48 protein-coding genes and 5 tRNA genes (2 of these 53 cut by a window edge) are annotated in these 57,671 nt (G+C 57.0%); 34 read left to right on the plus strand and 19 right to left on the minus strand.

Going from position 1 to position 57,671, the window contains the following annotated elements; translation table 11 throughout:
* Positions 1-3,268, plus strand: partial view of a S8 family serine peptidase gene (locus tag ACN08V_RS00810; protein ID WP_419104177.1) — the 3' portion only. Its footprint begins 650 nt before the window's first position; 3,268 of the gene's 3,918 nt are visible here — the last part of the coding sequence; its start codon lies off the left edge, out of view; it ends in the stop codon at positions 3,266-3,268.
* Between the two features lie 156 nt (positions 3,269-3,424).
* Here ACN08V_RS00810 and ACN08V_RS00815 read toward each other — a convergent pair whose 3' ends face one another.
* Complete coding sequence (locus tag ACN08V_RS00815) at positions 3,425-4,129, minus strand: histone acetyltransferase (RefSeq protein ID WP_419104178.1); 705 nt, start codon at positions 4,127-4,129, stop codon at positions 3,425-3,427.
* Between the two features lie 122 nt (positions 4,130-4,251).
* Between ACN08V_RS00815 and ACN08V_RS00820 the strand changes: the two genes are divergently transcribed.
* Positions 4,252-4,324: transfer RNA gene (locus tag ACN08V_RS00820), tRNA-Lys, on the plus strand.
* Between the two features lie 73 nt (positions 4,325-4,397).
* Positions 4,398-5,399, plus strand: a complete 1,002-nt coding sequence (locus ACN08V_RS00825; RefSeq protein WP_419104179.1) for a DUF3644 domain-containing protein — start codon at positions 4,398-4,400, stop codon at positions 5,397-5,399.
* A 289-nt stretch (positions 5,400-5,688) separates the two neighbouring features.
* Here ACN08V_RS00825 and ACN08V_RS00830 read toward each other — a convergent pair whose 3' ends face one another.
* Complete coding sequence (locus ACN08V_RS00830; protein WP_419104180.1) at positions 5,689-6,531, minus strand: sulfurtransferase; 843 nt, start codon at positions 6,529-6,531, stop codon at positions 5,689-5,691.
* 150 nt (positions 6,532-6,681) lie between these two features.
* Here ACN08V_RS00830 and ACN08V_RS00835 point away from each other — a divergent pair, with 150 nt between their 5' ends.
* Positions 6,682-7,191, plus strand: coding sequence for an asparaginase domain-containing protein (locus ACN08V_RS00835; RefSeq protein WP_419104181.1), 510 nt, complete (start codon positions 6,682-6,684; stop codon positions 7,189-7,191).
* 19 nt (positions 7,192-7,210) lie between these two features.
* On the opposite strand, the gene ACN08V_RS00840 is transcribed toward ACN08V_RS00835, so the two are convergent.
* Complete coding sequence (locus ACN08V_RS00840; RefSeq protein WP_419104182.1) at positions 7,211-8,554, minus strand: FAD-binding oxidoreductase; 1,344 nt, start codon at positions 8,552-8,554, stop codon at positions 7,211-7,213.
* A 165-nt stretch (positions 8,555-8,719) separates the two neighbouring features.
* Here ACN08V_RS00840 and ACN08V_RS00845 point away from each other — a divergent pair, with 165 nt between their 5' ends.
* The 4 genes from ACN08V_RS00845 to wecB all read left to right on the plus strand — a co-directional run bounded on the left by ACN08V_RS00845 (position 8,720) and on the right by wecB (position 12,635).
* Positions 8,720-9,403, plus strand: coding sequence for a hypothetical protein (locus ACN08V_RS00845; protein WP_419104183.1), 684 nt, complete (start codon positions 8,720-8,722; stop codon positions 9,401-9,403).
* A gap of 213 nt (positions 9,404-9,616) precedes the next feature.
* A complete protein-coding gene (locus ACN08V_RS00850; RefSeq protein ID WP_419104184.1) occupies positions 9,617-10,531 on the plus strand; it encodes an ABC transporter permease in 915 nt (304 codons plus the stop codon).
* On the plus strand, positions 10,518-11,390 hold the full coding sequence (locus ACN08V_RS00855) for an ABC transporter ATP-binding protein (protein WP_419104185.1): 873 nt from the start codon (positions 10,518-10,520) through the stop codon (positions 11,388-11,390). Before ACN08V_RS00850 ends, ACN08V_RS00855 begins: the two co-directional genes overlap by 14 nt.
* Before the next feature lie 48 nt (positions 11,391-11,438).
* Positions 11,439-12,635: a non-hydrolyzing UDP-N-acetylglucosamine 2-epimerase gene (wecB, locus tag ACN08V_RS00860; protein ID WP_419104186.1), complete on the plus strand. Its 1,197-nt coding sequence runs from the start codon at positions 11,439-11,441 to the stop codon at positions 12,633-12,635.
* On the opposite strand, the gene wecC is transcribed toward wecB, so the two are convergent.
* Positions 12,591-13,844, minus strand: a complete 1,254-nt coding sequence (wecC, locus tag ACN08V_RS00865; protein WP_419104187.1) for a UDP-N-acetyl-D-mannosamine dehydrogenase — start codon at positions 13,842-13,844, stop codon at positions 12,591-12,593. The genes wecB and wecC overlap by 45 nt on opposite strands.
* A 226-nt stretch (positions 13,845-14,070) precedes the next feature.
* Here wecC and ACN08V_RS00870 point away from each other — a divergent pair, with 226 nt between their 5' ends.
* From ACN08V_RS00870 to ACN08V_RS00880, 3 genes are read left to right on the plus strand one after another with little or no spacing between them, the layout of a single operon-like run.
* Positions 14,071-16,092, plus strand: a complete 2,022-nt coding sequence (locus ACN08V_RS00870) for a CDP-glycerol glycerophosphotransferase family protein (protein WP_419104188.1) — start codon at positions 14,071-14,073, stop codon at positions 16,090-16,092.
* 2 nt (positions 16,093-16,094) lie between these two features.
* Positions 16,095-18,323: a hypothetical protein gene (locus tag ACN08V_RS00875; RefSeq protein ID WP_419104189.1), complete on the plus strand. Its 2,229-nt coding sequence runs from the start codon at positions 16,095-16,097 to the stop codon at positions 18,321-18,323.
* A 5-nt stretch (positions 18,324-18,328) separates the two neighbouring features.
* Positions 18,329-19,030, plus strand: coding sequence for an acyltransferase (locus tag ACN08V_RS00880; RefSeq protein ID WP_419104190.1), 702 nt, complete (start codon positions 18,329-18,331; stop codon positions 19,028-19,030).
* Positions 19,031-19,209: 179 nt separating this feature from the next.
* Here the strand turns inward: ACN08V_RS00880 and ACN08V_RS00885 are convergent, their stop codons facing one another.
* The 4 genes from ACN08V_RS00885 to ACN08V_RS00900 are packed head-to-tail and all read right to left on the minus strand — an operon-like array spanning position 19,210 to position 25,851.
* Positions 19,210-21,705, minus strand: coding sequence for a bifunctional glycosyltransferase/CDP-glycerol:glycerophosphate glycerophosphotransferase (locus tag ACN08V_RS00885; RefSeq protein WP_419104191.1), 2,496 nt, complete (start codon positions 21,703-21,705; stop codon positions 19,210-19,212).
* Positions 21,702-23,180 carry a hypothetical protein gene (locus ACN08V_RS00890; RefSeq protein ID WP_419104192.1) on the minus strand — a complete coding sequence of 493 codons (1,479 nt, stop codon included), beginning with the start codon at positions 23,178-23,180 and terminating at the stop codon, positions 21,702-21,704. The genes ACN08V_RS00885 and ACN08V_RS00890 overlap by 4 nt, the downstream gene beginning before the upstream one ends.
* Positions 23,177-23,818 (minus strand): hypothetical protein, encoded by a 642-nt coding sequence (locus tag ACN08V_RS00895; RefSeq protein WP_419104193.1) that lies wholly within the window; start codon positions 23,816-23,818, stop codon positions 23,177-23,179. Before ACN08V_RS00895 ends, ACN08V_RS00890 begins: the two co-directional genes overlap by 4 nt.
* Positions 23,819-23,853: 35 nt before the next feature.
* Positions 23,854-25,851, minus strand: a complete 1,998-nt coding sequence (locus tag ACN08V_RS00900; RefSeq protein ID WP_419104194.1) for a glycosyltransferase family protein — start codon at positions 25,849-25,851, stop codon at positions 23,854-23,856.
* Positions 25,852-25,925: 74 nt separating this feature from the next.
* Between ACN08V_RS00900 and ACN08V_RS00905 the strand changes: the two genes are divergently transcribed.
* From ACN08V_RS00905 to ACN08V_RS00945, 9 genes are all read left to right on the plus strand, one after another.
* Positions 25,926-26,675, plus strand: a complete 750-nt coding sequence (locus ACN08V_RS00905; RefSeq protein WP_419099058.1) for a DUF6270 domain-containing protein — start codon at positions 25,926-25,928, stop codon at positions 26,673-26,675.
* Between the two features lie 6 nt (positions 26,676-26,681).
* Positions 26,682-28,865 (plus strand): RecQ family ATP-dependent DNA helicase, encoded by a 2,184-nt coding sequence (locus ACN08V_RS00910; protein WP_419104195.1) that lies wholly within the window; start codon positions 26,682-26,684, stop codon positions 28,863-28,865.
* 38 nt (positions 28,866-28,903) lie between these two features.
* The gene (gene tadA, locus ACN08V_RS00915) at positions 28,904-29,377 is read left to right on the plus strand and encodes a tRNA adenosine(34) deaminase TadA (RefSeq protein ID WP_419099443.1); all 474 of its coding nucleotides are present in this window, start codon (positions 28,904-28,906) and stop codon (positions 29,375-29,377) included.
* Between the two features lie 104 nt (positions 29,378-29,481).
* Positions 29,482-30,141: a TetR/AcrR family transcriptional regulator gene (locus ACN08V_RS00920; RefSeq protein WP_419104196.1), complete on the plus strand. Its 660-nt coding sequence runs from the start codon at positions 29,482-29,484 to the stop codon at positions 30,139-30,141.
* 81 nt (positions 30,142-30,222) lie between these two features.
* Positions 30,223-30,313: transfer RNA gene (locus ACN08V_RS00925), tRNA-Ser, on the plus strand.
* A gap of 460 nt (positions 30,314-30,773) precedes the next feature.
* Positions 30,774-31,412 carry a uracil phosphoribosyltransferase gene (upp, locus tag ACN08V_RS00930; protein ID WP_419104197.1) on the plus strand — a complete coding sequence of 213 codons (639 nt, stop codon included), beginning with the start codon at positions 30,774-30,776 and terminating at the stop codon, positions 31,410-31,412.
* A 409-nt stretch (positions 31,413-31,821) separates the two neighbouring features.
* Complete coding sequence (locus tag ACN08V_RS00935) at positions 31,822-32,592, plus strand: winged helix-turn-helix domain-containing protein (RefSeq protein WP_419104198.1); 771 nt, start codon at positions 31,822-31,824, stop codon at positions 32,590-32,592.
* Positions 32,593-32,726: 134 nt separating this feature from the next.
* A complete protein-coding gene (locus ACN08V_RS00940; protein WP_419099063.1) occupies positions 32,727-33,509 on the plus strand; it encodes an alpha/beta fold hydrolase in 783 nt (260 codons plus the stop codon).
* Between the two features lie 9 nt (positions 33,510-33,518).
* Positions 33,519-34,046, plus strand: coding sequence for a SixA phosphatase family protein (locus ACN08V_RS00945; RefSeq protein ID WP_419104199.1), 528 nt, complete (start codon positions 33,519-33,521; stop codon positions 34,044-34,046).
* Between the two features lie 75 nt (positions 34,047-34,121).
* Here the strand turns inward: ACN08V_RS00945 and ACN08V_RS00950 are convergent.
* The 3 genes from ACN08V_RS00950 to ACN08V_RS00960 form a co-directional block, all read right to left on the minus strand.
* A tRNA-Ser gene (locus tag ACN08V_RS00950) sits at positions 34,122-34,210 on the minus strand.
* Between the two features lie 91 nt (positions 34,211-34,301).
* Positions 34,302-34,592, minus strand: coding sequence for a hypothetical protein (locus ACN08V_RS00955; RefSeq protein WP_419104200.1), 291 nt, complete (start codon positions 34,590-34,592; stop codon positions 34,302-34,304).
* 66 nt (positions 34,593-34,658) lie between these two features.
* A tRNA-Ser gene (locus ACN08V_RS00960) sits at positions 34,659-34,746 on the minus strand.
* A gap of 166 nt (positions 34,747-34,912) precedes the next feature.
* Here ACN08V_RS00960 and ACN08V_RS00965 point away from each other — a divergent pair.
* The 5 genes from ACN08V_RS00965 (at position 34,913) to ACN08V_RS00985 (ending at position 40,511) form a co-directional block, all read left to right on the plus strand.
* On the plus strand, positions 34,913-35,923 hold the full coding sequence (locus tag ACN08V_RS00965; protein ID WP_419104201.1) for an NAD(P)H-quinone oxidoreductase: 1,011 nt from the start codon (positions 34,913-34,915) through the stop codon (positions 35,921-35,923).
* A gap of 143 nt (positions 35,924-36,066) precedes the next feature.
* Positions 36,067-38,337: a carbon starvation CstA family protein gene (locus ACN08V_RS00970; RefSeq protein ID WP_419104202.1), complete on the plus strand. Its 2,271-nt coding sequence runs from the start codon at positions 36,067-36,069 to the stop codon at positions 38,335-38,337.
* 7 nt (positions 38,338-38,344) lie between these two features.
* Positions 38,345-38,536: a YbdD/YjiX family protein gene (locus tag ACN08V_RS00975; RefSeq protein ID WP_419099067.1), complete on the plus strand. Its 192-nt coding sequence runs from the start codon at positions 38,345-38,347 to the stop codon at positions 38,534-38,536.
* A 128-nt stretch (positions 38,537-38,664) separates the two neighbouring features.
* The gene (locus tag ACN08V_RS00980; protein WP_419099068.1) at positions 38,665-39,150 is read left to right on the plus strand and encodes a dehydrogenase; all 486 of its coding nucleotides are present in this window, start codon (positions 38,665-38,667) and stop codon (positions 39,148-39,150) included.
* Between the two features lie 170 nt (positions 39,151-39,320).
* Positions 39,321-40,511, plus strand: coding sequence for an acyltransferase family protein (locus tag ACN08V_RS00985; protein ID WP_419104203.1), 1,191 nt, complete (start codon positions 39,321-39,323; stop codon positions 40,509-40,511).
* A gap of 137 nt (positions 40,512-40,648) precedes the next feature.
* Here ACN08V_RS00985 and ACN08V_RS00990 read toward each other — a convergent pair whose 3' ends face one another.
* Positions 40,649-41,278: a response regulator gene (locus ACN08V_RS00990; RefSeq protein WP_419104204.1), complete on the minus strand. Its 630-nt coding sequence runs from the start codon at positions 41,276-41,278 to the stop codon at positions 40,649-40,651.
* Complete coding sequence (locus tag ACN08V_RS00995; RefSeq protein ID WP_419104205.1) at positions 41,268-42,671, minus strand: sensor histidine kinase; 1,404 nt, start codon at positions 42,669-42,671, stop codon at positions 41,268-41,270. Before ACN08V_RS00995 ends, ACN08V_RS00990 begins: the two co-directional genes overlap by 11 nt.
* 194 nt (positions 42,672-42,865) lie before the next feature.
* Between ACN08V_RS00995 and ACN08V_RS01000 the strand changes: the two genes are divergently transcribed.
* The 4 genes from ACN08V_RS01000 (at position 42,866) to ACN08V_RS01015 (ending at position 45,947) form a co-directional block, all read left to right on the plus strand.
* Positions 42,866-43,957 (plus strand): ABC transporter permease, encoded by a 1,092-nt coding sequence (locus ACN08V_RS01000; RefSeq protein ID WP_419104206.1) that lies wholly within the window; start codon positions 42,866-42,868, stop codon positions 43,955-43,957.
* Between the two features lie 32 nt (positions 43,958-43,989).
* Positions 43,990-44,736 (plus strand): ABC transporter ATP-binding protein, encoded by a 747-nt coding sequence (locus ACN08V_RS01005; protein ID WP_419099073.1) that lies wholly within the window; start codon positions 43,990-43,992, stop codon positions 44,734-44,736.
* Between the two features lie 81 nt (positions 44,737-44,817).
* A complete protein-coding gene (locus ACN08V_RS01010; protein ID WP_419099074.1) occupies positions 44,818-45,669 on the plus strand; it encodes an HpcH/HpaI aldolase/citrate lyase family protein in 852 nt (283 codons plus the stop codon).
* Between the two features lie 35 nt (positions 45,670-45,704).
* Complete coding sequence (locus ACN08V_RS01015) at positions 45,705-45,947, plus strand: hypothetical protein (RefSeq protein ID WP_419099075.1); 243 nt, start codon at positions 45,705-45,707, stop codon at positions 45,945-45,947.
* A gap of 86 nt (positions 45,948-46,033) precedes the next feature.
* Here ACN08V_RS01015 and ACN08V_RS01020 read toward each other — a convergent pair.
* Positions 46,034-46,108 (minus strand) — tRNA-Thr (locus ACN08V_RS01020).
* Between the two features lie 108 nt (positions 46,109-46,216).
* On the opposite strand from ACN08V_RS01020, the gene ACN08V_RS01025 reads away from it, so the two are divergent.
* From ACN08V_RS01025 to ACN08V_RS01040, 4 genes are all read left to right on the plus strand, one after another.
* A complete protein-coding gene (locus ACN08V_RS01025; RefSeq protein ID WP_419104207.1) occupies positions 46,217-47,362 on the plus strand; it encodes a histidinol-phosphate transaminase in 1,146 nt (381 codons plus the stop codon).
* Positions 47,363-47,543: 181 nt separating this feature from the next.
* Positions 47,544-48,719, plus strand: coding sequence for a thiamine pyrophosphate-dependent enzyme (locus ACN08V_RS01030; RefSeq protein WP_419104208.1), 1,176 nt, complete (start codon positions 47,544-47,546; stop codon positions 48,717-48,719).
* 4 nt (positions 48,720-48,723) lie between these two features.
* On the plus strand, positions 48,724-49,713 hold the full coding sequence (locus ACN08V_RS01035) for an alpha-ketoacid dehydrogenase subunit beta (RefSeq protein ID WP_419099078.1): 990 nt from the start codon (positions 48,724-48,726) through the stop codon (positions 49,711-49,713).
* 21 nt (positions 49,714-49,734) lie between these two features.
* On the plus strand, positions 49,735-51,195 hold the full coding sequence (locus tag ACN08V_RS01040; protein WP_419099079.1) for a dihydrolipoamide acetyltransferase family protein: 1,461 nt from the start codon (positions 49,735-49,737) through the stop codon (positions 51,193-51,195).
* 477 nt (positions 51,196-51,672) lie between these two features.
* On the opposite strand, the gene ACN08V_RS01045 is transcribed toward ACN08V_RS01040, so the two are convergent.
* The 5 genes from ACN08V_RS01045 to ACN08V_RS01065 all read right to left on the minus strand — a co-directional run bounded on the left by ACN08V_RS01045 (position 51,673) and on the right by ACN08V_RS01065 (position 56,077).
* Positions 51,673-52,689, minus strand: a complete 1,017-nt coding sequence (locus ACN08V_RS01045; RefSeq protein ID WP_419099080.1) for a hypothetical protein — start codon at positions 52,687-52,689, stop codon at positions 51,673-51,675.
* Positions 52,679-54,031 carry a sensor histidine kinase gene (locus tag ACN08V_RS01050; protein ID WP_419104209.1) on the minus strand — a complete coding sequence of 451 codons (1,353 nt, stop codon included), beginning with the start codon at positions 54,029-54,031 and terminating at the stop codon, positions 52,679-52,681. The genes ACN08V_RS01045 and ACN08V_RS01050 overlap by 11 nt, the downstream gene beginning before the upstream one ends.
* Before the next feature lie 28 nt (positions 54,032-54,059).
* The gene (locus ACN08V_RS01055) at positions 54,060-54,773 is read right to left on the minus strand and encodes a LuxR C-terminal-related transcriptional regulator (RefSeq protein WP_419099082.1); all 714 of its coding nucleotides are present in this window, start codon (positions 54,771-54,773) and stop codon (positions 54,060-54,062) included.
* A gap of 182 nt (positions 54,774-54,955) precedes the next feature.
* Positions 54,956-55,792 carry a hypothetical protein gene (locus ACN08V_RS01060; RefSeq protein ID WP_419104210.1) on the minus strand — a complete coding sequence of 279 codons (837 nt, stop codon included), beginning with the start codon at positions 55,790-55,792 and terminating at the stop codon, positions 54,956-54,958.
* 135 nt (positions 55,793-55,927) lie between these two features.
* A complete protein-coding gene (locus tag ACN08V_RS01065; RefSeq protein ID WP_419099084.1) occupies positions 55,928-56,077 on the minus strand; it encodes a hypothetical protein in 150 nt (49 codons plus the stop codon).
* A gap of 47 nt (positions 56,078-56,124) precedes the next feature.
* On the opposite strand from ACN08V_RS01065, the gene ACN08V_RS01070 reads away from it, so the two are divergent.
* Positions 56,125-57,671: the 5' portion of a long-chain-fatty-acid--CoA ligase gene (locus tag ACN08V_RS01070; protein ID WP_419099085.1), read on the plus strand. 163 nt of this gene lie beyond the right edge of the window; 1,547 of the gene's 1,710 nt are visible here — the first part of the coding sequence; it begins with the start codon at positions 56,125-56,127; its stop codon lies beyond the right edge, outside the window.

Consider the following 57,671-nt stretch of genomic DNA (forward strand, 5'->3'; position numbering starts at 1 on the left):
TTACGCTAAGGCTTCAGCTTCGAGCGAGATGCCAGCGGCAGATTCTGGCCTCTACGACCCCGAGAAATTTATTGGCGGTTATGACCTAGCTGGTGATGACTACGGCAGTAAAACTCGCGTCCCTCAGCCAGACGGTAACCCCCTAGACTGCAAGGCCGCCGGTCACGGTACCCACGTTGCTGGCACTGCAGCTGGTTACGCGGTCAACCCCGACGGTAGCACCTTCAAGGGTGACTACACCAAGATCACAGAAGACCAGATGCGCGATATGAAGATCGGTGCTGGCACCGCTCCCGGTGCTCAACTTGTTGGGCTGCGTGTCTTTGGCTGTGAGGGCTCAACCGATCTGACGGGCCTGGCTCTTGACCGAGCATTGGACCCTAACGGCGACGGTAAATACGATGACCGTGTTGATGTGGTCAACATGTCACTGGGCTCCGACTTTGGTGCCATTGATGACCCTGAGAACGCCATGGTTGATGCTCTGACCCGCTATGGAATTCTAAGCGTTGTCGCCGCCGGTAACTCTTCAGCAGCTAAGGGTAATGGGGACACCTACTCTGTCTCCGGTAACCCAGCAAACGCTGTATCCGCCCTGGCGGTAGCCAACTCGATTGGTTCGACTACCTATGTGGATAAGGCAGAGGTAACGGCTCCTAGCGACCTTGCTGGCCAGGTAAAGGGCTCCTACTCGGTTAGTTTCGATTATGCCGCTGCTTCTGAGGAAGAGCTTAGCGGCACCGTTGTCGCAGCGCCCGAGAATAACAAGTTTGCCTGTGACGCATTCCCCGCAGGCACTGATTTTGGTGGCAAGTGGGTCTTTATTGATTGGACCGATAACTTCGAGACCTTCCCCTGCGGCTCTAAGGTCCGTTTCGACAACCTAGAGAAGGCAGGAGCCAAGGGCGTTGTCCTGGCTTCTAACCTGGAGATCGAAAATATCGGCATCGCCGGTAACGCAACAATCCCCGGTATCCGCCTCAGTAAGAGTGATGCCGAGAAAGTTCGCCCGGCAGCCCAGGCCGGCAACCTAAAAATTAAGCTCCAAAGCGACTGGGTGGGTTCTCTGGTTGTAGACTCAGAGCAGTTTGACCGGGTCAATGAATCCTCAGGTAGGGGCGTTCACGGCTCCCAGGGCTTCACCAAGCCCGATGTTGCCGCCCCCGGTACCAACATTGGCTCAGCAGCCGTGGGTAGCGGTAACGGTAAGGCTATTTTCACCGGAACTTCAATGGCTAGCCCCCACGTAGCCGGTATCGCCGCTCTGGTCTACCAGGCTCACCAGAACTACTCAGCTCCCCAGGTCAAGGCCGCGATCATGAACTCTGCTGTTCACGACCTGAAAACCGCTGACGGTGCTGTCCAGTCCGTTGAGCGTGTAGGCTCCGGCCGCGTTGATGCTCTCCAGGCCGTCAACCAGAATGTGCTGGTCTATAACTCAGACACCCCCGCGCAGGTTTCCGAGAGCTTTGGTGTGGTTGAGGTCCTCCCCACGGCCGGTGTTCAGAGCTACACCCGCGACCTGACCGTAGAAAACTACGACTCAGTAGCTCACACCTACGCACTGTCCTTCGAGGCTTCCTCAAAGACTCCCGGTGTCACTGTCTCTACCCCCGGTAACGTCACCGTTCAGCCCGGCCAGAAGGCACAGGTAACTGTGACTGTGACTGTTGATCCTGCTCAGCTAGCTAAGACACTGGACCCGGCAAGTAGAGCTGAACAGCTTGATTTTGCCCGCCAGTATCTGAGCATTGAGTCAGGTCGCCTGCTCCTGACTGAAGGTGATCAGCAGACCCGTCTGCCTATTCAGATCGCTCCTAAGCCTGTTGCTGATATGAAGGCTGCATCCTCAAGCATTGAATTTGCTAACGATGCAAGCCAAGCAAAGATCGACCTTGAAGGTAGCCCTGTAGATCAGGGCGGTTACACCTCCCTGGTTGGTGCCTATCAGCTGGGCGCTAAGAGCGACCGTATTCAGAGCTCACGTCTTGGTGCTCTGACCAGCCAGCGCGTTGACCTGCAGTACGTGGGCGCTTACAGCAACGTTCCTGAGCTCGAGGCCTCCGGCGGAGATGTAGCCAAGGACGGCATCATGACCATCGGCCTTTCAACCTGGGCTAACTGGGAAAACCTCACTCCGACTACAGCAGTAGAAGTGGGAATCGATCTGGACGGTGATAACCGTGCTGACTACGTTGTGATGACACAGCGCCTCCCCGGCCTGGACTATCCGCTGGTTTACACCACCGGCTACGATAAGGGTCAGCTGACTCTGCTGGATGTTCAGCCCCTTAACGGAGCCTTAGGTGATGTTGACACCAACACCTTCGATAGCAACGTCATGGCGCTACCTGTTAAACTGTCGGCTATTGGTTTGGATGAAGCTAAGGCCAAGAACCTGCGCTACTCTGTCTCTACCTACTCCTGGTACGAACCATCCACCGTGGACCAGACCGACTGGATTAGCTACAACCCCTACTCACCTGAGCTCACTTTCTCTGGTAAGAGCTCAGATGCTCAGGGCCTGTTTGTCGATGCACCCGATGCCGACATCACCGTAGACCGCCAGGGTCCCGGTAGCGCTACAAACAATGAGGCCTTGCTCCTGCACTTCCACAACGCCAGCGGTGACCTAACCGGCACCAAGAGCGGTGAAGATGGCGCTAAGGCTGAGGTCCTCAACGTCACCGAGACTAGCCCCTCCGTTGTTGAGGGCAAGCCCCGTTTCACCGATGTGAAGCCCGGCGACCAGTTCTACAAGGAAATCTCTTGGCTGGCTGACCAGAAGATCACCACCGGTTACCCCGATGGCACTTTCCGCCCGCTGAACAAGGTTGAGCGCGGCGCTATGGCAGCCTTCTTCTACCGTATGGCTGGCTCACCCCAGTACACCGCACCCAGCGAATCACCTTTCTCTGATGTACCTACCAGCCATCAGTTCTACAAGGAAATTGCCTGGATGCACGATATGGGTATCACCACCGGTTACCCCGATGGCACCTTCCGCCCCCAGGCTAACGTCAACCGTGACGCTATGGCAGCCTTCTTCTACCGCATGGCCGGGGAACCTGCCTACGCGGCACCGGCTGATTCTAAGTTCAGCGATGTGAAGCCCGGCGACCAGTTCTACAAGGAAATCTCCTGGCTGAACTCGGTTGGCATCACCACCGGCTGGGAGGACGGTAGCTTCCGCCCCGTCACCCCGATTGCCCGTGATGCTATGGCAGCCTTCATCTACCGTTACGACCAGAACGTAGTAAGCCGCTAAGGCCGCCTAGGGGCTAGCCGGTAAAACTTTTACCGGCACCCCAGCAGGTAGATAGGTGAGGGGTCCCGGCCCGCTAGAAATAGTGGACCGGGGCCCTTTGCCGTGCCCAGAAAGTAAGCCAGGCAGAAGCTATTGCCAGCAAGGTAGGGCGAACGGCTAGTCGAGGGTGCCCGCCCGCCAGAGCGCAGCGGCTTCTTCAAGTTCCCCTGCCGTACCCAGGAGCTTGCGGGCCGCGGTGCGGAGCCGCTGAGCTCGGCTTGCCCCTTCGGCTTTGACCTCGGGGGAGGGCAGATGGAGAGGATCTGCGCTGTGCCTGTGACCGTGGTCGGTAAGCGACTGTCCGTGCCTTAGTTCTAGGGCAATATCGTCCTGCCCCAAGGAGAGCACCCGGCAAAAAGCGGCAAAGCGTTCCAGCGCTATATCAAAATCACCGGTATAGGCACCGGCCAGAATGGCATCAACGGTGGAGCAGATTTCTTCGGCAGTCGGAGGTGAGGGCACACCAGCGAGGGCCTGGGCCAGGTAGTTGGAGTGCATGCCGCGCTCGTAGTAGTAGCTCATGAGCTGAGCGTTTGCGCGGATGATGCCGCGTAGGGCGTAGATACGCCAGAGGGCCCCTGCCACCGTCACGGGTGCAGCTTGTGCCCAGAGCTGGGCGACCGCTTCGATGCCGAACTCGTCGGTAAAGCGCACCAGCCGTTTGGTGACGGAGGGGTCTTCGTTAGCCCGGCCGCGGGCAAGAAGAGCGCGGGCGGAGGCTTGGGCGGCGGCTGTGAGGTCTTCTGGGCTGGTGTCGCCTTGGAAGCGCTCGAATTTTTCGGTGGAGAACTTGATGGGGCGGTGAAAGCGGGCGGCTGACATAGCTGCTAGTTTAGCCCTAGTTGCTGGGTGCCTGCCGAGCGGATGGCCCAGCAGGTGAATAAGGTTTTGTGGGTACGGTGCTCAGCGTGTATAGTGGTAAGCGCTGAGTTCGTCTCAGTGGAGCGCCTTTAGCTCAGTTGGTAGAGCATCGGACTTTTAATCCGTGGGTCGTGGGTTCGAGCCCCACAGGGCGCACAGCTAAAGTCTCGTTAGGTTTTTCTAGCGAGACTTTTTGTTTCAGTCCCTGCAGAACCAATACAATATGCTCATGGAGCAGGAAAAGATTGAAGACCGTCTACTGAGCAAAAGCAAAGAAGCTTTTGCGCTGGCAATTGAGCTATATAACCGCCCCACACTGAGATATCACGCAGAAACGTGCTCGATCTTCCTCTGCAATGCGTGGGAACTGATGCTCAAAGCCTACCTGGTGAGGGAGAACGGGGAGGAATCCATCTATTACCCTGATGGGCGTACTATTTCGTTGGTGGAAGCTTTGAAGAAAGTTGATACCAACGATAAGAGCCCTCTGCGGGTTAACATGACGGAAGTTATCAGATTCAGAAATCTCAATACACACTTTGTCACTGATGAATATGAGATTTTTATTGGTCCTTTTCTGCAGGTTGCTGTAACAAACTACGCAGATAAGCTTCTTGAATTGCACGGAGAATCCGTCAGCGACCTTATCCCAGAGAACCATTTAGCGCTTGCTGTCCGCCGCGGGATGATCGAGCCTGAGACAATCCGAGCAAAGTACAGCCCGAATGTTGCTGAACAACTGCTCAGGATGAGCTCGTTGGCTTCAAATGCAGCCGGTAGCGAGAAAGACGGTAAGGTCGCGGCTATCTATGAGACGAGCTTCCGCCTTGTCCGTAAGGCCAAAGACGCAGATCTTAACGTGTATATTGATAAAGATGCGCAACAAGGAATCACCATAGTCAAGGATGTTAAAGATACCGCTAGCTACTACCCCTATACAGCCAACGGGCTTCTATCTGAGGTGAATAAACGTCTAAAGGCTCGGAAGATTCAGCTAGGTTACAGACAACAAACTTGCGAGTCGATTAATCGGTACCATCTTCAGAATTTTATTAAAGCTTTTCAGCTTAAAGGTAATGAGAAGTTCACCTATGACCGAAAAGCTCGTAATGAGACTAATTCATCGTGGGTTTATTCTCAGGCGGCAGCGGAGTTCATCATCTCAAAACTAGCGGAGAATCCAACAGAAATTTTGGATCAGATTTCTTTGCGCGTTAGGCAAAGACAATAGAAAAATTAGAGACACCGTCCCCAGGAGCAAAGGAATTCTCGGGCCTTAAGCCCTACTCCTATTCAGGAACCCAGCTGTACCCTTCTCAGGACGGTGTCTGATTCCAGACTACATTTTTACTTCGCGAGTGGCAACTGAGTGAAATGAACACCATAAACTTCTTAGTCGTGGGTTCGAGCCCCACAGGGCGCACAGCTAAACCCCGGTCTTCCTAGGAAGACCGGGGTTTTCTTATGCTTGGGCTGGTAGTGCGCCTGTTCCTGGAGCTAGTTAGCTTTCAACACGCATTTTAGCGCTCCACGGGGCGTACCCCGGCGGGGTCTTCTGCCCCGTACTCAGCCCAGGAACCGTCGTAGACGGCAATCTGCTGGTAGCCAGAAACATAGGCGGCTAGGGCATCCACGCAGGCGGTGACACCGGAACCGCAGGTGAAAATCAGTAGCTCTTTGCCATCGGCAACCTCATCGACAGCCCTTTTAACTTCATCGGGCTGACGGAACCTGCCCCGTTCATCGAGCAGGCTGGTGAAAGGTAGGTTGACAGAGCCGGGGATATGCCCGGCCCGTAAACCGGGGCGCGGTTCCGGCGCCTTGCCGGCAAAACGCTCAGCGCTGCGGGCATCAATAACCTGTGCTGAATCGTGACCCGCCATGGCCTTGGTGGTCAGGGCATCCACGAAAATCTCTCGGTCTTCTGCAAGGAAAGAGCCAGGGACGAAGGGGCCACGATCCAGAGGGAGCTGTTGGTAGCCAGCTTCTACCCAGGCGGGTAGGCCGCCGTCCAGAACAGCCACGTTGTCAAAACCCATGGCCACAAACATGAACCAACCACGGGCGGCAGAGAACATGCCCTGCCTGTCATAGACCACCAAAGCTGAGTCCTTGTTAATTCCCAGAGCCCGTGCCCTGTCTTCAAACTCGGGTGCACTGAGCATGGTGTGAACGCCTTGGGAGGCGCTGAATTGACCGTCAATATCGAAAGCGCGGGCACCGGGGATCCCCTCGCTTGCTCCTGCAAAGTCACCGACCGACGCGTCCAGAACAATCAGGTTAGGTGCCGTTAGATGAGCGGCAAGCCACTGTGCCCCTACGATAGGGAAGGTCAGCTTAAGAGGTGCAGTCGCTACAGACATAGTGTTCCTTTGCTCAGTGGAAAATCCTAGGGACCATACTACCGCCCCGAAAAGATAAAACCGTGGACTAGACTTTAATCCAGCAATTCCGCAACCCCCTTAGGCGTGCCAGAGTAAGAGAGCACGTCAGCACCAGTAGAAAGCCAATAGATGCCTATTCAGCACCCCAGCCATATTACCGTTCTGACTACCGGGGGGACCGTGGATAAAATCTACTCCCTAGAGGGGGAACTTATTATTGGCCCGCCCAGCGTCCCCGAGCTCCTGAGCCCTGTGCTCAGCGACATCAACTTCACGGTACAGAGTGTGCTGAAACTCGACAGCCTGGACATGACCGATCGGGACCGCGCAGTTCTTGCCTCCGCCCTCGAAGCGGTAGAGACCCAGCACATCATGATCACCCACGGTACGGACACTATGCCCGAGACTGCTCGCTACCTGCAAGCGAACAAAAAGGCACAGGGCAAGGTCGTCGTGCTCACCGGGGCCATGCAACCGGCTTCTATGCGGGCCTCTGACGCCAGCTTCAACCTGGGGTCAGCGGTAACTGCCCTGGGGCTTTTAGAGCCTGGTATCTACATTGCTATGAGCGGGCGAATCTTCCCCGCGACCACAGTCCTTAAAGATAAGGCGCGGGGAATCTTCACCCAGGGTAACTAAACCCTACCGGGGGCGTGGCCTAGACAGCCCGGCCCGGTGTCAGAATATTGTTGGGATCCAGTGCCGCCTTAATGGCGCGCTGGGCCGCAAGAGTAGCCGGGCTGAGCTGTTCGAGCATGCCCTGCATCTTCAGAGAGCCGATGCCGTGTTCACCGGTGACGGTACCGCCTAATTTGAGCGCTTCAAGGCCGATTCTGTCTAAGAGTTCGTGGGCCTGTGCCTGGCCTTCCTCCCCATCTGCTGAGTAGACAGCCGGGTGTAGGTTGCCGTCCCCTGCATGGGCAGAGATTGTGACTTTACGGCCGTACTCGGCTTCTAGCTCCCGGATTTTTGCTACGAAGAGGGAGAGCTTCTCTAGCGGTACGCCAGTGTCACCAAAGACCAGGTAGCCCTCTGCAATGGTGGCTGAATGAACCAGTCTGCGGGTTTCCATGAGATCTAGCCCGGGTAGAGCGGCAGTCTCAATCGCACCACCCTGAGCACACCGCTGTGCAAAGGCCTGAGCCTGTTCTAGGGCACGTGGCCCGGTGGTTTTACCCATGACGATAGCGGCCTTCGGAATGGTCAGACCCCTGCTGTGGTGCTTCTCAATCATGGTCGCTGTCTCGGCGTCTACAAGTTCCAGGCTTTCGGGCTTCTCCTGGCTGGAGGCAATGGCGATGATGGTATCCGTGGCCTCTTCAAACGAATCAAAGTGTGCGGAGAAGGTTGCTGGCTCCCCCTCAGGAACAGGCTTGAGCCGGACCGTCGCCTGGGTAATAACACCCAGGGTGCCCTCCGAACCCACAAAGAGCTGGGTCAGGTTAAGGCCGGTGACATTTTTAGCTGTACGGGCACCGGTATGAATGACACTGCCGTCGGCAAGAACTACTTCAAGGGCTACAACCGAGTCAGCGGTAACACCGTGAGCAAGACAGCGCAGTCCGCCGGCGTTGGTGGCAATGTTACCGCCTACCGTTGAGATAGCCGCCGATGCCGGGTCCGGCGGGAAGAAGAGCCCGTGTTCCTGGGCGGCCCTATCTAGATCAGCTGTAATGACACCTGCCCCAACTACCGCCAGGCGGGCCAGCGGGTCAAGAGACAGGGAAGTCATTTTTTCCACCGAAAGCACCAGGCCGCCGGCGTAAGCAACTGCCCCACCCGCTAGCCCGCTACCGGCACCGCGGACCGATACCTTAACCCCGTGCCGGTTGGCCCAGGCCAGGGCGGTAGAAACATCCTGGGTGGACTCAGCCAGCAGGACGGCCAGCGGTAGCTCGGGTGTGGCTTCGGAGTCATCTTCCGGGTAGCGGTCAAAGTCAGTTGGGTCAGTGAGTACAGTACAGGAAACGGACTGAACTAATTCTTGGAGTAGTGCGGACATCTTTGTTCTTTCTCTCTTGGAGCTATATCACTCTTAGTGTAGGTTCTAAGAGGAAGCTTGTGCGCATATCCAGACCTTTATGACATGGTCCGGCCTAGCCCCTCGGTGCAGGTGCCGCCAGAGAATAAGGGAACAAGCAGAAAAGGAAGCTAAGGAGCAGACTCGATGTCAGATCAGCCTAACTACACCTACCCTAATCAGCCTCAGCCGCCCCAGTACACCGGCCAGTACCAGCAGGCCCCCCATACTGGGCAGTACCAGCAGGGGTCAGCCCCCGGCTACGCTCAGGCTTATGGCCAGCAGCTCCCCGAACACATGGAGAAGCCACTGGTTCCCAAGGCACTTAAAACTGCGGCTCTTCTGGTGTACTGCATGGTGGGCTTATCTATTATCTCTGAGCTGTTAGGTGTCTTCTTCTACCAGGAGATCCAGGCACAGGCAGCAGATCGTTTTGCCTCTCTCTTGGGCGTTACCGATTTCCAGAATGGGGTAGCATCACAGGACGCCTTTGAGACACAGGTACAAACGGTAGGCACGGTCATAGGGCTATCTTTCTCCCTACTCATCAACGGTGCGGTTGCCTTCATGGCCTACCTCATGGTCAAGGGCCATAACTGGGCGCGTATCGTACTGACCATCCACGCCGCACTGACTGCTACGGGGGTCTTCGGCGTAATCCTGTGGTTCGTCTTCTTCCACTGGTCCATGCTCGTAAGTTTTCTGGCTGCTGTGCTGGCAATCGCTGCCCTCTGCTTTTTCTGGCAACGCCCCGCGAACGAGTACATGCAGCGCAGCCGTATCTACAAGCAGTGGGTTCAGCAGCAGTCCTACCTTGCTTCTCGCCCCTAAAAGCAGCCCTGTTTGCTGCTAGGCAGGGTTGAAAGGCCAGGCGACCAGTAAACTGGTGGGGTAAGCTCCCAAGCATGTGCTCCTTCTGCCTGTGAGCGCGCTGGTATTTGCCAGCGTCAGACAGGGGGAGGCACAGTATGCTTGGGCACATCCCGGAGGCTAGTTCAAGAAGAACCGGCACCCCTACCAAGGAATCGAAAAGCGAAACGTAGCATGGGCAAGACGAGCAGGGTCATTTATCAACCGCGTGAGGCGGTGGATTATCGTCTCATCGATATGGCACCCTATATCCAGTCAGGACGACTCGTGCCCGTTGGTGCGCGAAGCAAACTGAGCCTCTACCTCAAAGACCTCTGGGGGCGCCGTAGCTATATCTGGTACGACTCCCGGACCAAGGTCAGGACCCAGAACAACGAGCACCGGCTCGGTACCCTCTGGCTACTGGTCAAGCCCCTACTCGACATCGTCTTTTACGGCCTGCTCTTTGGTGTAGTGCTCAAAGCATCGCGGGGTATAGATAACTACCCGGCATACATCATCATCGGTGTTTTGATGTTCCAGTACATCTCAAGCGTTATGAATAACGCTGCCGGCGTGATGAACCAGAGCAAGCCCATGATGAGGGCTTTTTCCTTCCCTCGCATGGCGATACCGCTCTCGATGCTGGTGCGGCAGACTCTACAGATGGGCCCTATCCTTGCGGTTATGATTGTGGGTCTTATTGCTATCCCGCCCCACCAGTACCCCTCACTGACCTGGGCCATGTTTATCCCGGTTTTTGCACTTAACTCAGTCTTCCTTTTTGGGCTGTCGCTGATTATTGCCCGCTACGCATTTATTCTGCCCGATATTAAACAGCTCTTGAGCTTTGTGACACGCGTACTCATGTACGGTTCGGGCATTATCTTCCCCATTGAACGGTTCGTGAACCACCCCGTTTTGGCCCAGGTAATTCAGGCCAACCCGGTCTACATTTTTATTGACCTGTACCGGCAGGTCCTACTCAACAACAGCTGGGGCTCACTTGAATCGTGGGCCGGTGCAGGTGCGTGGACGGTTGGCACCCTGCTGGTGGGCTTCTTCATTTTCTGGCGTGCAGAGGAGGTGTTCGGCCGTGAGCTCCGCTAACCAAGAGAAGCTGGGGAGCTTTGCCCCCGGTAAACCCTACGACGATGACCACTTCCTGCAACCGAATATCGTAGTCAATAATCTTTCCGTTGATTACAAGGTATCGGCCGGACTTTTTGGCCGCCGCAAGCAAGAGACAGTACACGCCCTGCAACCCTTTTCTTTTGCGGCCTTTGAGGGCGAGTTCATCGGGCTGGTAGGGCGCAACGGCTCGGGCAAGAGTACCCTGCTCAGGGTTATTGCTGGCCTTGAATCGCCCACGACCGGCACGGTTTACGCTTCGTCTCGGCCTTCTCTTGTAGGTGTGAGCGCAGCCCTTAACCCGGAGCTAACCGGGCGGCAGAACATCATTCTAGGCTGCCTGGCTATGGGGTTGAGAAAGAGTCACATTGATGAGGCCATGCAGAAAGTCATAGACCTAGCGGGCATCGGTACCGCTATCGACCGGCCCATGCGAACCTACTCATCGGGCATGGGCGCCCGCCTGCGCTTCGCTATTTCGCTGGCGGCCAAGCCCCGTATCATGCTGGTTGACGAAGCCCTCTCCACCGGTGATGCCGCCTACGCAGAACGCTCAGCCCAGGCCATGAAAGAGGTCCTCGACCAGGCTGGAACGGTCTTCCTGGTCACCCACGCTGCCCAGACCATTGAAGAGCTCTGCAACCGCGCTATATGGCTGGACTACGGCGAGTTCGTCATGGACGGTGACGCCCGCCAGGTAGCCCGCAAATACCGCTGGTTTGCTCACAACCTAGCTCAGGGAAACAAGGAAACAGCCGCCCAGCTCCTTGCTGAGGCCAAAGCTCTGGGAGCACAGGGGTATGTTGCGGATAGCCCCGAAGAGACAGACGAGCGCTAAACCGTCACAGATCCCCCCACCACCGGCAGATTACAAGGTAAAGAACCGATGTCCCCCCATACTATTATGACTATCTACGGCACCAGGCCCGAAGCTATCAAGGTTGCTCCCATCATTAAAGCCCTTGAAAGCTCAGCTGACTTTACCCCGGTGGTTGTTTCCACCGGCCAGCACCGGGACATGCTAGAGCAGGTGCAAGAGATCTTCCATATCAGGCCGGACTATGAGCTGGATATCATGCAACCTGGCCAGGGGCTGAACCAGATTGCCCAGAAGATTATGGGCGGGCTAGACCGGGTTCTTCAAGAGCAGAAGCCTGCGGCTATTATCGTGCAGGGTGACACCACCTCGGCCCTGTACGGCGCGTTGGCGGCTTTTAACCTGCAGATCCCTGTGGTGCATATGGAGGCGGGCTTACGTTCGGGTGATCTGGCCTCTCCCTTCCCAGAAGAGGGGAACCGTAAGCTTATTAGCCAGATAGCATCGCTTCACCTGGCTCCGACCGATAGCTCCCGGCGGAACCTGCTCCATGAAGGTGTCGGGCAGGGCGACATCCGGGTTACCGGGAACTCCGTCATCGATGCCTTGCTGTCTGTGGTGGAGAGGGGCCAGCCCAGCAACCAGCAAGATATTGAGGGTGTCTTGAACTCGGGGCGCAGAATTATTGTGGTCACCAGCCACCGCCGGGAAAATTATGGCCGCCCCATGGAAAATATTGGCCGTGCCCTGGCCCGTTTGGCTCAGAGCTACCCAACCGACCTGTTTGTCTTTCCCGCCCATAAGAGCCCGGCCACCCGGCAGACCATCCTACCTCTGCTTGAAGACCTGCCTAACCTGATGGTGATTGAGCCACTGGACTACCAGGAGTTTATCTGGCTGCTAGAAGCCAGCTACCTGGTGCTCACCGACTCCGGGGGCTTGCAGGAAGAGGCTCCGAGCCTGGGTAAGCCGGTACTGGTCCTGCGGGAGACCACAGAACGCCCCGAGGCTGTTGAGGCTGGTACGGTGCTGCTTGTCGGTACCGGTGAGGAGGACATCGTTGCAGAGGCTTCAAAGCTCCTAGATTCTGAGGACACCTATCGGGCCATGGCTGTTGCCACCAACCCCTACGGTGATGGCAAGGCCGCTGAGCGAACTGTTCAGGCGCTCAGCTTCTTTCTGGGCCTGACCGACAGCGAACCCGAGGAGTTTGCTGTGGGTTTAGCGCCAGAGACCTTTGGTGTCAATGACGGCTTTACCGGCTAAGGCTGTTGCGGGCACCTGCTTGAACCGGTCGTGGTCAACGAGCAGGAGCACCAGATCCGCCTGGGCTATGGCGGGGTCACAGTCTGTCAGCTCAACCTGCCCCAGCTGGCTGAGGTGGGCTGGGAGCCGGTCGATGTGGGGCTCAACTACCAGCAACCGTGCCCCCGGAATCTGGTGAGTCAGCTCCGTGAGGATTTCCAGAGCGGGGGATTCCCGCAAATCGTCAATGTTGGCTTTAAAGGCTAGGCCAAGTACGGCGATGGTGGGGCGATCCAGGTGGGCGCTTTCTGCCTGGACCTGCTCTATAACCCAGCCCGGTTTTGAGTCGTTGACCTGACGGGCTGTTCTAATCAGCCGCGAATTGTGGGGGTCGGCTGCAACAATGAACCAGGGATCGACTGCGATGCAGTGCCCGCCAACACCGGGGCCAGGTTGCAGGATGTTAACCCGCGGGTGGTGGTTGGCCAGGTCGATCAGCTCCCACACGTTCACACCAAGCTGGGCAGCAATCATCGACAGTTCGTTGGCGAAGGCGATATTGACGTCTCTGAAGGAGTTCTCGGTCAGCTTGACCATCTCTGCGGTGACATCGTCTGTGGCTAGGAGTTGGCCGGTGCAGAACCGTGCGTAGATCTGCTGGGCCCGCTGGGTAGCGGTGGGGGTCTGCCCGCCGATTACCCGGTCGTTGCTGATCAGCTCTTGGAGTGCCTTACCGGGCAGGATACGCTCGGGGCAGTAGGCAAAGTAGATAACAGGTTTCCCCCCGGGGTTTTCCTGCCCATCTGCCACCAGGTCGGGGCGCAGCGAGATAATGTGCTGGGCCAGTTTCTGGGTGGTTGTGGGGGGAGAGGTCGATTCAAGAATAATCAGCTCCCCGCCCCTGAGCTGGGCAGCGATGCTACTAGCGGCGGCCATGATGTAGCTGAGGTCGCCGTCTTTCTGCTCGGTAAAGGGGGTGGGAACAGCGATGATGTAGGTATCTGCCGGGGGAACTTGGGTGGTGACGGTCAGGTTGCCGCTTGCCAGGGCGCTTGTGAGGGCTTGGTCAAGACCAGGCTCCACAATGGTGACACGACCCTTGCTGATGCTCTCAACGGTTGCAGGGTTGATGTCCACGCCGATCACACGCGCCCCGCTTTGAGCTAGGACGACAGCTGTCGGCAGGCCAATGTAGCCCAGACCGATGAAGGCAATAGTGGGGGAATCCATGACTACTTATCAAAACTTTCAGAAGAAATCTTCGGTATTACACTTAATTTACCTCAGTGCAGTAGTTTATACCGTGGATATCGGCTAAACCCCACAAGCTGCTCGTGAGATTACTTGGCGGCAGAGCTGTAGTATTAAACTGGCGATAACTCCACCCCGTAGCCTGGGGAAGAACCCCATAAGGTTTCGATGCAAAAAACGAAGCAGCCAATGAGTAAGGAAGACTATGTCTGACCAGAGGAAAGTTCTCACAATTGTTGTGCAAGCAACCACAGCATTGGATCCTGAGTCAGAGATATATCGCTATATCATGCGTGCTTCCTTGCTGTGGGAAAACAGCTACAGCATCGAGGTTGTAGACCAACAGCTGGATGTTCATCGGTTACGCGAACTGGTTCAGAGCCTCGACAGCAAATATGTTATTTTTATGGACTCGAGCCACATCATAAGGCCTGACTACCTGGAAAAGATGCTTGAGTACCTGAACCAGAACAGTGTATTCCTTGCAGAGCCTAAAATTTATACTGGCGCGCTGCCCCAGACCGATATCATCAAAGAAAATGACTTGGATTATTACTACAGTCGAGACACAGATATCTTCGGCATAGCCTTCAACACAAGTCGTTTATCTCATATTCTAGATGTATTTCGCGATATTGATATACATTCCCTATACATTGCCTACCGCCTGTACTGGGGTATTGAAAAAATTACCCCTCTGGAAGCTGGTTACTCTGTCTCATCTGTTACTAAGGTAGCAAATGGTCTGAAGATAAACCGTGGAATAAAGAGAATTCTCCCCGTCGCCTCTACAGGCTCGCTGGAGATGCGACTGTATATACTTCGGTTGGTGATACTTTTCTTGCGGGGGGTCCGCCAGAAAAATTCAACCGATATATCTATCATCCATCTCAAGGAAATAATAAACTTTTATCGCCTGGATGAGATTTATAAGTATTCGGAAGCGTTACATTCATTTGAGACAGGTTTCTTGATCTGGCTTGCAGACTCCGTCCAGGACCAATATCTCTATAAGCAGCTATCAGACTCAGATATATATCTAGAATTCAACCGGAAAAGCCCGGGCGAAGATAATTTCTTGCTCTATAGTCTTGATTTTGCTGGGAGTGAGGTTGAGGTCTATAAATCCTATCTTCCTAAAGAGCAAAGGGCATCTTTTAACAACCCGAAGTCGTATGATTTCTACTCTAGCCCCATAACCCCTGACTCAACAATTATCTTCTTTGATCGCCCAATGCAGGCTGATGATAATGCTGAGCACTTATACGCATACTTTATTAAAAACTACCCTAATTACCATAACGCCTACTTCGCATTGAACCCCAAGTCCAAGGATTGGGAACGCCTGCTGTCACTGGGTTTCAACCTTATACCTATATTCAATGAGGAGTTTTACGAGAAGTTCCTTATCTCCGACCTGGTCGTTTCATCCCAGATCTACTCACTCAACTATAGAGGTAAGAGCCTGGCAAATTCACGTTTTGTCTACCTTCAGCACGGGGTGCAGCTCAACGATATGACTGACTGGGTTCTATCTAAGTTCTTTGATGTGTTTGTTTCTACGGGCAAGGTGGAATATGACTACCTCTCAGCTCTTGCTCCCAAAGAGACGATAAACTCTGGCCTCCCAAGGTTTGAAACTTTGGCTAAGAAGGTAGGGGAGACTAAACATCTGCTATTTATGCCAACATGGCGTTTTAATCTGCAAAACAGCTCTACAGAGCAGTTCATGGAGTCAGATTATTTTAAATCAATCAATAATATTTTCACTGATGAAAATTTGCTAGAATTCCTTGAAGAAAACGATAAGGAACTAATAGTACAGCTACACCCTAATACCGCTAAAAGATCTGGTTGTTTCAATTTCTCAGATAGGGTCAAGCTGTCGGATTTGAGCTACAGCGACGCGATTTCAGCAGCTGAATTTATCTTTACGGACTACAGCTCAGCGGTCATTGATGGTTCCTTCGTAGGAATCCCCATTGCTTACTACCAGTGGGATGCAGAGGAGTTCTTCAACGATCAGCCTTACGATGCACGGCTTAGCTACGAAGATGATGCGATGGGGCCTCTTTTCACCCAGCACCAACAAATAATCAACCACATTATTTCAGGCAAATACAAAGAGATTGACCAAAAATATGAACAGCGACGAGCAGTATTTTTTGAGGGTGTAGAGCTATCCAAAATTAATTCTCGGATTGTCGAAAGGATGCTGAGTCTTTAAAAATGAATAAACGAGCACTTTTATACAAGAGGAAAATTAGGAACGCTGCCAAGAAGGTTGCTTTCTCTGACGTATCACGAAGCATCGCCCGGGAGATTTATTCCCTCTCGAGAAGAAGCGCTCTGGTCTCTGCCGGGATTGAACGGACTAACTCCTCAGAAATTTTTGGACGTCTCTCATCCGAGCGCCTTCCAGAGGGTAAGTACTTCGCAAAGCTGACTATCAAGGACTGGGAAAATCACCTTGACAAGAGATTTAAGCTTTTTCAAGGTAATAAGCTCATATACGGCAACCAAATTGAAAAGCCTGCCCGAGGTTTCCCCCTTGAATATAGAAATATAGTTGTTTCGTCCCGTAGGCTTGAGAACTTTAGCCTGTCTATAGACGCTCCGTTCACGTTAGCTATTAGCCAGGGGGCCTTCTCGACCCAGCAGCAGACTGACTATGACTTCAAGTATGGTGTAGAGCAACACGGGGACGTTTTCTACTCTCTCAGAGGAAATAAAGTTAATCCCCGAAAAATCATCATTACCTTCCCCGGTTTTGGGCCATCGACCACCAGAATCCCCTACTCTGTCAGTTACCTAAAGGCCTTGACAGATAAAGATCTCAAGGACACCCTGATGGTCTGTTTCCAGGATCGCTACATGGTTTCTGGTACTTACATGATTACCGACAGCGCCGGGCGACCTCTCTACAGTAGGGTCAAATCTGCCATAGATTCGCTTTTGCGTGAGTACAACTTGCAGGACCGAGATATGCTACTCTTCGGTGCCTCTAAGGGAGGGTCAATAGCTATTTACTATGCCCAGGAATACCCGGGTGCTCAGCTGGTGGTTGCTGTTCCGCAGATGAATCTGCCTTACTATATGAATAAACCTTTCTTTAGGAACAACTTATTCCTGGTTCCTGAAATTCACAATATTGAACAGCCAGAGAGTATTTTAAGAAGATACTTCCGTGAAGGTCGGAAAATCGACTATTTTTACACCAATTCTGATGAACTCAGTAACCACTCCCTCATCGAGTTTGCGCGTGATATTCCTGGTCTGACCAAACACAGAATCAACGGCAAGCATGGAGACGTAGCGAGAACAGCACTGCCCTCAATTCTCAATATCATGCGAGGTTTTCTTGGAGTCTCCACGGTCAAGGAGATTAGGGCTGAAACCCTGCGGACCTTCTCCGATGAATCCTTTATCTTTGGACAGGCCAGAATTCAGACAGGAATTAGCCGTACAGACCCTATCAATTGGTACCTGGAAGGCAACCTAGGGAGAAGCGTCTTTAGGGTTCTGCTAACGGATCATTCCTATGACTTTGTTAAATATTCTGACAGAAGCCAAAGAATTATCCCTGCCTATGACCTGGTTGAATCGATCAATACGATTGTTGGTTTGGGCGCAGACGGTTCCGTCTATAAGGGGCGGTTCCCTAACCATCTTGAACGCTCACCGGAGCATAGGAATAAGCTTATTTCAGAGTTTCAGCCCATATTGGATGATACTCAGGGGGTCGTCAAGGAATACGCCATAGTTAATGGGGCCACCTATAGTCGTTTCAAATATGTGGCTCAGCCGATTCAGGCTGATGGCAGGACCGTAGAAGTCCATTTCGTGGATGACATCACTAACATCGCAAAGATTAGAGCGGCGGCCAAGCAAACCCATCCCACTAAGACCCTCATTATCGTTGAGTCGCAGGACGAGATGACTTTTGCCAACCTATTTGCTCTGCGATGCGTGATGACTCTCAAGGGTCAGCGCCTGAGAATTGTGCTCCATAGCTGTGGGCTGGATGCAAGTGATGTCAAAGCACTCGTGAAGACAGATTGGATTTATGTGCAAGTTGTACTGGTCCGCGCCGTCACTAACTTGAACATGAGCCGTAGGCCTTTTAGCAACTGGATCAGAAAACGTCGCCTGAATATTCTGCAGAGTGCCCAGAATGAAATGCGTGCGCTAGGAGCTGAAAATTATAGTTCACCTAATAAAAATGTTTTGCGGTTACCTGCGCATCCACAAGAATTCACAATGGAAGTAGAGGAGGCCTCTTCGAGGGACAACATCAAGCAGGAAGAAAATATAGAGTATGCTATTTTGCGTGAGGACCCGATGGAAAAGAGTGATTCCTCAAACCTGTTTGAAACTAAAATCACGGGCGAAGATGATTTTGTTATATCTCGGAAGAACCTCATTAAAAAATCTGGAAAGAAAAGTAGGAGGAAGTAGCAGAGATGGTTGCTTTAAACACTATTAAGCCTTTTGAAGATGACAAGGGAAATCGAATTATCTTTGAAGGAAACCCCATAGAACAGAACGTATCTGTTATTTTTCGGGGAAGTGGTAACACTCTACGTATAGATAAAACTGCAAGGATACGAAAGCTATCTGTTCGATTTGATCAGGATAATGGTTTCTGTGAAATTGGCGGTAACGATGCCACAGTTTCCTATTTCCAGGGTCATATCCGTGTGGGAATTGACTCAAGGGTGGTAATCGGGCAAAACGTATCCGCTACTAACCCTATGCAAATCTCTGCTGTTGAAGGTACCACTGTTTCAATCGGTGAGGACGTTATGGTAGCTGGTAGTGTTAAAATTCGTGGCGATGACGGGCACCCAATTTTCGATGTCCGAACTGGTAAGCGCATCAATTTTGCCCAAGATGTAAAAATCGGGAACCATGTTTGGTTGGGTCTGGAATCAATCATCTTTGGAGGCTCAGAAATAGGGGATGGAAGCGTTGTCGGAGCTCGTTCTGTCGTTACAAAAAAATTCCCCAATAATGTTATTGTTGCGGGTCAGCCGGCAAAAATAATTCGTAGGAACATTGCCTGGGAACGCCCACATCTCTCTATGACTAACCCCCCTTATAAAAAGACAGAGTTGGATGTCCCTAAATCAGAGGACTACTGGAATATCACCACTGATTTATAGTGTATGTGGTCCCTATTTAAGGTCTTAAGCTGTATAAAAATATAAATTTTAGCCGAGAATGGGGGAAACCGCTCAAGCTTATCTTAAGTATCTTTTTATGTGATAAGCAGGAATTACTACATTTTCATTTTCCTTTTGTGAATCTGAGGTCTAGTTAGGGCGGTAAGAGAGCTGGCTATCTAGAGGTGGTTGAATAACTGGCTACAACAGTTTTTCTCTCCTTGTAGCATTGGGTTCTCCGTAGCTAAACCCAACGAGTTGAGGAAAGCTCCTGCCTCCTGTTTTAGAGCCTCCGGCCGGATGAGAGCCACGCCGGGGGTTTCTAACAGATTCCTGGCCCGCTTGAGCTGGGGGTCATCGGGTGCTACCACCAGCGCAACCGGCACACCCACCAGCAGGGCATCATCGGCTACGGACGAATAATCGGTCACCAGGGCACACGAGCGCACCAGCGCCTCCTGGAACTGGTGGCCAAACACCAGCTCAACACCCAAACCCTCACCCAAGTGAGCCACCCGCTCCTCCATGTTGGGGTGCACAAAGAAGACCGGGCGCACACCGCGCTGGCCCAGCCGCTCACAGGCCTCAACCCAAGGCCCCACCCAGGAGCCTACCCAGGCCCGAACCTCATCATCTGTTGCGGTCACTAGGCTCTGCTGCCAGGTAGGGGCCACCAGCACCCTATCGCGCCGAACCTCACCAGCAGCTAACTCGTACAGGCGGTCGTGGCGGGGTAACCCCAGCTGCCAGACCTCCTGGCGGGTCAGCGTGTAGCAGGACCCATCACCCACAATGGCCTGGGTTTCGCTGTCCAAGGTAGTGAGCATAAGGTCAATCCGGCGGGGGTTGAGCCAACGCCAGTGATCGCGCCGCAAAATACCGTGCTGAAGAAAAACAAGCCGCTGATCAGGCCCTAAAGCAGCCAAAATAGGGGCTAACCCGGGCGCACTAATATCGCTGACCAGCAGGTTACTGGCTCGCCTGCCAAGCTCTTGAGCCTGGGCACTAGCCACCTCTACCAGGGTGAACCCCTCCTGCTCCAACCTGGCCCAGTCGGGGCTCTGCCTGCAGAGCAAGAAAACGTGCTCCACCTGGGGTGCGTGGGCGCTGGCGTAGCGGTAAAAAGCCTCCGCATTATCACCGGCCCGGTGCTCCCTATCCGCGTACACCCAGACCTGCCGCACCTGCGCGGGCTGAACCTGGCCCGGTGCGGCAGACCCTTGACCTGAACGGCTCGTGAGCGCCCGCTTGAGCCGCCACAGGCCCTTCATAGCCTGCATGAGCAAGGGCGGCCTCTCCACTGTCTTACCCGGTGGAGGGGGAGTGGGCTGGGCAAGAGGCTGGGCAAGCTGACGGAGCAGAAGCGGTGTACCAGCGTAGGGGCTAACTTTTAGGTCAAACCCAGCGACCCGCATGCTAGGGGCCTGCTCAAACCAGAGAATACGTTCCCGCACGAACTCCACACCAAAGAGAGTGTGGCTCACCCACTTAGCGGTCACAGGCTCTACCGGCTGGCCCTGCACCGTAAATACCTCTGCGGGTACGTCCTGGCCTGCCGGGAGCGCATCGCCCCGGTAGAAATAGGTGAACTTCTGTACCGGGCGCCAGGACCGCTTAGCATAAGAGAACACCTGGCGGCTGGTCAGCGGTGCATAGGGCAGAGCATCCACCTGGGCAGAACGAGCCAGCAAGAGCTGCCTGCGGTCTAAGCCCAGGGGCAGAACCGCAAAGCCTTCCAGCAGGCTAGTGTCAATCTTCCCCAAGATCTGCTCTATGTAACCGGCGCAGGTTCTGCGGACCTGCCCAGGTAGTTCAAGGGCGGGCGAGAACACCTGACGGTCAATCTGTAGGTAGTGGGCCAGCTCGTAGAGGAGCTGGTTCTGCAACCACAGTGGCAGGGGCCTAGAGCTCTGTGACCAGGGCAGGTAAAAGCGCTCGAAGGGCAGGGTGTACTTGAGCGGAGCAGACCAGGCAGCGCTGGTCAGGGACCGCTGGTGCCCCACCCGGTAAAGATAGCGCGCACCCGCGCACACACCCACACCTCTTGCCCGGCAGGCCAGCAGGAGCCGAACGATAAAGTCAGAGTCCTCAGACCAGTTAACCCCCTCATCAAACCGCAGACCCGTAGTCGCAAGCACCTGCCGGTTGAAAACAGCCGCCGCCACCGAAGTACCAATCATGTGTGGCTCATCGGTCAGGCTCACCCACCGACTACCCTGCATAAACCGGTAGCGCAGGGGGTGAACCTCCTGGGGCTCAGCATCGTGTTCCTGCTGGTCCAAGCGCATAATCCTGGTGTGAATCAGCGGGCTGGACGAAAAATCCTGGTCGGCGTGCTGGGCTATCAGCTCACCGAGGGCTTCAAAGTAACCTGGGGACACGGTGTCGTCCGCATCCAAGAAGGCCACCCAGTCCATTGACTCAGCTACCGCCGCCCCCAGCCCCACATTGCGGGCGGCCCCAGCGCTACAGGCAAAAACATTCCCCTGCCCCGTCCTGAGCACCCGCACCTTGGTGTTGGTGGCAGCTAGCTCCCGCGTAGCTTCTAGAGCTTCTGCATTATCGGCCACCACAAAAATACGCTCCACCAGCGGCGAGCGCAGGCTCTCCAGAGCCTGGGCCAGGTAGGGGCCAGAACCGGCTACCGGAATAATGACCGAGAACCTAGCACTCACGCGCCCTCCACCCCGCAGATTGAGTTAGCCCACTCCTGGGCGACCTCCTGAAAGTCAAACCGGGTGGCGTAGGACTGCGCGGCGGCACTTTGGGCAGCCCACAGGGGCCAGGAGGTATGTTCTACGATGTAGTCCACTATAGCCTCAGCTGAGGGGAAGACCCAGCGATCCGAGAAAATATCGGTCACCCCCGTGCGTTCTAGGAAAAGGGGGACTGCGCCCGAAGCCATGCCTTCGGCAGCGGCCAGGTGGAAGGTCTCACGGTCACTGAGCGAAAGGATCCACCCGATTTTGCTGAACCAGGATTCCACGTTAGCGCCTTGGGTTTCAAAGACAAGGTGCTCCCGTAACTGGGGGGAACTACCGATGCGCTGGTAGAGCTGGCGGTAAGCATCCACTTCTGCCAGGTTCTTGTTCCACAGCCAGGAGAAGCGCCAGGGAGCGCGCCCGCGCAGGTGGAGCATGTAACGCTCATCGTGGGCGAGTAGATTCTCCAGGACCTCCACCGCTAGGTCAGGGCGTTTGAGGAAGGGCGTGAAACCGAGCATACCCAGGTGGTAGGGAGCGTCCTGCCGCTTGGGGCGGCTGAAGGCATCAAACTCGATTGAGTTACCGATGACCTTGATTTTGTGCCGGTCCCAGCGGTGTAGGGAGAGCACCTGCTGCCGGTAGAACTCCGAGACCAGAATGAGCTGGTCTACCCGGCTGAAATTGAGGTCGGTAATCCAGGTGGCTTGAGCCTCAAAACCGTGCAGGCGAATGAGCAGGCGTTTACCGGCGGGCAGGTTGTGGGAGTACCAGATGGCGTTACGGCCAGCCCATTCGCAGAGCACCACATCGGCCCAGTCCATGAGTTCTTGGTGGTTGTGATCGGTAGGGGCAGCGTCTTCGAGTGCCCACTCTTGAAGCCTGACCTCCACCTTATTGGCTTTTTCGAGCATACGAATGATGCCGGGGGTGAACCGGAAGTCGTGGCTACTGATGAGGACCTTGAGCGGTGGGAAACTCAGGTCTTGGAGCTTGAGCATACGGAGTACCGGTTCAAGGTGTGCCAGAGTGCCCACCGAGCCGTCTGCCCCGGGCACTGAGTACTCAATGAGGGAGCGGGAGGCTGTGTCATTGACCAGTGTGTAGTCGGCCAGCCGAATGATGGTTTCTATATTTTGGCTGGTGCTGTCGTAGAGGGATTCGGTGTGGCTGGGAATATCGGGCAGAACCGCGACCAGGGGTAGCTGCCGGTTCCACTGCTGGGCCACCGCGAAAGCGGCGCTGTAACCGACCACAAACACCAGCTGGGCCTGGGTCTTGCCTGCCTGGGCCTGGACTTCATCGGTGATGGTAGCGAGCGGCTGCTCTTGGGTAAGGACGTGTGCCTCAAACCCTAGAGAATGCAGGTTTACTTGGAGCCTGAGCGCGGCCTGGTCAAGGCCAGAGAGATTCTTACCTCGGCCCCGGTAGATGAGAGCGGTGGTCATGGGCGGGCCTTCCTGTGGTCCTGCTGGGTGTAGGCCAAGAGCTGTTGCAGGAAGGGTGAGAGGGCGTAGTCGGCGCCCTGGAGGTCAGTTAGTTGGGCTGTCACCGCCTTGCGGAGCCGTTGGTGGGCGCTCAACAGCCTAAAGGAGGCCGGTGGGCCAGCGGGCACCCTTGCATTATCAATCAGCACGGGGGTGGTGTAGGAGCGCCTGGCCTGGGAAATCAGGGCCAGGAGCTCGTCGAAGAGGTGTTCGCCGCCTGCCTCTAGGGTTCCCGCCCAGCTCCCCTGAGTCAGGGCGCGGGTTTCTACCAGAAAGTAGCTGGCCTTGAGGGTGGGCGCTACCGCGTAGGCCCAGCCGGGGTTGAGCGCTACCAGGTTCTGCTTGCACTCCTGCGCGAGCGCGGGGGAAACTACCCCGTAGGCTTGTGCCTGTTTCCAGTGCGGGGGCAGGGCAGAGAAATCTTTGCCAAAGAGCATGCCCGCCAGAATCTGGGAGCCTGCCGCTACACGGTCCTCATCGACCTGGCTAATGACCCGGCCCAGAGCTACCTCGTCGGAGCCGGTGCTGATAGCGCCCCTGGTGTCGTCTTCGTTCAGGGAGCGCTGGGTGAACCGAAAGAAGCTAGAGAGACCAGCCATAGGTACCTTTCAGGGAGGGGACTGAGCCCGGGGCTTTAGAAGAAGATGTGCTGCTGGCTGAGGCCGTAGTGGTGGAGCCGTGCCTGGGCCAGAACCCGGGAGTCGCTGATATCCCAGGTGTGCTTGGCTCCCTGCCCTGCTGCTCTGCGTACCTGCACAAAGTTGAAGCGGTCAGCGGAGTAAATACGCCCGCCAGCTTGAGCCACAGATTCTAAGAAGGCGGTGTCTTCGCCGGTGGAGACGTCCTCAAAGGGGTGGGCCTGGAAGATGCTGCGGTAACCTAGCAGGGTCGGGCCTGCGACGAAGTCAGTGAAGCGGTGTTCGCGTTCTGCCGCCCGTACCACCGTTGCCTCAAGGCCTTGCAGGTGCATATAGTATGCCTGTTTGCCAACCACATCGGCGCGGGAGAAGCGTAGGGCGTGCAGGGAGTCCTCCAGGTAGTGGGGGCCGTAGAGGTCATCGTCATCCATCTTGGCAAGGACTTGCCCCTGTGCCGCATCAACAAGCTGGTTCAGGCAGTAGCCCAGAGAGCGTTCACTACCTGCGGTCAGCAGGCGTGCCCGCTCAATCCCGGCCTGACGGGCACGGTCCTGGAAGGTGCGAGAATCGAGGGTGAAACCGTGGGTCAGCAGAACCAGTTCAGCTTGCACCGTCTGCTGGCCTACCTGTTCAAGGAGGTGCTCCACCTGTTCAGGGCGGCAGGTAGAGGCAATGACGCTGACACTCGGTTGCCCCAGGGCGAAGGGCCCGGTCAGCTTTCCTTGGCTTGCCAGCGCATTGAGAATGGTCAGTGCCCGGTGGGAATAGGTGTGCTGTGACCAGATGTGTCGCTGGGCCAGGTGAACCTGCCGGTCCCGGTACTCACCGCTTGCTAGTAGGGCGCGGGTTGCCTGACGCGCTTGGTCTTCGGTGCCTGCCACCTGGATCATAGTCTCGTCAAAGTAGCTGGTAATAGCGGCTGAGGGGCTGGTCAGTACGGGTGTTCCGCTGGCTAGAATCTCAAAGATTCTGCGGGCGCACATGCTCGGGGAATCCACCACCGAATTGACGTTCAAGAAGACCTTATAGGCCTTATAGGCCACCAGCATCTGCTGGTAGCTCTGGCTGCCCACGACGTGCTCGGTGAGCGGCTGGGGGAACTGGTAGCGTTCGTCCTGACCTAAAAAGCGGGAGAAAATCTCAAAAGGCTCACCAGCCTGGGCCGCTCCGGTGCGGGCACCCTTGAGCAGGTAGTCCATCTGCTCGCGGCGCTCAGGGTATTTGTGGGCAAAGTAAGAACCTGCAAAGGCCGCACCACGCTCTGCTACCCCGTGGTGGGGGCGCACCGGGTTGTGCACTGCTGGCTGGGCGGCAAAAGCCAGAGGATAGACCCGTTCATGCCCCAGCTCTTGCTGGTAGCGGGTGACCATGTTGCTATCGGAGGTAAAAACAAAGTCAAAAAGCGCGGCAGTAGCAAGGAAGTCCTCAAAATGCGGGGGGTCCTCCTTGTTCCAGAAAACAGAGGGGATGCCTTCTTGCCGGGTGTAGGCCAGAAGCTCTTTGACGGCAGGGCGCGGGGCTGATTCCCCGGTTAGGTGGTACTGCCAGGTACCGTCGTTACCGGCCCAGGCAGACTCCACCAGCAGAAAATCAGGCTTCTCGCGCTCTAGGACCTCTCGCCAGTTCTCCGGGGTGATAGCTAAAGTGGTGAACTCAAAACCCCAGGCCAGCGCAGAAAAATCATCCAGAATAGTAGCCACTTTTAAGCCCTCAAAAACCGGAGGGTAGCTGGGGTAGTCTAGGGGCAGGAAGTCAAGACGGTAGCCAGCAGGGGTTTTTCGGTCCTTGCTGACCTGGGGGACCGCGCCGACGGCTTCCTCGCTGGCTAGGCCTAAACCTTTGCCCCCGCTGCGGGAGCGGGAACTAAAGGCCGCACCGCCAAAGTGGTTCGCCATGACCTGACGCCGCCTGAACTTACGGACCTGCCTCAGGCCTCCTCGGCGAAAGTGCCAGAGCGCGCGACGTAGTTCAGAGGGGGACAAAAGCTGGGGCACCGCTACTCCTTGACTCAAATAGGCAGATACAATAAACCTACCGCACCGTCAGCGGCGAATACATAAGGGAGAGCATGACAGTAGGAAATCAGGTACAGAGGGTCTTTATCTACGGCTCTTGTGTTGCCCGCGATACCGCTGAGTATTTGCCTGAAAACTATCGGGTAGTCGGCTACACCGCCCGGCACTCCTTGCTTTCGTGGGCTACCGATGCCAGCTATAAGCTCCCTGCAGACCTGGAGCTGAGCAATAAATTTCAAGATAAGATGCTTCGCGCCGACTGGGCCGGTCAATCCTTGGATTCCCTGCTAGAGACCGCAGACCAGTATGACCTGATCCTGTGGGATATCTTCGATGAACGTCACGGGGTCCACTGGTTTAGCACCGGTGAGGTTGTGACCCGCTCTATCGACTTGGTTGCCTCCAAGCCGGCTATGGGCCTGATTGAGGACGGCACCCACGTTGCCTTAGGCGCTGAAGAGCATTTCCAGAGCTGGTGCGAGAAAGCAGACGAGTTTATTGATGCACTGACCGAACACGGTGCCCTTGCTAAGGTGCGCCTTCTGCGCCTGCCCTGGGCCGAACAGACCAGTGCCCATGAGCCTACCCCCGTCAGCATGGGAATTAGCGCCCAAGAAGCCAACCAGCTCACGGTGCCCTACTACGACTATGTGGCGCAGCGGGGCCTACCTATCATTGATGTTCCCGCAGACCTTGTGGTAGCTGACCCCGGCCACCAGTGGGGTCTGGCCCCTTTCCACTATGTGCCTGAGGTCTACCACTACCTGCGGGATGCGATCGTCAACCCCGCCCCGGAAAGCTAGGCTCTCATGACCTCCACCGCCAGTAGTGCACCCCTTAAAGAGCAGGCCCAGGACCTGCTCGCCCAGCTCACCGGCGCCCCTGAGGCCCGGTTCCACCCCGGCCAGTTTGAGGCTATCGAAGCGCTGGTAGAGCACCGCCGCCGCGCCCTGGTGATCCAGCGCACCGGCTGGGGTAAATCTGCGGTCTACTTCATCTCGGCCCTGCTCCTGCGCCGCCAGGGCAGCGGCCCCGCCCTGATTGTCTCCCCGCTGCTGGCCCTGATGCGTGACCAGGTGCTGGCCGCCGCCCGCGCCGGTGTACGAGCCGCTATGGTCAACTCATCGAACGTGACCGAATGGGCGGCAATCCGCGCTGACCTGGCCGCCGGTGAACTAGACGTTTTGCTGGTGGGCCCTGAACGCCTGAACAACCCGGACTTCCGCCTGAACTGGCTCCCTGAGCTGGTGCGCGCCTGTGGCCTGTTGGTGATTGACGAAGCCCACTGTATCTCTGACTGGGGCCACGACTTTAGGCCCGACTACCGCCGAATCCGTGACCTTATCGCCAACCTGCCAGCTGGTGTGCCTGTTCTGGCCACTACCGCCACCGCTAATGAGCGTGTAGTTGAGGATGTTGCGGAGCAACTAGCTATCCAGCAGGGTGGGCAAGCCGGCCCTGACTCGGTCTTTATTCTGCGCGGCCCACTTTCCCGTGACTCTCTGCGGCTGGGCGTTCTGCATCTGCCCACCGCCACCGATAGGCTGGGCTGGCTAGCAACCCACCTGGGGAGCCTACCCGGCTCTGGGATCATCTACACGCTCACGGTGGCCGCTGCCGAAGACACCGCCGCTGCCCTGCGCGCAGCAGGCTACCCGGTACTGCCCTACAGCGGGAAAACCGATGCGGACGAGCGGGCAGAAGCCGAAGAAGCCCTCAAGGAGAACCGGGTCAAAGCCCTGGTTGCTACCAGCGCCCTGGGCATGGGTTTCGATAAGCCGGATCTGGGGTTTGTGATTCACCTGGGCGCGCCCTCCAGCGCGGTTGCCTACTACCAGCAGGTCGGGCGTGCTGGTCGCGGTGCTATCAAGGCCGACGTACTACTTATGCCCGGTAGAGAAGACCGGGAAATCTGGGAGTACTTCGCAACTGCCAGTATGCCCACCCCCGAGAACACCGGTGCTGTTCTTGCCGCTCTTCGCCAAGCAAGCTCCGCGGGGCAGGAACTGACCGTCCCGGCGCTGGAAACTCGCGTGGATGTCAAACGTTCGTCCCTGGATCTGCTCCTGAAGGTCCTCGCGGTTGAGGGCGCTGTTGAGCGGGCCGAGAGGGGCTGGGTAGCCACGGGCGCTCCCTGGCACTACGATGCTCCCCGCTATGAACGTGTGCTCCAGGCGCGCCTGCGTGAACAGCAGGCCATGCTGGACTACCAGCGCACCAGCACCTGCCGTATGGTCTTCCTAGCCCAAGAGCTTGATGACACCATCGCCCAACCCTGCGGTATCTGCGATGTGTGCGCTGGCCCCTGGTACCCCAGCGACCTTGACCCTGCACTGACCGCGCAAGCAGGGATTACCCTCAACCGTACTGGTGTTGAAATTGAGCCGCGCGCCATGTGGCCTAGCGGTTTGGGCTCTCTGGTGTCTGAGGCAACTACGGACCATGGTAAGCCTCTTGGGGGCAGAATCGCCCTGCAGGAGCGGGCCCAAGCAGGCCGGGCCCTTGCCAGGCTCACTGACCTGGGCTGGGGCAATCGCCTGCGAGAAATCTTTGCCCTCGGCCCCGACGGCAGCCCTCTGGACGGGCCGGTACCCGCAGATCTAGGCCGTGCCAGCCTTCAAGTTCTTGCAGACTGGGACTGGGAACAGCGGCCTGTAGCTGTGGTGGGCTTGCCCTCCCCGGTGCGCCCTGTCCTGGCGTCCTCGCTAGCTCGTGGGCTAGCGGCTGCCGGTAAGCTCACCGACCTGGGCGATATGGAGTGGGTCAAAGAGCCAGAGCACTTTGGTGGCAACAGCGTCTTTAGATGCGCCGGTGTGCTGGGTGCTTACCGGCTTCCCGACCGGGTGCAAGACTACCTTGCCAGTAGCCCCGGTCCGGTCCTGCTGGTGACTGACCGTATTGACTCCCGCTGGTCTAGTACGGTTGTTGCCCGTATGCTCCGCAAGGCTGGTGCCACCGCCGTGCTACCTTATGCCCTTGCTATTACCCATTAGAACCCCTTTTCATATGAGAGCTGGTGACCGTGCCCACTATCTTTAGCGACCGCCCCCGCAACCGCGACCACGAAGCCCTCATGCGCCTGGCCCTTGATCAGGCTCGTTGTGCCCTGGTCAGCGATGACGTCCCTATCGGGGCAATTCTTGTGGATGCCTCGGGGCAGGTGATCGGCCGGGGCTATAACCGGCGTGAAGCTGATGCTGACCCTACCGCCCATGCTGAGGTCCTAGCCATTCGAGAGGCGGCTGAGCACCTGGGGAGTTGGAGGCTTGAGGGGTGCACCCTGGTGGTGACCTTGGAGCCCTGCCTTATGTGTGCTGGCGCGATTTTGCTGGCACGTATCCCTACCGTGGTGATGGGTGCCTGGGAAGAAAAAACCGGTGCGGCTGGGAGCGTCTACGATGTTCTGCGTGATCGGAAAGTCAACCACTGGGTAGAGCTCTACCCCGGTGTGCTTGAAACAGAGTGCGCTAGCTTGCTGACCACTTTCTTCCGCCAACAGAGGTAGTTAAGGTTACGCTATTCATGTGCTCGCAAGACCCTGTTTCTTGCCCACTATCCTGTATATTTGCAAAAGGTAACTGATTTTTTCAAATAAAAGAGGGGGCGGGTGTGAACAGCACTCAAGCGAACGCCATTGTTTATGCACACCAGGCACCTGTTGTCCAAGCCAGCACCCGCCGCCCGGGGCGGACCAACAAAACCCAGCTTAAGCTCTTTCAAGCTGCCATGGATATCATGAGCCAGGGCGGGCCTACGGCGACTACCGTTGAAGACATCGCTGAACGGGCCGGTGTTTCTAAAGGTACGGTCTACTACAACTTTGGGTCTAAGAAGACCATGATTGATCAACTTCTGCAGTACGGCGCTAAGCTGCTGCTGGCGGAAATGACAATGGCGAGCGATAGGGGGCTAGACCCCAAGGTCTCTCTCCGTCAGGCTCTTGAGGCGGCTATTGTCTACCTGCGGGAGCACCCCGGCTTTGCGCGCCTGTGGGTCTCGGAACTGTGGCGAGCTGGCTCTGAATGGTCGCCGACTACCGACCTGATCCGTGCCGATATTATGCGGTTTGTTCGTGAATTGATTACTAGGCTTTCGACCCGCTACAGGGTGAATAAGGAGCGTTCCGTTGAGGGGCTTTCGCTGATTATATTCGGTGCTGTTTTCATGCTTTCGATGGACGAAACCCGCCACGGTGCCCAGCGTAGTGCCAGCGAAGCCGCAGACTTGGCTATGCTCACCGTTGACGGTTACATCCTGGGCCCTGTCTAGGCCACGAACCGGTCTTGGCCTGTGCTGGCACTGGCTCTAAGTTGAGGCGCTGGGGCATCTAGGGTAAACTTTCCAGAGTTTGGTGACGTGTCCGAGCGGCCGAAGGTGCAACACTCGAAATGTTGTGTACGGTAACCCCGTACCGAGGGTTCAAATCCCTCCGTCACCGCCACAAAGAAAAACCCGTTTAGGCTAGTAGAAGCTAGGTTAGGCGGGTTTTTTCTATACCTTAAAATGTCTCTGTGATACTCGTTTGCCCAACAACTTGGCATCAAAGCAGGTGACAAGCAGGCCCAAAGAAGCCTGCCCGGAGGCCAACAAGGGGGGCAGCTTAGAAGCCTGCGAGCGCCCCATAATCAGGCAAGTGTCCGTTCAAACTCAGGGAACAATTAAAACTTTCAAAGGCCCTAGCACCCTACACAGTCCGAGCGACAGATGAAAGAGGTCAAGGGAAAAGATCCCAGGGAGGTGGGGGTTTCTGGTGCCATGGTAGTCATGCTGGTATGCCTTCTAGCAGGCTAGGGGTTGGCAGTCTCCTTGCCAGATGTGCTTAGGCCTAGCCTTCAGGGTGAGGTGTGGCTAGAGGCTGATGGTGCCCTCCCCCAGGGCCTAGGAGCTGATAGTTTTTAACTATGCGTATTAAAGTTCTGGATCACCCCCTGGTCGATCACAAAATTACCGTCCTGCGAGACAAAAACACCCCCTCACCTATCTTCCGGCAGCTGGTTGACGAGCTGGTAACCCTGCTCGCCTACGAAGCCACCCGCGAGATCCGCACCGAACCCATTGAGGTTGAAACTCCCGTGGCTAAAACCGTCGGGTCGCGCATCTCAACCCCACGCCCGCTGATCGTCCCCATTCTGCGAGCGGGCCTGGGCATGCTCGAAGGTATGACCCGTCTTATCCCCACCGCCGAGGTTGGCTTCTTGGGCATGGCTCGCAATGAAGAAACCCTGGATATTGTCACCTACGCTGAGCGTCTGCCCGAAGACCTCACTGGCCGCCAGGTCTACCTGCTTGACCCCATGCTCGCTACCGGCGGCACCCTGATTGAGGCCATCAAGTTCTTGCGCGCTCGCGGGGCTGAGCGTATTACCTGCGTGTGCGTGCTGGGTGCCCCCGAAGGTATAGCCGCTCTGGAACGCGGTGTTGAGGGTATGGCCGATATTGACCTTTTCCTGGCCGCTCAGGATGAACGCCTCAACGAAAAGGCTTATATTGTTCCTGGTTTGGGTGATGCCGGTGACCGTCTCTACGGGGTAGCCGACTAGGGCGCGATAGTAAGAACAGTTGGCCTACGGGCCAAGGTACCGCCCCTAGTTCTCACATATTAATCAGGCAGGTTGGCTTGGTTCTGCAAAGAATCGCTGACCTGCCTGAGCTGTCCCCACCCCCTGAGCGCTGGATTCTGTGACTAGCGGCTTATGGGATAGAGAGGCCTTTCCGCATCGATCTTATTGAGAACTCAGGGTATAAATTGGTGCTCGCAGGTCCCTGAACAAGGCCCTTTCCCTGTGAATACGGGTAGATTAGTTAAAAATTTATCTGAATGTTCCTTGCTTTAATTACAAATTCGGACAACGATTAAAGCTAGACAGCGACAACTCCCTCACGCACGGGATGTGCAGTCTAGCTGAGCCACACACTAGAATGCTCGATACACAGGGAGAAGGTAGGCAAATGTCAGGCGCACCGGGATATGTTCACATATCGCAACGCAATCGTTCTGCCGCACAGCGCCAGCAGGGCGCACCGAATCAAGGCCGAGCAATCAGGCAGCAGCCAGCTAATCTTCGCCCCATGACCTACAAGCCAGAACCCCAGCGAGCAGTAGCTCAAGAAAATGAGGCCCGTGGCTTCGTGATTTACGTTGGCCTAAGTGAGGAAGCCGCTGCAGCGCAGGGCACCTCACTGGTCCGCATCGTTCAGGACACCCGCGTCTACGTGCAGAACCAGGTCCCCGGCGCTGAATCTTATGCCGCCGTTGCCCTAGCCCCCTCCGATGCGCAGGGGAGCGACCTCGAAGTGGTTCGCAATGCTCTAGGCGACCCCACCGCGGTGCACTACCAGCCCGAAGTTGGCCAGCACACTAGCCACCACACGGCCGATGACTCAAAGCCCACCCACTCCGTCGGTGTACTCATTGACCTTTCCCGCCGTGAAGTTTACCTGGACGGTGAGATGCTCAACCTGACCTACAAGGAATTTGAGCTCCTCAACTACCTGGTAGAAAACGGCCAGCGCACCGTCGCCCGCGAAGAACTACTGACCAGCCTGTGGCGAGATGCCGAGGAAGTCCCCAACGAGCGCACTATCGACGTTCATATCCGCCGTCTGCGTTCCAAGCTGGGTCGTCTCTCCAACACCGTACGCACCGTACGTGGCCAGGGCTATCGCTTCTACGAGCACCCCGAGGTCGTTGTCTGGGCCGCACCCGAGTACTCCATCTAAACGGATTTGCCAGCTGAGCCCAGCTCAGCCCAGAACCCTTTATAAGGGTAAGGCCACCCTTGCACCGAGCGGGGGTGGCCTTACCGTTTGTGGTGGTGCCGGGTGTGCCGCCCGATGGGGTTAAAGTAGAGGGTATGACTGCTTCTGTTCTTGCGACCACCGTCATCGGTTCAGGCCCCCTCAAAACCGTCTTTCTGCACGGCCTTTTGGGGCGGGGAAAGAACTTTACCGCTATCGCCAAAAACCTGGGAGAGGGTGTACAAACCCTGCTCCTTGATTTACCCAACCACGGCTCAAGCTACTGGACCGATAGCTTTGACTACCGGCAGATGGCTGACCTGGCCGCCCAAGCTGTAGCCGAGTATGCCGCCGGTGAGCCGGTGGTCGTCATGGGGCACTCCATGGGCGGAAAAATTGCTATGCTCCTTGCCCTGAGACACCCGCACCTGGTCAGCAAGCTGGTCGTTATTGATATCGCCCCCGGTGAGTCCAAGGGTAGCTTCGAGGTGCTCATGGACAGTATGCTGGCTCTACCCATCGACACCTACACCACCAGGGGACAGGCCGATACTGACCTGGCCCGCACCGTTCCTGCAGCAGGAGTGAGAGCCTTCCTGCTCCAAAACCTAAAAATGTCCAAGAGCGGCAACAGCTGGGAGCCCAACCTGGTCATGCTCCGTGAGCACCTAGCGCAGATTATGGGTTGGCCGGGAACAGAACAGCAGTACAAGGGCCCGGTGCTCTGGATCGCCGGTGGCAATTCCCCCTACATCACCCCAGCAGACTTTGAGCCTATGCGCCGGCTCTTCCCCCTGGTACGGCGCTCTGTGATTAGGGGAGCGGGCCACTGGGTTCATTCGGAGAAGCCCCAGGAGACTATCTACTTACTCAGAGGCTTCTTGGGCAACCGCGACTAGGATAGGTGTATGACCGATTTTGCTCTGCCCCGCCACGATGCCCGCACCCTCATCATCATGCGCCACGCCGAGGCTGATTGGGGGCTGGATGATTTCAACCGCCCCCTGACCCGGCGTGGCCACTCCCAAGCCCCGCGGGCCGGTGCCTGGCTGGTAGAGCAGGGCCTAATCCCCGAGATGATGGTCAGCTCAGCCGCCCTGCGTACCCGGCAGACCACCACCTGGGTTTCCGAAGCGCTGGGGGAGAAGGCGCCCACAGCTAGCCTGGATGAGCGCCTCTATAACGCGCCTGCCTCCCAGCTACTGACCACTATTAACCGCACTCCCGAGGCCGTGCATTCGCTGATGCTAATTGCCCACCTACCCGGTGTGCAGGACGCAACCCTGCAACTGGCCCGGCCCGACTCCGACTACGAGGCCCTCATGGATGCCTCCTACGGATTTGCCCCGGCCACTTTGGCTGTATTCCAGGTCCAAGGGGACTGGGGGCAGCTGGTGGACGGTGAAGCTCAGCTGATCCACTGCGTTAGCTTCTAAACCAGAGGCCCCGTGACTAGGGGGGGAGCAAACACGAAAAAGCCCGCCTACTCATCGAGTAGGCGGGCTTTAGAGCGGAGACGGGGGGATTTGAACCCCCGGTCGAGTTTAACCCCGACCCTTCATTAGCAGTGAAGTCCATTCGGCCGCTCTGGCACGTCTCCTAACGCTGCTCAGCTTAACCCGTCAACCTGGCTCAGCACCACAGCTTAGACCAGTCTAGCGACAAAAAGAAGCTTGGTCAAAACGTAAGCTTTAGTAGCCGGTAGATGAGTTAGCGGTCATTGCTAGGAGGACTAAGCCAACCAGGGCTATAAACCCCAGTACGTTGTAGATAAGAGCAATCCAGCCGGTGACCTTGCCAATAGTGGCAGCGCTGCCCAGGGATTCTGCCTTTTTAGCCTGCCAAATTGCCAGCGGCCCTAAAATAAAGCCGAATATTATGAGGCCAGCGATGCCAAGAATCGTAGAAGTCTGAGCTGCTTTGTCGGCCTCAACCTGCTGGGGGCTCTTGGTGTATACCTGATGATTGGGGTAGTTGGTCATACCGTTCCTTACCGTCTGTTAAAGATAAAGCCCATCTCACGTAAGATACATAAGATGGGCTAGGTGCGGATGGTAAGGGATTTGAACCCTTGAGGCGGGGTTGCCGCCTACTGGTTTTCAAGACCAGCTCCTTCGGCCGCTCGGACAACCATCCAAATGTGCTCAAAGCACTCATCCCATGTTACACAGGCTGGAGCATAAAGCAAAATACTAGTTTCTGTGCCCTTGCTCTCGCTAGGGTAGTAAGGTCAGGCAATACCCACCGCACGATTTAGCTGAACCGCCTGCCTAGGGACAGGAAGAAAAAAAAGGGGGAGAGCATGCAAGCCATTGTTGAATCTGAGCACGGAAGCCCCGAGGTTCTGTGCGTCAGCCAGGTGCCGGTTCCTGAGCCAGGGCCGGGCCAGGTCCTCCTCAAAGTCGCTGCAGCGGGCATTAACCAGGCCGATCTTGCCCAACGTCGCGGCTTCTACCCGCCACCGCCAGGGGCAAGCTCCATCTACGGACTAGAGGTATCTGGTGTCATCGAAGCGGTCGGACCCGGAGTGGATACGGCCCTCGTCGGGGAACCAAGAGTTGCCCTGCTTGCAGGAGGTGGCTACGCCCAATACGTCGCGGTGGACCTAGCACACACTCTGCCCCTACCTGCCGGGGTCAGCTTAGGCGATGCCGCCGGCCTGATAGAGGTAGCCGCAACGGTCTACTCCAACCTGGTGCTCACCCTCGGGGTAGGCACCAGCCCCCAAACCAATCAAGGGGCCAGTCTGCTCATTCACGGGGGTACCGGTGGAATCGGCACCCACGCCATTGAACTAGCCCAGGCGCTGGGCCTCACGGTTTTCGCAACCGCTGGCACCGACGAAAAGTGCGACTATGTTCAGAGCCTCGGTGCCCACCCCATTAACTACCGCACCGAGAACTTCCGCCAGATCGTGCGGCAGGCAACCGAAGAACGCGGGGCCAACTACATTCTCGATGTGGTGGGCGGTAGCTACCTCGAAGAAAACATCAAAACCCTGGCCCTGGACGGTTCCCTCGCGGTGATTGGACTTCAGGGCGGCGCTAAAGGTGAACTGAACCTGGGCTACATGCTACCGCGGCGGCTGAGCCTGCATGCCACCTCCCTGCGCTCACGAAGTGCCGACGATAAGGCGCGCATTGTGGACGGTGTGCACAGACTTGTCTGGCCCCTAATCGAGAGCGGCGCCATCAGCCTTCATACCGACTCTGTTTTCCCCTTGGAGCAGGCCGCCCAAGCCCATGCCCGTCTCGAATCCGGGGCTCACCGGGGTAAAATTCTCCTGGTCCCTGACGCATCAGCGCATGACTAAAGAGGGGTTACAGGTAGGTGCGCTCTAAACCAAATGTCACATGAGCGAAGCAATGTGACCTATAACCCAAAGCCCGGTATAGTGTGAGCACGCACACCGCATTAAAACTGGCGGAACACGCACGATCACACTGGAGTGAGCCCATGACACAACAGAGTTCTTCAACTGCGGAGCAGGAACGCCCGCAAGCCTACATAGACCCCGAGGTCCTAGAGCAAGAACACCGCACCTGGACCCCCAAAACCATCGCTATCTGGGCACTGATTACTCTGCTTGGCGCAGTCAGTTGGTCCATGATCGCTATCTTCCGTGGCGAAACCGTGAACGCTATCTGGTTCGTCTTCGCCGCCGTCTGTAGCTACCTGATCGCCTACCGTTTCTACGCCCGGTTCATTGAAGCCAAACTGGCTCAGCCCGATGACCGCCGGGCAACCCCCGCAGAGTACGATGCTGACGGTAAAGACTACGCCGCCACCGACCGCCGCGTACTCTACGGGCACCACTTCGCCGCAATTGCCGGCGCAGGCCCCCTGGTTGGCCCCGTCCTAGCCGCCCAGATGGGCTTCCTGCCCGGAACCATCTGGATTATCGTCGGCGTTATCTTGGCCGGTGCAGTCCAGGACTACCTGGTTCTCTTCTTCTCAATGCGCCGCGGTGGACGCTCCCTAGGCCAGATGGCCAAGGAAGAGCTTGGCACCATTGGTGGTTACGCCGCGATTCTGGCAACCCTGGCCATCATGATCATCATTACCGCCATCTTGGCGCTGGTGGTTGTCAACGCCTTGGGTGAATCCCCCTGGGGCGTATTCTCCGTGGGCATGACCATCCCTATCGCCCTCTTCATGGGTGTCTACCTGCGCTACATTCGCCCCGGCAAGGTCGGTGAGATCTCAATTATCGGCTTCGTCCTGCTCATGGCCGCTATTATCAGCGGCGGCTGGGTCAGCCACACCGAATGGGGCGCCCAATACCTGCACCTTGACCGGGTCACCCTGGCCTGGTGTGTCATCATCTACGGCTTCATCGCCGCTGTTCTGCCCGTCTGGCTCCTGCTGGCACCCCGCGACTACCTCTCCACCTTCATGAAGGTCGGCACCATCGTGCTCTTGGCCGTGGGTATCATCGTGGTCCGCCCCGAAATTACCGTACCCGCCGTCAGCGAGTTCGCCTCCCGATCAGACGGCCCGGTGTGGTCAGGCTCCCTCTTCCCCTTCCTCTTTGTCACCATTGCCTGCGGTGCGCTCTCCGGTTTCCACGCGCTCATCGCTTCGGGTACCACCCCCAAGATGGTTGAAAAAGAACGCCAGACCCGCTTTATCGGTTACGGCGGCATGCTCATGGAGTCCTTTGTCGCTATCATGGCCCTGGTTGCAGCTGTCACCATTGACCGTGGTATCTACTTCGCCATGAATTCCTCAGCAGGTGCCACAGGCGGCACTGTAGAATCGGCAGCTCTCTTTGTGAACTCACTGGGTCTAACCGGTGTGCAGGTCACACCCGAGCTACTACAGGGTACAGCTGATGCGGTGGGCGAGCATTCCATCGTCTCCCGCACGGGTGGCGCACCTACCCTGGCCGTGGGCATGGCATTCATTCTGGGCAAGATGCTCCCCTGGTTCGAACTGACTAGCTTCTGGTACCACTTCGCCATCATGTTTGAGGCTCTCTTCATTCTGACCGCTGTGGATGCCGGTACCCGTGTTGCCCGCTTCATGCTGTCTGATACCCTGGGGAACTTCTTCCCCAAGTTCCGCGACCACAACTGGCGGGCAGGTGCCTGGATTACCACCGCTCTTATGGTGGCAGGTTGGGGATCCATCTTGATTCTGGGTGTAACCGACCCCTTGGGTGGCATTAACACCTTCTACCCGCTCTTCGGTATCGCCAACCAGCTCCTGGCTGCCTGTGCCCTAGCTGTCTGCCTAGCGATAGCCGCTAACAAGGGCCGTTTCAAGTACCTCTGGATTATCGCCCTGCCTCTGGCCTTCGACCTGTTGGTTACCGTGGTCGGCTCTTACCAGAAGATCTTCTCCACCAACCCCGCAGTGGGCTACTGGGCTAATCACAACCGCTTCAAGGAGGCCCTAGCCGCCGGTGAAACCTCCCTCGGCGCGGCAAAGAACGTGGAAGCAATGGAAGCCGTTGTGCGCAACACTTTCGTGCAGGGCACACTCTCCATTCTCTTCGTGGTGCTGACCCTGATCGTGGTGATTGCCGCCGTCCTGGAGGTATTCAAGGCCAAAAACGGTCACGCCCAGAAGAGCCACGAGAACCCCTATGTCCAGTCCACCATCTACGCACCGGCTGGCCTCTTCGCCACCCCGGCCGAGCGTGAACTGGAAAAGGAATGGAAGGCCTTCTACGAGAAGTACCCCGACCAGATCAGCGGCTCAGCAAGCCACAGCGGCCACTAGGAGAGCCATGCAGAAGATACGGTATTTTCTCTCACGGGCTCGCTGGTTTGCCGGGGGAGTGATGGGCGCTGACAAGTACCAAAAGTACCTAGCCCACCACAGAGCAACCGGTTGCCACCAGGAGCCCATGACCGAACGCCAGTTCTGGCGGGAATACACCGACGGGTTGGACCGTAACCCCGGTGCCCGCTGCTGCTAACAAGTAGCCCAGAGGCCGTTACCCCACCAAAAGTTGGGGTAGCGGCCTCCCTGCATAGGCTGGTGACCAGCAGGCGAAGAAATTAGGGTAACCTAAGAAAGTAGGAACCGGTAAGAAAGGGCCAAGCAATGGGCATCAAAGACTTCTTGCAAAGCCGTCGTGACGACGCTGAGCTTGGGCAAGGCCTCTGGCGCAGAACCCACGACCGGTTCGTCCGAGGGCTTGACCGCTTTCACCAGATCCTCGAGCGCGTCCCAGTAGGCCCCACACTCGAAGAAATCGTGCCGCTTGCCAACGAGCTAGCTGACCTGCTCCCCAGGGTTCGAACCGTTGCCGCCGAAGCGCACCGGCTAGCTCCCAGCGACTCCCAGGACATACCCGCCTCACCCACCGGCGTATATTCCGATCTGCACCGCGCGCTCTCCCGAGCAGGCAACGCACTGGCCCTTACCGCTGAGGCCCTAGCCATGACCCGTTGCGCCGGTGACTGCCTGAACGGATGCACCCGAACTGAGAGCATCGCCCGCCGGATCGACACCGTCAAACAGCACATTAGCGATGCAGAAACCTACCTAGAGCAGGCACGCTGTGAAGCACAACAAACAGCCTCTTAGCTTCTGACAGGGGAGAACTTTTTTACACTCCGGGATTTGTCGCCAAGACCGCGTAAATATCCCCTAAACCGTACCTATTAAGAAGACCAAAGTACAGGTAAAGTTAGCGCGCGTGCAATTACGCTTAAAGAAGGCACAATCACACACGCTTTTAGGGGAGAAGTAAGCCTATGAACCGCTACGCCCACATAGACGCCATGCGCGCCTTTGCGGTGCTACTCGTGGTCTTTTCACACGCAGGGCTAAAATTTGTGCCGGGCGGCTCCGGGGTAACCATCTTCTTTGCCATTTCAGGCTTCATCATCACCTACCTGCTTCTTCGAGAACGCGACAAAACCGGCAAATTCGATGTATCGGGCTTCTACATCCGCCGCTTCCTCAAAATTGCCCCTCCCCTTATCCTCGTCATAGTCCTGCCCACCATCGTCTACTGGGCGCTCGGCGGAACCCTTGACCCCCTTGACGTGCTGGGCCAGGTTTTCTTCTTCTTCAACCTGCGCTACCTGGACTCACACATCACCGTGCTACCCGGTAGCCACGTGATGTGGTCGCTCTCCATCGAGGAGCAGTTCTACCTGGTTTTTGCCATCCTCTGGCTATTCATGGTGCGCTGGCGCAACTACCGGAAGGCCCTGACGATGCTGGGCCTATCCCTTATCTTGTACTCGGCCCTGTCACGGTGGGCACTGTTCGACGCCGGTGCCAGCAGCGACCGCATCTACTTCGGCACCGATACCCGCCTTGAAGCAATCGCTATCGGCATGCTCACCGCCCTCTGGTACCACCGATACAGCGACGATGAAATGGTCCGAGGACGCCACCTAGCAGGCAAGCACTACATGCCTTCCGGGGGCCTGACACGAGACGGGTACACTATCCCGCTCCTGGGCCGTAACTGGGTCTTCTTCACCGCCATAGGGGTCTACCTGATGACCCTGGTCATCCGCGATACAACCTTCCGCGAAACCGTGCGCTACTCGCTCCAGGCCTGGTCAGCTTCCACCATTATGCTCTGGGGGCTGGTAGCTTCCCGCCAGCCCCTGGGCGCGGCTATCCACCGCTTCTTAGCCTGGCGGCCCCTGCAACTCATTGGCCTGTCGAGCTACAGTATCTACCTGGTACACGATGTGCTGTTCAAAGCAATCGAAGGCCACCTGCAGGACCTGCCCCTTCTGGCCCAGGTTGCTCTTCTGGTGCCCCCCGGCCTTCTCGCGGGTGTACTGATTTACCTCATGGTTGAGGTCCCCGTCCAGCGCTTTAAAGACCGCCGCTTTGGGGCCAGCTGGAAGCAAGACCAGAAGCCAGCACCCGCTCCAGCTGACACCCCTGTTGTCATTCCCTGGAACAAGCAGAAGTCTTAGGCTTCTGCCCGAGAAGGTATCCACCCCGGCCTGCTTTGTGCCCGCCAAGGCCCTAGAAGGCCAACCCCGAGCCAGTTGGCGGGGCACAAAGCAGGCCTTCCTCCTTACACGGGAGCTACCACACCCGCACCATACAACTAGATGAGGTTCTGCGCGCGTGCCGCCGCCACAGCGGCCGTGCGGTTATCCACACCCAACTTGGTGAAAATATGCACCAGGTGTGTCTTTACCGTGGACTGCGAAATAAAGAGCTTCTGCGCAAGCTCCTTGTTGGTTGCACCGGTAGAAACAAGCTCAAGAAGCTCAGTTTCCCGCGCTGAAAGAGTTACAGTAGGCCGTTGCATCCGGTCCACCAGCGCCGCCATGACCTCGGGCGAGAGCGTCCTCTGGCCCTGCGCCGTAGCTAGTACAGCCGTATGCACCTGCTCTGGCGGGGCGTCCTTGAGCAAATAGCCCAGAGCGCCGGCCTCAACAGCTGCCACAATATCGGCCTGCGTATCAAAGGTAGTCAGCACCAGCACTGGAGGACCCCCCATAGCCGCCAGCAGACGAGTCGCCTCCACCCCGCCCATAGGTTTCATCTGAAGGTCCATCACCACCGCATCGGGGGCCTCGCCCCGTACGGTTAGCTCCTGTACAACCGAAACAGCCTGACCCCCATCGGAGGCTTCTGCCACTACCTCGATGTCGCTAAACCCGGCAAACAAGGCACCCAAACCAGCCCTGACTACCGGGTGATCATCGACCAGCACAACCTTAACAGTCATAGTTACCTCCAGAAGCCGGGGCAGCCAGTACACCCTCTACCGGTAGACGGACAGACAAGGCGGTACCAGCGCCAGGAGAACTTTCAATATTCAGGGTCCCACCCACCTGGTCTACCCGGGCAGTCAGAGAGATCAACCCATAGCCGGTGCTACCCTCCGCTAGGGCAACCTCAGCCTTATCCGTTACCGGTGAGAGCGCACGAACGTCAAAACCAACCCCGTTATCGCACACATCCAGTGCCACCTCACCCGGCCACAGGCTGAGCGTCATCACCGCCTGACTGGCCTGAGAATGGGCAGCAACATTCGCCAACGCACCCTGGGCTACCCGCACCAGGGTAGAGGCAATCGGCTCAGGCAACCGGTTCACCGCAGACTCATCACCATCAACGGTCAAAGAGCACCGGAAGTCAAGACCCGCCGCCTGCTGAGTGGCCTGCGTCGAAGCGACCAAAGAGCTCAAAGCACCTACCACAGAACTATCCAGCGCGGGCGAAGCTAAGTCATGAATAAAACGGCGGGCTTCTGCCAGGTTAGTGGACGCGCTCTGCTCAATTACCTGCAATCGTTCCCTCCCCAGCGCAGTATCACCTGATTCCAAGGCATTTGAGGCCGCACGGGACACCAGCACAATCGACGATAGCCCCTGGGCCAAAGTATCGTGTATTTCCCGGGCAAGGCGCTCGCGCTCAGCAATCTTTCCAGCCCGGTACTGCTGTTGAGCCAGCTCGGCCTGCACCGCCCTGAGCTGCTCAGCTAGCCGAAACTGGTGGGCTGCATCCTGTCTCAGTGCCCGGTAGGTAAAAGAGATAACTACAGCCAAGATAGCCCCCAGCGTAGGGCCTACCAGGTACCCCGGAGCCAGACCCTCAGCCCGTAAACGAGCCAGGCCGAACCCGGCAGGGCCCACCAAAGGCAAAGCAACCGCCAGAAGGCACAGCGCACCGGTAGCCAGCACCCCGGCTAGAGGTCGCAAGAGGTGCAGGTAGAGGAACATGACGGGGAAAACAGCCCAGGTAAACGAGCTATCCAAACACATCAGCGCCAGCCACAAACCTGTAATGACAAGCAACCAGAGATGAGCCGGGCTAAAAGGCAAAGTACCACCGGAGGCCAAGGGAAAACCTGCCAGCCTCAACCGCTGAGGTAGGCCGCGCCGCTTCTCATAGACCGTACCTGCCAGGTAGATACCCCCCAGGGTAAGTGTCAGGACCCCGATAGCGGTGTGGCGGGGCTGGTAGACGCTGCCCACTAGAGCCAAAACAGCACCAAAAATGAGTAGGAAAGCGAACATGACGTGCAAGCTCACTCTCAGAGTAGTGAGCACCAGTAACGTCTGCCTGCTACCGCCAGAGGCAGCGGAGGCAGCGGAGGCGGGTGGGGCAAGGGGCACGAGCATCCTTACTGAACTAAGCAAGTCTTACCCCAACCAGTCTAGCCCTCTCAGAGCCTCACCTCGCTTCCCCCGCTATCGTCCAAACGGTTGATTATAGGTTCAACCCTTACCCCGATGTAGTAAGGGTCGGTGAACTGGTCAGATAGATATAGCCCCTGATACGGGGATTGTCTTCTGAAAGGTAAAATCTCATGTTTGTTGGCTGGCGCGATATCCTCTTTGCTAAGGGCCGATTTACCCTTATTGGGGCAACGGTCACCCTCATTACCCTGCTCCTGGTTATGCTGACGGGGCTGACCGGGGGGCTGGGGCGACAAAACACCGATGCCCTCCAAAAAATGGGGGCCGACCGGTTTATTTTCGCCTCCGATACAGCCGGAGCTAAGGCTTCTTTCACTGACTCCAGTGTGACTACCAGTCTCACCCAGCAATGGCAGGAAGAGGCAGACAGGGTTACCCCGGTGGGCTTCCTGACGGCTAAGGTTGAGGGCAAAGGAGCCGCACCCATGACCCTCATCGCCACCCCCCAGGGTTCTCAGCTGCCCGCCTCCACCGCTCCCTTGCATGAGGGCTCTGAAGCAGCTGATGACCAGATCGTCCTCCCCCTGAGCCAGGCCCACGACCTAGGTGCAGGGGTGGGTGATACCGTGAGCGTGAATGGTACCGAACTCACTGTGACAGGTATCGCTGAAGACACCTACTACTCCCACACCCCCGCAGGCTGGATCACCACCAGCACCTGGCAGAAGCTCACCCACCAGAACCCAACCACAGGGCCAGATGCCGTACTGGGAACAGTGCTAGCAGTTCAGGGCGCTAGCCATGTAGATGCCACGGCCACAGCAACCAGAACCCAGGCACTGACCACCAAGCAAGCCTTTGCGGCCCTGCCCGCCTACTCATCAGAGCACGGCTCACTGACGACCATGCAGGGCTTCCTCTACGGTATTTCTGCCCTAGTCATCGTTTCCTTCCTGACTGTGTGGACCATTCAGCGCACTCGGGATATCGCCCTCATGCGAGCGCTAGGTGCTTCTCGTGCTTTCCTGACCCGTGATGCCCTGGCCCAGGCTGGCCTAATTCTGGCTTTAGGAACTCTCAGCGGTGCCCTAGCTGGCTGGGCGCTAGGGGCTCTCGTCTCGGGCACTGTACCCTTCCAGCTCTCACCCCTGACAGTTGCAGGACCAGCAGCTGGAATCTGGGCCTTAGGCATGGGCGGTGCCCTTATCGCTCTACGGCGTGTAGCAACCGTTGATCCCATGCTCGCCCTGGGTGGCAACTAATTAATTCTGATCTAATCCCGAAAGGTAAACCCATGACCTCTGTACTGCCAGGCTCTCTACCTACCCAAGCCGCAGCTGCCGCCGCCCTCGAGCTACGCGATATCACCCTTGACTATCCCGACGGGGTTGATAGCTCCGGAAAACCCCTGACCGCGCGCGCCCTGGACCGCATCAACCTGACGGTAGAGCGGGGTGACTTCTTTGCCCTGACCGGCGCATCTGGCTCCGGTAAATCCTCCCTGCTGTCTGTGGCGGCGGGGCTGATCACCCCTACCTCCGGTAGCCGCCTCATCAACGGTGTAGAGACCACCGGCTACCGGGACTCCCAGCTAGCTGAACTCCGCCGCACCACCATCGGCATTATCTTCCAGCAACCCAACCTGATTGCCTCACTCACCGCTGCAGAACAGCTAGAACTGGTAGCACGCATTGGGGGAGCTCGAGGGGCAGAGCTACGGGCAGCTAGGTCACAGGCCCATGACCTTCTTGATCTGGTAGGGCTCTCTGCTGCCAGCCACCGCAAGGTGCACCAGCTCTCGGGTGGGCAACGTCAGCGAGTCAATATTGCTCGCGCCCTGATGAGCCAGCCAGCGCTTTTGCTGGCCGATGAGCCAACGAGTGCCCTAGATAGTGAGCGTTCGGAAGAGATTGTGCGACTGCTGGCACAGGTCACTGCCGAGTTCAATACTGCCACGCTCATGATTACCCACGATGCCGAGCAGGCCGCGCTGGCTACCGGCCAGTTACATATGGTGGACGGGCGTTTGCTCACACTCTAAGGCGGGCCGGGAAGAACCCGCAGCGGGTAGCTCTTGCGGGGGTAGACTTGAGAGGGTCAGACCCACCTTAACGAGGATCCCGTGATTAATTTCCACCGCAACGAACGCGCCGCATCTTTACCCGCCCGACTTTCTCGATCCTGGCTTCTAGTATCAGCTGATGCAACCGAACAGACCATTGCAGCAGCCCTGGAATCAGAAGCAGATTCGGTCATCATTGACCTTGAGGACGGTTGCCCCGAGAAAGCCAAAGATGCTGCCCGTGAGCACATCGTTGCCATGCTCAATAAGGGGGCTTCGGCCTGGGTGCGTATCAACGCGATTGACAGTGAACACTGGTCTAAAGACCTTGAAGCGCTGAACCGTGCGGAGGGGCTCAAGGGGGTCATGCTTGCTATGACCGAACACCCTGACCACGTAACTCGTACCGCTATGATGCTCCCTGCCGGTACTCCGGTCATCGCGCTGATTGAGACCGCCCTGGGCATGGTGAATGTGGTGCGTATTGCCAAGGCTCCCGGTACCTTCCGCCTAGCTTTTGGTGTGGGTGACTACCGCCGCGACACCGGAGTTTCAGCCGACCCGATTGCGCTGGCTTTTGCGCGGTCACAGCTGGTCTTGGCCTCCCGCGTGGGCGGGCTGGCAGGCCCGATTGATGGGCCTTCTGTGGGTAAGCACAGCGGGGACTTGCTTAAGGACTGCGCGGTGACCACCAGCCACGGCATGACCGGTAAACTGACCTTGGACCCGGCACAGACCGAGACTATCAATCTGGGGCTTGCCCCGAGCGCCGACGAAATTGCCTGGGCGCGGGAGCTTTTGCAGAAGAGCGAAGGCGATTCTGTACCCAAGGACGGTTCCTATCTGCCACGTTTGGCGCGTGCCCGAAAAGTATCATCACTTGCCAAGACCTATGGCCTGTGGCGTAGCTAGAGTTTTCCCTAGGTGAGCCAAGAAAGATAAGCACCGTGAAAAATTATTTTGGTTTTCAAGCCCGCAGAACCCCTCAGGGGGGCTACGCACCCGGGTTCTTGCGTCTCTTTGCGCTACTACTTGTTCCTTCGGCGGGAATCTGGTGGTTCTACCGGTGGATTTTTGACAATGACACCAGCCTGTTAGCGCTGTGTTTTCTGGTACCGGTAAGCGCCTGGATGTGGGCTTATCTGATTGGCTATAGCACGGCTCATCACATTGACGAGGACCGGTCTTAGAGCTTTCTGCTAGCCGGGGCTGACCGAGCTGGTAGAGACAAAGGGCCGCTTCCGAGTGTTTTCGGAAGCGGCCCTTAGCCGTCTTATGGAGCCCCCAGTCGGATTTGAACCGACGACCTTTTCTTTACGAGGGAAATGCTCTACCCCTGAGCTATGGAGGCCAGCCGCGCCTGCGCGGACGAAGCAACTCTATCAGAAAGGCAAGGCTACCTGCCAGCTGTGATGCTGGGGCGTTCTCCCCGGGGCGCTGGTTGGTTAGAATTGGGTCTATGACTCAGATTACTCAAAATGACGGTGTGCGCCCCCGCCCCGTTTTCTCTCGACTCCCCAAGTACTCTGCCGGCAAGCCCCCTGCCACTGTGGAAGGGCTAGAACGGTTCAAGCTGTCCTCCAACGAAAATCCCTTCGGGCCGGTTGCTTCTGTCGCTCAGGTGCTTGCTGACTTTGACACTGCCCACCGCTACCCGGACCCGCTGTCAACCGCCCTACGCACCCGCCTGGGTGAGTACCTGGGGGTTGACCCCGAGGACATCGTGACCGGAGCAGGTAGCTTGGGTGCGCTCAACCAGATTCTGGCAACTTTCGCCGGTGCCAACGAAGACGGTACCCAGGACGAGGTCATCTACGCTTGGCGCTCCTTTGAGGCCTACCCCATCTGTGTGGGTCTCGCCGGGGCTAAGAGCGTCCAGGTACCCAACCTACCCAACGGCGCCCACGACCTTGACGCCATGGCGGCGGCTATCACCGACCGCACTCGCGTGATTCTCATCTGTACTCCCAACAACCCTACCGGCCCGGCAGTGACTGAAAGTCAGGTGCGGGACTTCCTCCGTAAGGTCCCTCAAGACCTGCTGGTAGTTATTGACGAGGCCTACTTTGAGTTCTGTGCCGCTTCTGAAATCCCTGAGGGCCAGGAACCGCCCCTCAACGGCTTGGATATCTACCGGGACTACCCCAATGTGGTGCTGCTGCGCACCTTCTCCAAGGCACAGGGTCTAGCGGGACTGCGCGTTGGCTACTCCATCAGCCACCCCGATATCACCGCCTACCTGCGGGTGGCTGCTACCCCCTTTGCCGTTACAACAATTGCTGAGCAGGCGGCTATCGCCTCCATCGAGCACGCCGATGAGGTCATGGAGCGGGTAGAGCACCTGGTAGCTGAACGCGAAAAAGTAGTGACCGGGCTCAAAGAGCTGGGCTACTGGGTTCCCGAAACCAGGGCTAATTTTGTCTGGCTACCCTTGGGTGAACACACAACTGCCTTTGCTCAGCAGGCCGAGGCACATGCTCTCTCGGTGCGGGCTTTTGCTGGTGAGGGCGTACGCGTCAGCATTGGTGAAGATCAGGCCAACGCCCGCCTGCTCACCCTTGCAGAAAAGTTCCCTCACCGTTCAGTAGCTCCTGCCCTCCAATAAGGGGATTTTTCCGGCGCTGGCTTCTCCCTGAAACCTGCGGGGTAGGGGAGGAGCCAGAGTCTGTGTAAACTCATTATTTGTAAAGAAACAGTCAAAAATTCTAAAAATAAGGCCCTGCCCTGCCGAGAGCGGGCGTAGGGTTAAACAAGAGAAAAAGACAGACCTGGACCCGGAGACACGCATGTCACAAACAAAAAGCCCCCAGAACCCCTGGGGGACCCCGGAGCGAATCCAACTTCTGGATGAAACCGGAACTACTAGCTCACACGCTAGCTTTAGCTCCTTTGCCGATGAGCTCACCGGCGAAGATCTCAAAGACATGTACCGTACCATGGCGCTCACCCGCCGTTTTTGCAGTGAAATGACCTCCCTGCAACGGCAGGGTCAGCTAGCTCTCTGGGTTCCGTCTGTGGGGCAGGAGGCCGCCCAGATAGCCTCCGCCCGTGCACTGGCACCTAACGACTACATCTTCCCCTCCTACCGCGAGCACGGCGTGCTCCTGGAGCGGGGGATTGACCCCACCGAAATTACCCCGCTCTTTACCGGCACCGGCACCCTGGGCTGGGACGCTAAAAAGCACAATGTGCACCCCTACACTCTGGTCCTTGCCGCTCAGGTTGTCCATGCCACCGGCTATGCCATGGGCCTTAACTTCGATGCCCAAATCCAGGCCGAAACCGGGCAGTACCAGACCGGACAGGGGCAAGCCACCGACCCGGCTACCGACCCCGAGAAACCTGCGGTTGTTGTCTACTTTGGTGACGGTTCCAGCACCGAGGGCGACGTCCACGAATCCATGATTTTTGCGGCCAGCTACAACGCCCCGGTCCTTTTCTTTGTGCAGAACAACCAGTGGGCTATCTCCGTACCCTTTAGCGTCCAATCCCGCGTGCCCATTTCAACCCGGGCCGCCGGCTACGGCTTTGAAGGTATCCGGGTAGACGGTAACGATGTGCTCGCCGTCTATGCCGCAACCCGCTACGCTATGCAAAAAATTAGGGCGGGACAAGGCCCCGTGCTGATTGAGGCTGAAACCTACCGCCTGGGCCCCCACACCACCGCCGATGACCCCACCAAGTACCGCGCCTCCGAGGACGAGGCCGCCTTTGCTCAGCTTGACCCTATGACCCGACTCGAAAAATACCTGCGCTCAGCCGGGTACGCGGACGACGCCTTCTTCACTGAGGTCACTGACTTTGCTGACTCCCAGGTCAGGGGTGTACGTGACTTTGTGCTTGCTAGCCAGCCAGCAGACTTTGAAACCTACCTCAGCCGGGCCTACACCGAACCCCACCAGCAGGTAGAGGACGACCTAGCCTTCCACCGCGCCTACACCGAAGGGTTCGAAGAGGAATAAAGACATGACCGAGCAGATAAGAGAAACCCTCACCCTGGCCAAGGCTATTACCCGGGCCCTCCACGACGAGATGACCAGCAACCGCAAGGTGCTAGCCCTGGGCGAAGACATCGGAAAACTGGGCGGCGTCTACCGCGTAACCGAGGGGCTACAAGAGACCTTCGGCCCTACCCGTGTGATGGACTCACCCCTGGGTGAAGCCGGTATTATCGGCACCTCCATCGGCATGGCCCTGCGCGGCTACCGGCCCGTCCCCGAAATTCAGTTCGACGGCTTTGTCTTTCCCGGTTTTAACCAGATCACCTCCCAGCTCTCCAAGATGCACGGGCGAACCCACGGCCAGTACCAGGTGCCCGTGACCGTGCGTATCCCCTACGGCGGCATGATTGGCTCCATCGAGCATCACTCAGAATCACCCGAAGCCCTGTTCACCCACACCCCGGGCTTGCGCGTCATCACCCCATCTAACCCGCACGATGCCTACTGGATGCTCCGCACAGCAATCGCCCACCCCGACCCAGTCATTTTCTTTGAACCCAAACGCCGCTATTGGATGAAGGGCGAAGTCAATTTTGCTGACGCCAACTTTGATCCCTTTACCGCGCAGGTCGTCAGGGAAGGCTCCGAACTGACCATCGCCACCTACGGGCCACTTGTGCCCGTTGCCCTGGCCGCAGCAGAAGCTGCCGCCGAAGACGGACACGATATTGAGGTGCTGGATCTGCGCTCGCTGTCCCCGCTGGATGTCCCGACCATTGAGGCCTCTGTGCAGAAGACCGGCCGCCTGGTAGTAGCCCACGAGGCACCGACCTTTGGTGGCCTGGGCTCCGATATTTCTGCGGCAATCACCGAACGCTGTTTCTACCACCTTGAAGCACCCGTTATCCGCGTGGGCGGCTACCACATGCCCTACCCAGTCTCTAAGGTAGAAGAAGATTACGTGCCCGGCATCGACCGTATGCTCGAAGCCGTCGACCGTTCTTTGGCCTACTAGCCCCCACGAAAGGCACATACCATGTCACAGATTTTTAACCTTCCTGATGTGGGCGAAGGGCTCACCGAAGCAGAAATCCTGAGCTGGAAAGTAGCTCCCGGTGATCTTGTTAAGCTCAACGACATTATCGTTGAGATTGAAACAGCTAAGTCCGTGGTAGAGCTTCCCTCGCCCTACGATGGCAGGGTGCAGGACCTTCTGGTTGCCGAGGGGCAGAGCGTGGAGGTCGGCACCCCCATTATCGCTATTAGCGCTGAGGGCTCCGCCCAGGCGGTATCCGCTCCTGAGGCTAAGGCTGAGAAGGACCCCGGTGCCGGTGCCGCGCTGGTGGGTTCAGGCCCTAAGGCTGATCCCGTTAAGCGCCGTACACGCAAGAAGAATGCGCCTTCGCCAGCTCCTCTTGCCCCGCCTCCGGCGCCCCTGGCTGCTGCAGCACAGCTTGCTGAACAGCGCAAGCCCCTGCTGACTTCCCTGCCTGCTCGCGCAGGCAAGTTCTTTGAAGAGAGTGGCATGGGGGGAGTCTTGCGCCGTCTGGGCACAGCAGAACACTTGCCCGGAGCTGAACACTCTGAGGTTCCCCGCCGCCAGGCTCTTGCCAAACCTCCGGTGCGTAAGGCTGCCCAGGAAATGGGCATTGACCTGGCACAGGTGACCCCCACCGGCGACAGGGGACAGGTGACTAAGCGTGACCTGCTCAACTTTGCGGCCCACCTGAGCCTGGCAGAAACCGCTGACTTTACCGATAACGCCGATCCCACCAGCTTCTGGATTCCCGCCGGGGCCGGTGGTGACCGCATCGAGCGTATCCGGGTCAAGGGCGTTCGTAAGGCTACGGCCAAGGCTATGGTGGATTCCGCCTTCAAGGCCCCGCACGTTTCTATCTTTGTGGACGTGGATGCTACCCGCACCATGGAGTTCGTCAAGCGCCTCAAGAAGTCACCCCAGTTTGAGGGTGTTAAGGTAACCCCCTTGCTGATTCTTGCTAAGGCCGTTATTTGGGCGGCCTCGCGCACCCCGCAGGTCAACGCCACCTGGACCGACTCAGAGATTCAGATTAAGCACTACATGAACCTGGGCATCGCGGCGGCTACCCCTCGCGGCCTGATGGTACCGAACATCAAGGACGCCCAGAGCATGAACCTGCGTCAGCTGGCTGTAGCGCTGAATGACCTGAGTGCCCGGGCCCGCGAGGGTAAGACCCAGCCTGCTGAGATGCAGGAAGGCACCCTGACTATCACTAATATCGGTTCTCTGGGCATCGACACCGGAACGCCTATTCTGAACCCCGGTGAGGCCGCTATCGTGGCTTTCGGCACGATCAAGCAGAAGCCCTGGGTCGTGGACGGGGAAGTTATTCCGCGCTGGGTTACCACCCTGGGTGGCTCTTTCGACCACCGTGTGCTGGATGGTGACCTTTCGGCTAAGTTCCTGGCCGATGTTGCCTCTATCCTCGAAGAACCGGCCCTCCTCCTCGATATGTAGGGTAGAAATCTGCCCAAAGACACTCAAAGGCTCAGCTGGCAGCATGCGCGGGCTGAGCCTTTTTGCAGGCGGTTTGATACCTCTTGCTCCCGAAAGGATTAAAGAGGCGAGGCCCCCACCTGAAACAGGTGAAGGCCTCACAACGCCAAGGTACGAAACCTGGAGCAGAATTCGAATTATCTCCCCCAAGAAATCCGAATCCCCGGACACATCGGTCCGGACAAGTTCAGGCCCCGTAGGTTACCTTATGCCCTTGACTGGCTGTTCTACATTTTCTGGATCAGTCCCCCAACGTCACCAGAAAGCTGAGTCCCCCGACTCATCGTCGAACAGCTATCAAGTTACTTAAAATCTTAGTCTGGGTAACCTCAGCCTGTATGTCCTCATATAGGTCTACGCTTGCTCTCAGAAAATTCTTTGAATAAGGCAAAGGTGCCTACAAAAGCCGGGGGAGTGTCCCCGAGTAGGCTGGGGTTCTTAGAACCTTTCAACCAGGCCAGTCTGAGAAATTTCGATTGCGCTGGGCTCCTCATCCTCTGAGTTACCATCGTGCACCAGCATGACAGCTATCTGGTCGTCAGCAGGGAAAGCACGAACCGTAATAGTCCCGCCCGAGGCATTATCGAACAGGTCGACCGCGCACTGGGTCAGAATCATCGAGAGCCGGGCAGGTAGAGCGCTTCCTCGCTCGTCGAGAATATCTACCTTGACACCGCGCTGGCGGGCAAGCCAGGCCGCATGAAGAATTTCCTTATTGACGATGTAGCGACCGCGGATAGTGTCACGCAGCTGAGCTTCGGTAAACCGAAACTCGTCCATTTCGTCACGGCTCACGGGTGACTCGTTGTAGGCAATACGGTGAAGCATGTCTTCAGTCAGAGTGCGCACTTCCTGCACACGCTGGGTTGCAATAGCGCTCATATCTGCTTCTTCGGTACGGCCCGCATCGGCAATGATGCGCATACTGCGAGCCTGCCGGGTCTTAGAGACGGCCTGCTCAATCTGCTGAGGCACGATGGTGCAGACTACCATGAGCAGGAAAGGGATATAGAACTCGGTAGAAAGATTGATCCGGCTTAAGAAGTAGTTGCTGTGCCAGCTCAGCACCAGTAATACAAAACTTGCAAAGAAGAGCCAGCCGTAGAAAGTGTGCCTGCGGGAAACTAGACCCATAGCCAGCAGAGTATAGGCCATAAGCGGCCAGGAGAGGCTAGAGAAGGTGACTGAATGGCTCATGGCGCTCAAGGTTGTATCCACGCTGTGTAGCCCCAAAATAGTAATAAGGGGAAGCATCGCATCGGGTAGAGCCAGCCGCTGAGTGGGCAAGAAGACCGGGAGCGTGGCAATAGCGTAGAGACTGATGATGGTAGCCCAGTGAGGAGCGCGGTTGGTGGTGTACTGGGAGTACCAGAAGAAGAAGGAGCCCAGAACCAGGAGAGTGACAGCGCTCAGAAGCAGAGTGAGCTGACGGGAACGATAGTACTTAACCAGCATCGGGGTCCTCATGGGGCCACTGGACAATGACAGTTGTTCCCTTTTCAGGGGCAGAAGTGATGGTGACCTTGCCACCTACTTCTTCCATGCTGCGGATCATAGAAACACGCACACCCAGGCGACGGAAATCAATATCTTTCATGGAGAAACCCTGGCCTCTATCCGAGATAGTGCAGAGCACATAGGGGCGTTCCTCATCGGATCGGGTTGAGTTGTAGGGTCTGCGCAGCTCAGTACGAATGGAAATCTGTGTGGTGCGGGTTCCTGAGTGCCGGGCGGAGTTCGAAACAGCTTCGGTGACCGCATGGGTAAAAGCGCGTGCCGCCGTATAGGGCAGCGTAGAGTCGGGGCTCGCTAGGGGGTACTTCTCCATGGAGTCTGAGATAAAGCGTAGGCGCTGGTTCCAGGGCTCAACGCCTTCAGCGATCTGTTCGGTCAGAGCCTGGAAGGTAATGGGGCGCTGGGGCTGAGACTTGAGGCTTTCCTCTTCAAGAACATCAATAGCTCGGCGTGCCAGCAGGCGGGTGCGCTGGGGGAGTTCCCCGGGGTTGCGGCTGGCATCGAGCAAGGCGGCCATCACATTATCGTGCACCAGCTTGTCAAAGTTCTGTAGCTCTTGGGAATAGTCGCGTGAACGGTTGAGTAGAAGCTGGGCTGAGAGCGTCTCGTAGTAGGTCCTATCAGACTCCCTAACGGCTTTGAGCGCAAACCGCGCAAGACCTGCTAGCAGAACGCAGGTAAAACACAAATAGCAAGCTCGGATCATCAGCTCGGTGGGATTCAAGGGGACTCCGGTCAGAAGATGGGAAGCCACCGAGCTGATAATCAGTAGTGCGGGTAAAGCAATGCTGTGGGTAATGCCGTCCCGTGATTCTTCCTCAAAGACCGGAACCAGCATGGCGTAGATACCAAAAAGCCAGGACCAGGGGATAGCCGAATGCTGGGCACCGATACTCAAAGGCCACACTATATAGGTGCCGTAGGCAATGACAAGCATGAAATTAACTGTCCTGGCCGAAACCTCTTTACGCACACCGTTGAACATGAGCAAAGAGGCATGGGTGACTATCACAGGGATAATGGCCAGGTACCAGAGAGAGTCCCCGCCCCGGTTCTCGGAAATATTGGCCAAAGATTGCAGGAGCAGGCCGACCGCGATGAGGGAATAGACAATTTCTAGGGTGCAATAGAGACCAAAGGAGCTCGGCCCCATCAGTGGCTGTTGGCCGCTAGTGAGGTTGAGCGACTTCAGCGAGAAAGCGCGGAGTCGATAGACTCTTGAGGGCTGGAGAGCCTGGGCCAGGTCCTTAGAGGCGCCTCCGGTAACAGTAGACAGGTGCACAATCCTTAGGGGTACAGGGGTGAGCGAATTACAGGTGACGGTCAGCGGTGGAGGTGTCTTCCATGGTATCTACCAGGCCATCCTCAATAGCGCGGATACGCAGGTCAATCTTGGTGGGGGCCGGGCGACCAACACGAGCGTACTTTTCGCGGATACGGTCAATATTTGTTTTAACCGCAGACTGCTTAATGCCCATACGGCGGGCTACCTGAACCTGTGCAAAGCCGGAGGCATAAAGACGCAGGGTTTCCTGCTCTCGGGGGGAGAGATTAGCGCGAGAGAACTCCTGGTCACCGTCAATAGCGGCGGCAAGTTCCTTGGTAACAACGGCTTTACCATCTGCGATATTCTTGGCCTCGGCCAGGGCATGTTCAAGAGGCTCAGACTTGCGAACCAGGCCCAGCGCGCCAGCTTTCAGGGCCTCGCGAATCAGGCCAGGGTTTTCTCCGATGCTGAAGATAAGAACCTTAATGCCTGCCCGTTGCAGGATATCAACATTCTCTGACGGGCGAGACTTATCCTGAAGTGAGAGGTCCAGAAGCACAACATCGCAGTCACGCTTCAGCTTTCCCAAATCAGCATGAGAAGGGTCATTGAGGTTGCGCCCCAAGGCTACCAGCAGGTCAGCTGCAGTGGGAGCAGCCGCTACCAGCTCAATTTCGCTAGCGCCGGCAGCGACTGCCCGCATACCTTCGCGGACTACCTCATGGTCATCGACAATGCCTACACGTACTACGCTCATATTTCTTACTTACCTTGTATGCTGTGCAACCCTCACCTGAGACGGTGGCTGCTCGGTGGTTGCATGGGTGCGATGAGCAGACTGTTTACATTACGAACATATTTTACAGCTAAAGCCCGGTTTAAGCCCTCTTAACCCCTGGCTTTTAAGGTGACTTAGAGCCTTCCTAAGTTGATGCTATTTTAGGAATTTATACTTGTCAGGGCTCGACGATACCTCATTCCCAGAGCCGCGCCCAGCATTGAGCCGATAGCGGCGAGTAGCCCTGCGGCTAGCGCTGTGAGAGCCCCAAGGGCCAGATCGGGGGCCAGAAGCCGCTGAAAGGCAAAGCTGGGCGTAAGCGGTGACGGGAGCCAAGCGGAAGCCCATGTCACCAGGGTTGCAAGGAGAGTCGCAAGGAAGCTGACAGCAAGAACCCCCAGGGCCTGCCTGGTAGGTGCTACCGCAGCCATGCGGGTGGCAACATATCCTGCCCAGCCGAAGCTCAACAGCCATATAAGAGCACTTGCAACTACCCAAGGAATAGCCTGGCCCTGACTGGAAGCAACAGAAACGGCCAGAGCGCCTCCCGTCAGACTGCTATAGGTCGAGATACCAACAGCAGTGAAGACGGTTCTTACCAAGGCAAATAGCCCGGTGCTCAGAGCATAAGCCACGAGGCTACCGCTCATAGCCGGTAGGAACTGAATCCTGCGGTAGACAGCTACACGAGCAGACGGTAGGGGAGCAACCTCATGGTCCCAACCGGCCTCTGTTTGCTGATGGGGTAGGGGGAGTTGAGCGGTAGCAGGGTGCGCCTGTTGCCGGCCCACAGGGTAAGGAGCCTGCCCCGACCGGGTCGCTGAAAGGATCTCCTGCTGGTAGCTGCTAGTTTCAAGCGGCCTGGTATCTTCTTCAAGTCGGTCGGTGTAGTGGTGCTGCGAGGGAGAGAGCAAGCGTGTTGATTCTGAGTCCTCAAAAACCGCGTCCCAATCCTCAAAATCTCCCTGGCCGCTCTGCCGATGATCTGTACTGCTCATTGCCTGTAAACCTATCAAAAAAAAGGGGGTACTTAGACCAGACTCAGAACCTCGACGCGCTCCTGATCCGGGCGGTAACCCATACCTGCTGTCATCTGCTCAAAGACACTCTTACGGTCCCTGCGGGGCTCCCACCTAGTTGCCACCCAAAAGGTACATCAACCCGATAATGACCAGGCCAAGAGCAATAGCTCCAAGCCCCACAAGTATCATGCGTTTGTTAATTTCTTTCATCAACTCCCGAAATTCTTCGGTCGTGATGTCTTTGTTTCCACGTTGCGCCATACCCCTTAGTATGTCAGCTCAAGCACCCCTGTGGCACAATCTTGTGTATGCATGTAGCCGAAAATAACGATACGACCGACACCTTCCCCCTGGCTCACCGCCCCTGGCAGAAGAACTACCGGCCCGAAACACACCGCGATGTGAAGCTGCCTGAAACCTCACTGAGCCACCTCATGGCAGAGGCTGTTCGCACTTCCCCCCAGAAAATTGCCCTCGAATTTTTCGGCTCCACTACCACCTATGCCCAGCTCGGTGACCAGATCCTCCGGGTAGCTGAAGGGCTCCGCAAAGCGGGTATCCAGCACGGGGACCGCGTAGCCATCGCCCTCCCCAACTGCCCCCAGCACATCGTTGCCTTCTACGCCATTCTCCGATTAGGCGCTATCGTCGTTGAGCACAACCCCCTCTACACCGAGGCAGAACTCCGCCACATGTTTGAAGACCACGGAGCAAAAGCCGCCATCGTCTGGGACAAAATCGCAGATAAAATAAGCTCCCTCCCCGCAGACATCCGCCCCCGTACCATCTACGCCGTCAACATGATCGAAGAGATGCCACTTGCCATGCGAGCAGCACTCAAACTCCCCATAGGCAAGATGAAAACCTCACGCGAAAAGCTCGAAGGAACCGCACGCGGCGCCACACCCTGGCGCCAGCTCATGAAGAACCAACCCCTAGCTGCCGACCACCACCGCCCCACCGCCCAAGACCTCGCCCTCCTCCAATACACCTCCGGGACAACAGGGCTCCCCAAGGGCGTCATGCTCACCCACCGCAACCTCGAATCAAACGGCAGAATGGGCGAAGAATGGATTCAACCCGGAAGTAACGAAGTCATCTACGCCGTGCTCCCGCTCTTCCACGCCTACGGCATGACACTGGGGCAGACCATCTCCGCTGTCTGCAAAGCACGACTGGTACTCTTCCCCACCGTGGACATGGACCTCATCTTCCGAGCCATGAAAAAAACCCCACCAACCATCCTGCCTGCCGTCCCACCTATCTACCGCCGCATGCTCGACGAAGCAAAACAGCGCAAAGTCTCGCTCCAGGGAATCCGCTGGTCAGTCTCAGGTGCCATGCACCTACCCACCGAACTGGTCACCGAATGGGAAGAAGCAACCGGAGGCATGCTTGTGGAAGGCTACGGGCTCTCAGAATGTTCACCCCTGGTGTCCTGCAACCCCCTCAACTCCACCCGCCGCGCGGGCTCCATTGGTATCCCCTTCCCCTCCACCGACATCCGCGTTGTTGACCCCGAAACCCTCCAAGACCTCGAACAAGGGCAGGAAGGTGAACTATTGGTGCGCGGACCCCAGGTGATGAAAGGCTACTGGAAACGCGCAGAAGATACCCGCAATACCTTGCTGGAGGGAGGTTGGCTACGAACGGGTGATATTGTCCGTCTCGATAAAGATTCCTTCATAGAAATCGTCGACCGGATTAAAGAAGTCATCATCACTGGTGGCTTCAACGTTTCCCCCTCCGAAATTGAAAACGTCCTTAAACAACACGACTCCGTAGCAGACTGCGCTGTCGTGGGTATGCCCGATGCTAGCGGAGGCGAAACTGTCACCGCCGCTATCGTCCCGGC

Origin of the sequence: Rothia sp. P5766, assembly GCF_048513555.1 — a bacterium.
Classification (GTDB): Bacteria; Actinomycetota; Actinomycetes; order Actinomycetales; family Micrococcaceae; genus Rothia.

Excerpts from the sequence above, each read along its gene's own strand:
- ACN08V_RS00815 (WP_419104178.1), bottom strand. The coding sequence starts at position 4,129 with ATGTCAGCCGCCCGCTTTCACCGCCCCATCAAGTTCTCCACCGAAAAA.
- ACN08V_RS00825 (WP_419104179.1), top strand. The coding sequence starts at position 4,398 with ATGGAGCAGGAAAAGATTGAAGACCGTCTACTGAGCAAAAGCAAAGAA.
- ACN08V_RS00830 (WP_419104180.1), bottom strand. The coding sequence starts at position 6,531 with ATGTCTGTAGCGACTGCACCTCTTAAGCTGACCTTCCCTATCGTAGGG.
- ACN08V_RS00835 (WP_419104181.1), top strand. The coding sequence starts at position 6,682 with ATGCCTATTCAGCACCCCAGCCATATTACCGTTCTGACTACCGGGGGG.
- ACN08V_RS00840 (WP_419104182.1), bottom strand. The coding sequence starts at position 8,554 with ATGTCCGCACTACTCCAAGAATTAGTTCAGTCCGTTTCCTGTACTGTA.
- ACN08V_RS00845 (WP_419104183.1), top strand. The coding sequence starts at position 8,720 with ATGTCAGATCAGCCTAACTACACCTACCCTAATCAGCCTCAGCCGCCC.
- ACN08V_RS00850 (WP_419104184.1), top strand. The coding sequence starts at position 9,617 with ATGGGCAAGACGAGCAGGGTCATTTATCAACCGCGTGAGGCGGTGGAT.
- wecB (WP_419104186.1), top strand. The coding sequence starts at position 11,439 with ATGTCCCCCCATACTATTATGACTATCTACGGCACCAGGCCCGAAGCT.
- wecC (WP_419104187.1), bottom strand. The coding sequence starts at position 13,844 with ATGGATTCCCCCACTATTGCCTTCATCGGTCTGGGCTACATTGGCCTG.
- ACN08V_RS00870 (WP_419104188.1), top strand. The coding sequence starts at position 14,071 with ATGTCTGACCAGAGGAAAGTTCTCACAATTGTTGTGCAAGCAACCACA.
- ACN08V_RS00875 (WP_419104189.1), top strand. The coding sequence starts at position 16,095 with ATGAATAAACGAGCACTTTTATACAAGAGGAAAATTAGGAACGCTGCC.
- ACN08V_RS00880 (WP_419104190.1), top strand. The coding sequence starts at position 18,329 with ATGGTTGCTTTAAACACTATTAAGCCTTTTGAAGATGACAAGGGAAAT.
- ACN08V_RS00890 (WP_419104192.1), bottom strand. The coding sequence starts at position 23,180 with ATGACCACCGCTCTCATCTACCGGGGCCGAGGTAAGAATCTCTCTGGC.
- ACN08V_RS00895 (WP_419104193.1), bottom strand. The coding sequence starts at position 23,818 with ATGGCTGGTCTCTCTAGCTTCTTTCGGTTCACCCAGCGCTCCCTGAAC.
- ACN08V_RS00905 (WP_419099058.1), top strand. The coding sequence starts at position 25,926 with ATGACAGTAGGAAATCAGGTACAGAGGGTCTTTATCTACGGCTCTTGT.
- ACN08V_RS00910 (WP_419104195.1), top strand. The coding sequence starts at position 26,682 with ATGACCTCCACCGCCAGTAGTGCACCCCTTAAAGAGCAGGCCCAGGAC.
- upp (WP_419104197.1), top strand. The coding sequence starts at position 30,774 with ATGCGTATTAAAGTTCTGGATCACCCCCTGGTCGATCACAAAATTACC.
- ACN08V_RS00935 (WP_419104198.1), top strand. The coding sequence starts at position 31,822 with ATGTCAGGCGCACCGGGATATGTTCACATATCGCAACGCAATCGTTCT.
- ACN08V_RS00940 (WP_419099063.1), top strand. The coding sequence starts at position 32,727 with ATGACTGCTTCTGTTCTTGCGACCACCGTCATCGGTTCAGGCCCCCTC.
- ACN08V_RS00945 (WP_419104199.1), top strand. The coding sequence starts at position 33,519 with ATGACCGATTTTGCTCTGCCCCGCCACGATGCCCGCACCCTCATCATC.
- ACN08V_RS00955 (WP_419104200.1), bottom strand. The coding sequence starts at position 34,592 with ATGACCAACTACCCCAATCATCAGGTATACACCAAGAGCCCCCAGCAG.
- ACN08V_RS00965 (WP_419104201.1), top strand. The coding sequence starts at position 34,913 with ATGCAAGCCATTGTTGAATCTGAGCACGGAAGCCCCGAGGTTCTGTGC.
- ACN08V_RS00970 (WP_419104202.1), top strand. The coding sequence starts at position 36,067 with ATGACACAACAGAGTTCTTCAACTGCGGAGCAGGAACGCCCGCAAGCC.
- ACN08V_RS00975 (WP_419099067.1), top strand. The coding sequence starts at position 38,345 with ATGCAGAAGATACGGTATTTTCTCTCACGGGCTCGCTGGTTTGCCGGG.
- ACN08V_RS00980 (WP_419099068.1), top strand. The coding sequence starts at position 38,665 with ATGGGCATCAAAGACTTCTTGCAAAGCCGTCGTGACGACGCTGAGCTT.
- ACN08V_RS00985 (WP_419104203.1), top strand. The coding sequence starts at position 39,321 with ATGAACCGCTACGCCCACATAGACGCCATGCGCGCCTTTGCGGTGCTA.
- ACN08V_RS00990 (WP_419104204.1), bottom strand. The coding sequence starts at position 41,278 with ATGACTGTTAAGGTTGTGCTGGTCGATGATCACCCGGTAGTCAGGGCT.
- ACN08V_RS01000 (WP_419104206.1), top strand. The coding sequence starts at position 42,866 with ATGTTTGTTGGCTGGCGCGATATCCTCTTTGCTAAGGGCCGATTTACC.
- ACN08V_RS01005 (WP_419099073.1), top strand. The coding sequence starts at position 43,990 with ATGACCTCTGTACTGCCAGGCTCTCTACCTACCCAAGCCGCAGCTGCC.
- ACN08V_RS01025 (WP_419104207.1), top strand. The coding sequence starts at position 46,217 with ATGACTCAGATTACTCAAAATGACGGTGTGCGCCCCCGCCCCGTTTTC.
- ACN08V_RS01030 (WP_419104208.1), top strand. The coding sequence starts at position 47,544 with ATGTCACAAACAAAAAGCCCCCAGAACCCCTGGGGGACCCCGGAGCGA.
- ACN08V_RS01035 (WP_419099078.1), top strand. The coding sequence starts at position 48,724 with ATGACCGAGCAGATAAGAGAAACCCTCACCCTGGCCAAGGCTATTACC.
- ACN08V_RS01040 (WP_419099079.1), top strand. The coding sequence starts at position 49,735 with ATGTCACAGATTTTTAACCTTCCTGATGTGGGCGAAGGGCTCACCGAA.
- ACN08V_RS01045 (WP_419099080.1), bottom strand. The coding sequence starts at position 52,689 with ATGCTGGTTAAGTACTATCGTTCCCGTCAGCTCACTCTGCTTCTGAGC.
- ACN08V_RS01055 (WP_419099082.1), bottom strand. The coding sequence starts at position 54,773 with ATGAGCGTAGTACGTGTAGGCATTGTCGATGACCATGAGGTAGTCCGC.
- ACN08V_RS01060 (WP_419104210.1), bottom strand. The coding sequence starts at position 55,792 with ATGAGCAGTACAGATCATCGGCAGAGCGGCCAGGGAGATTTTGAGGAT.
- ACN08V_RS01065 (WP_419099084.1), bottom strand. The coding sequence starts at position 56,077 with ATGGCGCAACGTGGAAACAAAGACATCACGACCGAAGAATTTCGGGAG.